This is a genomic window from Leptolyngbya sp. FACHB-261 (assembly GCF_014696065.1).
Lineage (GTDB): Bacteria > Cyanobacteriota > Cyanobacteriia > FACHB-261 > FACHB-261 > FACHB-261.
Genome location: NZ_JACJPL010000022.1, coordinates 230,686 through 278,212, shown reverse-complemented (window position 1 = coordinate 278,212; position 47,527 = coordinate 230,686). Strand labels below are relative to the sequence as shown.

Sequence of the window (47,527 nt, the reverse complement as noted above, 5' to 3'; positions counted from 1 at the left end):
TAACGGCTTCGATCGCTTTGGTGCGTAGGTCATAACTGTAAGGCGCAGGCATGGGTGTATCTCAATGCTTCTCTCTCTAGAATAGCGTCCTAACGTGCGTGCGTAGGGCTATACGAGCAGGTAGAGCACATGACTCGGGTGCTAGCTGACCAGTGCCAAACTTGTTTGGATCAGCAACGCCAAAGCTTTGTTCAAAACACGCTGTTACTGATCGATGAATGGCAAACGACTTCGCGCACTGATCCAAAAGCTGCACTTGCTCAACTCAATCAGATTCAGCAAAAACATCGTGAATTATTTTTGGCAGGCCAAATCGATGCGTCCACCTATATTCGTCTAAAGGAGCTAATCCTATTGATCTCGATCATGCTGTTAACCTCTAAATCTTAGTTACCAAAAAGGTAGGGGCAAAATACGCATTGCCCCTACCTGGATTATTAGAGTTTCACTGCCTGGAGCGCCCAGATCGCGGTCGCGCGTAAATACAAACAGGCTCGAAAAGTTCCGGCAGCTGTAATCGCCTCAGGGGTGCGAAATTGTAGGCCATTGTCGTAAATTTGACGCACCACAGTTTCGGTTAGGGTCATCGCTCTATCGGCGTGGCCCATCTGCTTGAGAAATGCAGCCAAACCAAAGTTAATACCTGTCCAAACTTCAAGGGGGTGCGTAGCATCTGGGTTCTCAGGCGAACCATCGGGCCGCACTCCATTAGCCGCGCCAAACTTGCCCGCTTGGAACTTAAGAAAGCAACTGTTGTAAATGGTGTCCAAAGCCGTTTGGATATTGGCCTCAGGCACCAAATCAGGCAGATTTAATAGGCGAGCGTAAAACTGACCGCAGAGCTGGTCCGCCATCACTACATCAGAACCACTGCCCATATCCAAGCGGTAGTATTGTCCGTTCCAGAGGGCGTTATAAATGGGTCGAGCTTGCTCTAACCAAAGTTTGAGTTGACTTGCGTCTTCCTCCAGAATATCGGCCATCACAATTGCCGCTTCCAGGGCAGCTAACCAGAGCCCCCCGCAATAGGCACTCACCCCTTGCAGTCGCCAGTCATCAAAGGTTTGATCTGGGGCTCCAGAGTTCTCAGGGATACCATCGCCATCGAGGTCAAACTCGGTTTTTAAATGCTCTAAAGCGCCAACAATCGAGGGCCAACAAAACTGCAAGAATTCAAGATCGCGGGATTGAGTAAACAGGTAATCTCGATAGACCTGAAGCACAAAATCACAGGCTAAATCTTTCCAGAGATTGCAGTCTTGGTAGCTGGTGTAGTTAGTTGCAACCCAGGGATGTTCATTGGGTGCGCCTAAATCGTGGGGCACTGCATTCTTAGCTTTGCGAATAGCCGACGCCTGGTTATAGCCAATGATTCGAGGGGTTTCGTCATGCTGGGGCACAGCTCTGGCAAAGGCACGCAACACAGACTTTTCCAGCTCCGGCCAAAGCAGCAACAGGGCAAAAGAACCATAGAGCCGTACGTCTAAACTTTCGTACCAGCGATAATCCAGACATTCCAAGGTTGCAAATTGGCCTCGCGGCTCGTCTTCGCTGGCTGCGCTCCAAAGGGTGCCTCCCGCAGTGAGCTGATACAACTCATTGAACAGGGCCATTTTGTACCAGTCTGGCAATTCTGGATCGTTCAAAATTGGAGCTTGCCAATTAACAATTTGCTCTCGCCAAGTCGAAAATCGCTTGAGGGCATCGCGCACCATTGACCAGGCATTGCCACCACTACGGCCAAAAAAGTCGGTGTAGCGGCGATATTCAGTCACCCCTTGCGCGAACTCCGTGACTGGAAAATCCCAGGCCAAAATGAATGGCACAGTGCGCGTTTCTCCAGGCAGCAATGTGATCCGCACGGCCAAAGCGGCAGCAGTTTGTTCACCCGCTTGGGCTGGCGTATCATCATCCAGATCATTGAGGGAACCGTCTTGTGCGAAGGGCTGCCAAACTTCGGAGCCATCGCCTTCAGGATTCCAACGCGTGTGGTAGAAAATCTGCTGTCGAAAAGAATCGGTGGTGGCAATTGCCCACTGACCATCGCCCTCCTCCGGTTCAAGCTCCTCTTGGCCCTGACGGTCGAGAATGATCCCAGCTCGGTAGTGGTCGAAGACTGATTGGTTGAAGTTGCCCGTACTCTCTCGCCACTTCGGTTCATACACATAGACTGGGCTGCCATCATCCCGCACAGTCACTTTGGGAGATTTCTGCGCATTGGTAAACCAGCCGACCGTGTTCTGCCAGGTCAGCAGAATGCTGAGGGTCACGGTTTTGTTCGTGGGGTTGCGCAGCGTCCACTGAAAAATCGCAACCGGGTAACTGGCTTCCTGATAGTTGTTAGCCCAGACCGGCGAGAATTGTTCGCAAACTAGCTCGGTCTGGAAGATCCCCTCGTAGGCAAACCAACTGCGAGGATAAAGCGCGTGGTAAGTACCCCCATTCGTGGGATACCACTGCCAGCTAGACAGGCTGCCGTCTTCTGGTGCTTCGGTACAGAGGGCGTAGGCTTGAGAGGGTTGGCCCTCAACCTGCTCGAAAACACTGAACTGGCAGGCAGGTAGGCTCTTAAAAACATGTTCGCCCCCGTCGATGTGCCAGAAGTTGAAATCCCCACGCGAAGACCGACCCAAGCAACCGGCCCCGAGGCCACCCAACGGAGCGCCATGCCAGGGGCCATCATCTAAATTGCTGGCGTAGCGGACGGTGTAGGGTTTGTCCCAGCCCAGACCAATCGGGCGTTGCCAGGCACAAGCAGGAATGTCAATCATGGCGGTAGTCGCAGGGCGAGGCTGAGTCATCGGTTGTAGGGATATCCGTTTCTTTAGAGTGCTTTGGAGGTACTGCGGGAGGGTCTTTAGGCCAGCAAGAAGCTTGATACTTTAGCTCAAGACCGATTTGCCAGGACCTACTTGGTTAGGACTTACTGCTAGGACTTACTGGTGAGGGCCTACTGGTGAGGACTTTCTTGCCTGTGCCGATATTTGCCAATGCCGATTCAACTAGGTTGATTTCAAGGGCTGAACCGCCCTAGCCCTGGAGTGCCTATGGTTGCAGAACTTGTTGCTGGGCTAGAATCAATTCTTTGATGCCAACGGTGGCCAGATCCAGCATCTGATCTAAATCTTTGCGGCTGAAGGGATCGCCCTCAGCAGTGCCTTGAACCTCCACCAAAGACAGCTCCCCCTGATGCTCAGTCATCACGACATTGAGGTCAACGCTGGCAGCAACGTCTTCGGGGTAGTTTAGATCGAGCCGGGCTTCGCCCTCTAGTAGGCCTACAGAAATGGCGGCGACTGGAGCTCGGATGGGCAACTCTGTCAGAAGTCCTTGGCTTTGAAGGCCCAGAAGGGCTTCAACCACAGCCACATAACTGCCAGTAATGGCTGTCGTGCGCGTGCCGCCATCAGCTTGTAGCACGTCTGCATCGACCAGTAGAGTTCGAGGCCCTAGCGCTTTGAGGTCAATTGCAGCCCGCAGGCTACGCCCGATTAAGCGTTGAATCTCTTGGGTGCGCCCTGAAAGCTTGAGCGTCTCGCGGGCCTGACGGCGGGGCGTAGAACCAGGCAGCAGGCGATATTCGGCAGTCACCCAGCCTTGACCAGTGCCGTTGAGGAACGGGGGGACAGTTTCCTCAATGGAGACCGTGCACAGCACCCGCGTGTCACCACAATGCGCCAAGACTGATCCGGATGAGAAGCGAGTATATTGGCGTTCAAAGCGCACAGGTCTCAACTGGTCCAGCCGCCGTCCATCTGGTCTACTGCTTGCCATGACTGACTCCCCAGAGAAGCTCACTCCGTCAGGATAGGTGCTCTCGGCCCTCGGAAGAAAGTTTTCTTTTTTTCAACGCGATCCTTCCGCTATGCTGTCGATCCGGATAGTTTCAAGGTTCGTTCATCTCCCTTGTTTCAGCTAGGCTCTAATAGGGTAGACCCGTCTGGAACTGTGGCCCTCCACTACCAGATGCAGTCTCCTCATTCGGCAACCAAAGCGCAACTGCCTAACGCTGCCATGTACGCTCAATTTCGCGAACGCTATCCCAACGGTAGTCTCAAGACAACGCTCTTGAGGCGAGAGGATGGCGAGTATGTGGTGCAAGCGGTCGCCCAAGCCGGTGATATCACGCTCGGTTCAGCCATGGCTGCTGCTCCCCAGATCGAGCAAGCAGAAGACCGCGCTCTAGAGCGGGCTTTGCGCATGGCGGGGATCACAGGCCAACCACCTGCATCAACCCAGTCCACCTACGGTATGCAGGTGACGCTGATGTCCAATCACTCGACTGGACCGGCGGAACTGCCTGCCTCTCGTCCCAACGCGCTGCCGGAGATGGCTCCTCCAGCCTTAGAGATGGAAGCGATGCCTGAAAGTCGTGAGGTATCTCGCCCCAGCTTGCGCTCGGCTCAAGCCGAGCGTGGTGCAACTAATGGCAAGAAGGCGAATGCTTCGGCTCGGCTGACCGCGCCTGTAGACCTCTCCAGTGCGATGGCTCAGATCGATGTCGAGATCGTTCGCTTAGGCTGGGATGCCAACATTGGTAGCCGCCACCTGCAACTGACCTACGGCAAGAAGTCGCGCAAGCAACTCACGGACGACGAACTGCTAGATTTCTTAAGCTACTTGAAGGTTCAACCGACCCCAGGTGTGGATGAGTCGCCGTTCTGAATCGCCCGATGATCTCCTGGCCGCTCTCTTGAGCCAAATGACGCACTAGGCGCTTAGCCCTGGGCCCCTACCGATCACCCTCTTTCTAAATTGCACTGCTATGAGCAAAACCCTTTCTGGTCCCGTTTTCGTTGTTGATGACAATATCGACACTGACCAGATCATTCCGGCTGAATATCTGACCCTAGTGCCCTCCAAGCCGGATGAGTACGAGAAGTTGGGTAGCTATGCCCTTTGCGGCCTGCCAGACCGCTACGGCAGGTTTATTGAAGCGGGTGAGATGAAGACGCGCTACCCGATCATCATTGCGGGCGAGAACTTCGGCTGCGGCTCGTCCCGGGAGCACGCCCCGATCTCGCTGGGCGCGGCAGGGGTAGGGGCGGTAATTGCTCAGTCCTATGCCCGCATCTTTTTCCGCAACTGTGCAGCGACCGGAGAACTGTATCCCTGGGAGTCAGAAGCGCGGCTTTGTGATGTTTTCCAGACAGGGCAAGAAGTCACTCTAGATTTTGACCAGGACAAATTGATCAACCACACAACGGGTCAAGAGTACACGCTGCGGCCTATCGGTGAGGTGGGTCCGGTGATCGATGCCGGTGGAATTTTCGAATATGCCCGATCAACTGGCATGATTTCGAGTCCGAAGGGTCAGAATAGATCCGGCACTGAGGTCGCTCGGGTTGCCAGCCCATCAGTCGAGCCGGACGTTCGAGCCTGATTCACCTTCAGCGCCACTTCTCCTTCTGCGGTGGCTTAGTATGCAGGTCTTTATGTGCCCTCCAACTTCTACCTACTCGTCTCAGCAAATCTCTGCTTGGCTACGAGGACTGCTGGCGGTTGCCTGGGCAGACGGTGATTTCAGTCTTGAGGAGCAGCAGTTTATCGCGGCTATCACCCGTGACGAACTGGCTGATGACTTGCAATTAGAAACCCTAAAGCCGATTAGCCCAGCTGAGTTGGCTGCGGCCCTTGGCTCTGACCAACCCGGAAGTTCAGACTTGGCCCAGAACTTTCTGCGCACAGCGGTGATGACCGCGGTGGCTGACGGCTTCTACTCCGAAGCGGAGGACGAGCTGCTGCATCGCTTCTGCGATGCGCTGGGCCAAACAGTGGACGCCTTGCAGTCACTCCGGGTGACCCTGGAGCCGAGACAGGTAAGAGTTGAACTTGCCACTGTGCCTCCCGCCATCCAGTCTGGAGTGCACTCAGATGTCTTGCAACCTGTGCGTAACTGGTTAGATGGCATGGACGTTCAGGATCCCCGCATTGCGCGGTTCCTCTGTCGCCTGATCCCTGCCCAGTGCCCCTTCGAGCGCGATGTGAAGCTGTTTGGTCATCGAGTGGTCCACATTCCCCCGATGTGCAAGCTCAACCCGCTATACGAGCAGCTGGTAGGACTGCGCTTTCGCTCTCTCTGTTACCTGGCAGAGCAGTGCGGCGAAGATGTCGCTCAATATTGCTAAGGCCTTCTCAGCGGTGGCTGAATAGCTCCTCGGCGCTAGTGGGATGAGTTGGGATGTGGGCTTCAAACTCGTTTAGAGTCGCGCCCATTTTGAGGGCCAGGCCAACACTCTGAACGATTTCAGAAGCCCCTCGGCCCACAATATGAGCACCAATTACTTTTTCCGACTGACTGCCATCCACAATCAGCTTCATTAACGTGGGCTCTCGCTCAGGGCTGAAGCTGTAAAACAGCGGTTGAAACTCCCGACGGTGGCACTGCACAGCATCGCCCAGTTTCTCGCGGGCTTGAGCCTCAGTTAGGCCGATTGTGGCGGCCTCCGGTTGACAGGTAACAGCAGCAGGCACCCAATCGTAATTGACGTTGCGGCGCTGGCTGCCAAATTCCTGTTCAGCAAAAGCTCGTCCTTCGGCAACAGCAACTGGGGTCAGTTCAACCCGATTAATGCAATCGCCAATCGCGAAGATGTGGGGTTGATTTGTACGGTACTGCTCATCCACCACAACTGCACCTTTCTCACCCAGTTTTACACCTGCCTTTTCCAGCGCCAGACCGTCAGTATTGGGAATGCGACCCGTGGCGTAAAGTAGGGTATCGACCAGCAAGAAACTAGGATGATCGCCTGACAAGGTTAAGCGAAAGTTTCCTTCCGGCTCAATGTTTTCAACCTTGGTACCACACCAAATCTGCACGCCCCTTTGGGTCATGCCGGAACTAACAATATTGCGGATATCATCGTCCCAACCAGACAGGATTTGGTCTTCAAGAACTAGCAGTGTCACTTGAGAACCCAAGCCGTTTAAGGCACTAGCAAAACCCACGCCGATGTAGCCACCACCAACAATGGCAATCTGCTGCGGCTGGCGCTTTTGACGAAACATCTCTTCAGAGGTAATTGCATGCTCGATCCCTGGGACATGGGGTAGGAAAGGTTTCGAGCCCACTGCTAGCAGAATCTTTTCAGCGCTGATTCGATTCGTTGTTTGGGAAGTGCTTGATTGAGCCGTACTTATTTGGGCAAGACTTGCTTGGGCAGAGATAATCTCTACAGTGTGCTCGTCAACGAAGCAAGCCTGCCCCTTAATCAGCTCGATGCCTGCTTGCTCAAGCTGGCTGAGCTTGGCTTGGTTGATGTGCTGAACTTCTTGATCTTTGGCAGCCATAAAGCTAGACCAATCAAACTGGTTAGCAACAGTCCAACCGTAATGCTTTGCCTCTTGGTACAGACGCGAAAAGCGGGAGGCGTAGTCCAGCAGCTTCATGGGAATACAGCCGCGGTTGACACAAGTACCCCCAATCGCCTCCTGCTCAACCAAAGCAACCTTAGCACCACACTCGACGGCTACACGAGCAGCCGCCATGCCCCCGGAGCCAGCCCCAATAATTAGCAGATCGTAATCGAAAGCCATGACCCCTACACTTACCAATAACAGGCCAGTAAACTGACTGAACTCGATCAGCCCTAAACGAGGGTCTAGCTTGTCACTCTGCTACAGAACAGTCATGACTCTGAGCAGTTCATCAGACAGATCAACTGTAGATTGACACTGCTTTTTGAACAGAACACCCGCCAAAAAGTAGATGTTCGGGGAGAAGAAGGCTTTGCGCTTTCTGCGAAGATTGAAAATTGTATGTTTGACTTTGGGTTCAGAGCTGTAGTAGCCAAACTTCAAAGGCAAAATCATAAAGTCCGCAATACAGTAATCCTGAGATTTAGCGTATTCAACTGTATCAATCGGATTAGAGTAGCTGGATAGCATCACCAGCACATTGTCGTAGTTTAAAGCTAGGAGCTGTTTAGTAATGCTAGCTCCGTCACTACCCCCATGCAGGAGTGGCATCAAAATATCGGCGTCAGGGGCAGGCAGATAGGGTGGATTCGCAATTAAATATTCTGCTTCGGGTCTTGCAGCTTCAAAAAAAGAGTGATTATGAATAACGTATTTGTTGTCTAACCCATATTGTTCAATTCTTGACTGAGCAACCTTACAAGCCGAAGCATTGAGGTCGTAGCCGTGAATTTCTCCTTTGAATGGTGTCTTAAGCAGCGAGTTGATGATTGGGCTGCCATCTCCACAACCAAACTCAACGATGGCCTCAGAACTGACGCAACGATTGAGAACCAGTAAATCTAAACAATGAGAATAGAACTGAGACTCCTCTGGGCAGAAGAATACTTCTTTAGGAGAGAACAGTTTAGTGGATTCTTCCAGGTTCAGCAGTGCTTCTTTCAAGGGAGTAACCTCAGTAATATCAAGAGCTGGAACTCAACAAAGCAAGCGCAATCAAACAGCGCAAAAACACAGGAAAGGTAGTCAGCTGGGTTAACAGCAGGCAGAAACTTTAATTCAAAACAGAAGCCCATAAGAATATCTAGAGCCTAAGCCCTAGATATTCTTTTAATCCACTCATTGGGTATCGCTGGAAGAAATTGGGTCAACCATTTCCCGTTCTGCTTCGCGAATATAGCGTACGACAGCAGCACCGGCTCGGTCTCCCATCAGTTTTTCTTGGTCGTAGCCTAGAACTAACTGCCAAGCCTCAACTGGATATCGCTCCGCAAGGGGCAAGGAGACATCATCCATCATCCAGCGACCGTGCCGCTCGTCTTCTCGGATATGCAAATCCCAGTAGCCCATTGCTGCCGTAGAAAGGTTCAATCGCTGAGCAGCAGCTAGGTAGTTTCTATAAGCCGAAGGTCCAGCAACTTCAAAATAGGCTAGGCCACCGTTGTAGCGCAAGAAATGACGCTTACACTCGGTCAGTAAAAAGTTGTGGTTTGCGCAGGCTAGAACTTGCCAGGGCACTAGATCAAAATAGGCTTCAGGCTCGGTGCTCATACCAAACTCTGCCAGCATTTGCGCAAAGAAAGTGGAGTGCTTGCGATGTAAACGCCCGCCCCCATACTCTTCAATCAGCACCCGAGTTAGAGTCGCTTGGATCTCGTTAGCAGCACCCCCCAAAATGCGTGAGAGGCGACTAGCTTCAACCAAGCCATCGAAAGAAGTAATCGCCAACAAATGACGATAACCCAGTTCGGTCATTTGCTCACGCAAAAAGCGGCTTTCTGCTGAAAGAGGTGGATCCAAATCAGCCGCTGCCCGCTCAGTTAGAGCTTGCTTGACCGCTTCTAGATCTAACTTTTCTAGCGCTTCTACATCCAAATGGGTCAACTCCCAAGGTTGCCAAGCCGCCTCGATTTGGTTGCGGACCTGCTGTAGGTAAAAGGAGCGCTCGTTGGTGTAGTGCTGCAGATCGTCGTACCAAAACAGCTTAAGCCGATTGATGCGATAGAGCACTCGTTGGAGAAAGAGGTGAGCCTCCGCTTGTGCATCTTCAGGGCTGGTTGCCTCTGCATAAGCTGCTTGAATGGCGGTCACCAAGGCCTGCTCAAACTGCTCAATTTCTGGGTGATGAGTCGCGAGATTTTGGTCTAAGTTTTCAGTATCTAGAAGCTGAATAAAGATCTGCTCAGCTTCAGCGTAGTTGAGGTTAACTGGACCAGTGGAAGAGTTCTGTGCTGGAGTAACCGCCTCTAACTTTTCTAGATCTAAACGTGGGATAACGTTGCTTTGCATAGAAATCTTCCTTCTCAATAGTTTTTCACCCGTAGCCTAGCCAAACATCGCTTGTGCTCGGGTCTAGCCCCTTTTCGCCGTGCCCACCCGCACAAAAAACTTTAAGCCAGACTCAATTGGGCAGCCGGTAAACCGACTTCACCATGAGAGCCTTTTTAAGAAACTTAATGACCACCAGATAACAGTAACAAGAGCTACACACTGGGTCTTCCGCCTTTTGGGTTATCTCAGAGTTGTATCTTTGGAGCTTGATTCTGAAGCAAATCAAGCGCTGGAGCGATGACTTCCTGCTCAGATACCTCAGCGACGACAGTGAGGGTTCGTTCCTCAGGTCTAGCGCCTGTCACAACACCTCAGCTCCTGCTGCCAAGGCATCCCCGACCGCGGCAAAGTTTGCTGGTGGCCGTTGTCGCCGTGGGCGATTTTGCGCACATTGGGCTCAACGCTGAAGCCATTGCTAGACACAGATCCCCCTAACGGTTGCAAACTCCAACTGATGGGGTAGGGTCAAGGCTAAGCACACTAGGAGGGTTGACCTGACGCTCGACCACCGTTGTTGGCAATTCCTGGTGTATAGACACCGGAAGGAATCAAGCCGCAACCGCCATAACGCGCCATCACCCGCAACTGCGGCAACATATCCTCACCACAGTGCGCCACTGGCAACTCTTGCCAAAAGCTGTAGCCACCGAGCTCGCGCAATTTAGCAGTGTCGTAGAGAACGCATCCCCCCACCCAGGCCACCCGGTACTTGCGCGGTTGCTCTGGACTCAAGCCCAAGCGTTCTTGCAAATGATAGATATTAGCGGCGTTGTGCAAGCGATAGCGCTCCCATTGCGGCGTGCCGGGTTGCACAACTTCCGGTTCAACTGGTCCCTCCCAAAACTCAATAGACTGCTCTTGTGGGCGCACATCCCCAAGAAAGCTCAAGCCACTGAGGGCACTGCCAACGAAACCGCAGTTTTCTGCTTGAATCGCCTTGACCATCTGCGACACCACCCAGGGCTCAAGAAGCAGATCATCATCTAGAAATAGGGAGTAGGGCGCGTTGGCCTGGTCCAACAAAAATTGGCGCTGCTCCGCCATGCCCTGGCGCGGCAAGTGCTTGTAGATCTCGACGCAGTGACCGTGGGCGCGCAGCAACCGTACTACTGCCTGCACCTCCCCTGTTTTGGTCGGGTCCAGGTCTTCGCTCTGATCGGAGATCACGAGGCGAAAGTCCCGGTAGGTCTGGGCAGCCAGGCTAGTCAGGGTCACTGCCAGGGCAACGGGTCGGCAGTAAGTGGGAATCAGAACATCGACAGTGCTGATTAGGCAATCTCCAGGACAGAAGCAGGCCGCTGGGTTTCTTGCAAGAGTTCGCGGACGGCAGCGACAACGGTCTCGGGCGTGAGCAAGTGTAGGCAGTGATAGTGCCCTTCTGGGCAAATGCTCTTGTAGCAGTATTTGCAGGGCACGTCGTGAGATAGCACCCGGTTAGGTACTTGCCAGGGCGTGTGTTGCGGGTTACTGAGGGCATAGAGATCAACGACTGGCGTACCGACCGCAGCCGCGATATGGACGGGGCCGGTGTTGTTGCTGAGCAGTAGGGGCGCTAGCGCGATCAGGGCTGAGAGTTCAGCCAGATTGAGGCAGCCGATCAGGGCATGTGAAGCAACACCTATGCCCTGCTGAATGCCTTCGATCAGCTCTCGCTCCGGCTCAGTGCCCGTCAACAGGATCTGCTCACCCAACTCCAGCACCAACTGACGGGCAACTTCGGCAAAACTTTCGGGTGGATAGCGGCGGGAAAGCGCAGTAGCCCCAGGATGAATCACGATCCAGGGCCGCTTCAGATCGATTTCCAGTTCCGCTAGACGATTTAGCACCCGACCCGTTGCCAGTTCCGGCACCTGCAAGGCTAGGCGCTCATCTGGGCTTTGGCAACCGACCGTGGCAACTAAGTCCAGTTGGCGACGCACCTCATGGCGCAAGCTATGTGCTGGTTCCGGGTCAAGCACCCAATCAGTGAGCAACTGGTAGGGATTCTCAGGGCAGTGGGCCAGCCGCAGCGGAATATTGGCCAGGTAGCACAGGAAGGCTGAGGGCAAGGGGTTTTGGCTGTAGACGGTGAAGATGACAGCGGCGTCGAAGACTTCCTGCCGCAAGCGCTCGGCCATGCCATATTCCGGCTGGCTGTCAGCGCGCGGCGCCGTAGCCTTCATCCAGGGCGCATCGTAGACCAGAACGTTGTCGAGTTCTGGCACCAGCGCTGCCGCCTCAACCCCGGCGGGAGAAGTTAGCAGCGTCAGGCGACGGTTGGCACGGGATACCTTGAGGGCTCGCAAGGCGGGTGTGGTCATCAGGACATCGCCAATCGTGTCGAGCCGCACGCAGAGAACGTTTTCGGCCTGATTCCAGTGCAAGTTGGTCATCGCAAGCTCCTGTTCAAAAGTTCAAGGCTGCTTTGTAGATCTGCCCCAGAACAGGCGGTAGTGCCAGCTTGAGCCACCACGACAGCCGCAGCAGCGGATGCCAAATCTGCCGCTAAGCTCGGCGCTGCTCCCGCCGCCAAAGCCAGGGTGAAGGCACTGACAAAGGTGTCACCAGCTCCTGCCGGATGTGCTTCAGGGATGGCTGGGGCATAGGTGCGGTGAACTGGGTGCCCGTGTTCGAAGATCAAAGCACCATCGCAATCAAGGCTAATCGCGGCAAGGCGGGCTCCAGCCAGCTCCAGAAGGCGCGGGCCGTGGGCGGTGATTTGCTCTACCCGCTTTTCTGAACTGAAATCCTCTGAGCTGAGGTTCTCTGAGCTGAGTTCACCCAACAGCTGCAAAGCTTCTTGGTAATTGGGCTGCACGGCAGTCACGCCCACCTCGCGGTAAGCGCTCAATTGTCTGGCATCGACCACGAGTGGGCGAGGTGCCAGACCTTGCCACTGGGTCAGTGCCTGGATAATCCGGGGGGTCAAAATGCCGTAGCAGTAATCCGAGACAATCACCGCATCACAACCCTGCCAAAGCGCTGCCAGGCGGTCGAGGAGGGCCTGTTCGCTGGTTGCGTTGATCGGGTCCTGGCTGCCTTGGTCGAGGCGCAGGAGTAACTGCGAGTCGGCAACCAAACGCTGCTTAGCTAGGGTTCGTCGCTGGGGTTGAGTTAAAAGCTGGGTCGTGAGGACACCCCGCGCAGCTAAAGGAGCAAGTCGTAGCGCTGCTGTTTACAAAAGGCCAGAACGTAGGCTGTGAACTCGCCCATGTAGGACAGCAATTCCTCTTTGCGCAGCACCTCAGCTGGACCGCAAGGCACATGGATAATGCGTACACCCTCCACCCACTCCGCCACCTCCGGCAAGCGTTGGCTATCACGACGGGTAAACACATCGACCTGATACCCTAGGCCAGCCAAATGCCTTGCCAGTTGGCCGACATAGACATTCTGACCCCCGCTATCTGCTCCGCCCAAACTGCACAGAGGTGAAGCGTGCTCACTGATTAAGCCAATGCGTCGGCTCATGCTTGACCTCCCGGAGTAGGGCTAACGAGCGGGCGGTTGAGCGGCTTGTGCCCCGTGACCTGGGCAAAGGCTGCTTCCCAATCCTGCGCAAAGCGTTTGATATTAAAGCGTTGTAAGGCTTGACGACGGGCGGCCTGACCCAGGCGCTGAGCTTCGGCTGGATCGTCTAAGAGCTAGCGCATTGCAGCTACCAATTGCTCAAGGTCGTTACTGAGATAGCCGGAGACGCCATTCTCGATCACCGACACCATCTCCGTGGTGACTAGACCGATAATCGGCATGCCCAGCAGCATGGCTTCGCATACGGCCAAGCCCAGGCTGGTGTAGCGGATCGGGTTGAAGAAAAAGCGATAGCGCACCTGGAACTCGGGCAGCTCAGCGTGTTGGACCTCTCCCAAACCGCCCAGTTCTTCCGAGTCCATGCCAACTAGATCCAAGGGCACCTGTTGCTGCACCTTTTGGAAGATATCCAGCCCCAGACGACGACCGCGAGAGCGCAGGCCATTGACCACCACCAACCCGCGACCAAACTCGCCGCTATAGCGCACGTCTTCTGGCACGATTACGCCGTGCTCGATCACCTGGGTGGGTGTGCGGCCACTGTCCCACATCAAGTCATTGAAATGGGTGACGTGGACTAGCAGCACCTCTGGGTCATCAACCGGATGGCGCGTGTCTGTTGGGTGTTCGCGGGGCGGATCGTGTTCGAGGTAGATCCGGGGTAGCTGTCGTTGCGCTTCTGAGAGGATCTCGTACTGGTCCTCTAAGTAATTGCGGCGCGACTGAAACAGAATGCAGTTGAACTCTTGATGCTGAACTGCCTCAGCCGGAAGGTCGTGCAGATTGTCTGGCCAGCGCAGACTACCTGCTCGCCCACCATAACCCTCAGGCCGATCCGGCTTCACCGGCAGATAAAACTCGTGGGCAACTTGGCTCAGGTAGTAAAGGTAGCTGCCGTGGATGTGCCAGGTCAGAATGCGCAATGGACGCATGGACGCAAATACCCTAAGTCTGCTGTCCTTTAAGGCTGGTTAAATTAACCAGACGTTACATTGGGCGTTTGCCTAAGGGATTGTGGTGACGGTACAGAAGCCGTTGGGCATTTGCCCATCAGGTGGGCAGATTCAGCCTGCAATGCGCGCAGCAGCAAGGCTAGCCGGATTTGCACACCGTCATCAAAGCGACGCGGATCCAGCCCAGTCAAAGAGGTGATTTTCTCAAGGCGATAGCTCAAGGTATTGCGGTGGATTGAGAGGCGGCCAGCAGTAGATGAGGGCCAGCAGTTCTCCCGAAAAAAGGCATCCAGGGTGGTCAGCAACTCAGGCTCCTGGTCGAGTGGGCTGAGCAAATGCCGTGCCAGATCGACTTTGGTGCTTTCATCAGACAGGCCAATAAACGCCGCCACTCCCAAGCTGTCGAGGCAATGTACCTGGTTTTGGCCGTGGACACGACGGCCTAAGGACAAAGCAGCCCGAGCATCTTGGTAGGAATGAGTCAGGCCTGTAAGGCGCGGGTGATAACGACCGATGCCAATGCTGATCGAGGCTTGGGTGTCACTACGCAGCCGGGTTAGTAGAGCAGCTCCAGCTCGCTTCAGCGCAGTGAGGTCGGACCAAGAGGGGTTCAAGGCACTAGAACCATCTTCGCGCTCGGTCCAAGCTTCTAAGTCCCGGCTGCTACTGGCTTTGAGCACGGCAATCTCGCCACCGCCAATGTAGGCACAAATCGTGTCATTGGGCAGCTGGAAAAAGCTCACTACACTGCTGATTACCAACTGGGCTCGTCGCGGTTCGGCACCAGACCAAGTACCCACACTAGCCAGGAAATTGGCAGCATCAATCAAAATCACAGCTCTGGGCCGCGAGAAATCCATGCCCAAAATCTGGCCTTCGCGCAACAGCTCAGCTTCATCGCGCTGGGTACCATGCAGCAGGTCATGGATAAATTTGCTTTTAAGTTCGTGCTGGTTTGGCAAGCGAGCCACCACAGTTGCCTGGTTGACCATGAGGTCAACCAATGCCTGAACCAAGCGGGGTGACAAGCGTTCGCCGTCAGCCGGTTCTGCAACTAACACTTCTCCCGTCTGGCCATCGAGCTGAAGCGGCAGACATAGAGGGAGCGCTACATCACGATCTAGGCACTGACCAGGCTGGCTACTGGCTGCGACGCGGCCTTGGCTATCGAGGACCGTGACCTGTGCCCCCAGGAGGTCGCCGATGCGCTGAGTTACGGCCTCAGCCACCCGTTGAAACTGGTTGCTCATGGTTGTCTATGTAGCAGGCTATTGGCTTGAGTCAGCAGATCTTCTGGTGTGGGGTGGCAGAGAATACGGTGGCGCTGCTGATCCAAAGGAGCCCAACGCTTGGGATCAGAGCCAGTGAAAATCACGACACTGTTGACCTGTAAGGCAGCAGCAAGATGAGAAACACCCGTGTCGTTGCAGACCAGCAGCTGTGCCCCTTTCAACAAGGCTGCCAAAGCGCCAAGGCTGGTCTGTCCGGTTAGGTTAAGGCAGGGGGATGACATTGCCGTGGCAACAGCCTGGGTTAGCTCGGCCTCCGCTGCTGAACCTGTTAATACAATCTTGAGCCCTTGCGCAGCTAGCACGTCTGCCACAGCCGCAAACTGCTGAGGAGACCAGCGACGATTGGGATCACGGGCTCCGGCATGAATACAGACATAAGGTTCTGTGGGGAGTGCAAATAATGGCTGAGCCGCGTCTAAAGAGCGTAGCTCTCGCCAGTCGGTTTCAAATAAAGGAAATTCTAACGCCTCACCTTGAAGGGGCACGCCTAGAAACTCTAAAAGCTTCAACGGTCGTCGCCATTCGGGTTCTCGTTCTGGATGGGGCAGAAAACGCTCTGGGGCCGGGCAATATTGACCTGAGCTAAAAAAACCAGCCGTTTGCTTTGCTGCAAATAGCAGAGTTAGAGGATTAGTAATGCCACCGCTGCCATGCAATTGCAAAGCCAGATCGAACTGTAACTGTTGCACGGTGCTGAGAAAAGCGGGAACTTGTTGCACTTGAACAGCACGTTCTGGCAGACCGGGATAACCCGGAAATTCTAAGAAGCTGTCTAGATAGCAGTTGAAGCGCTGCACAAAAGCTCTAGCCCAAGGCAACCCGATCAAAGCGATCTCCGCCTCGGGAAAGGCTGCTCTCAGGGCTCGTAGAGCCGGTACTGTGCAGAGCAAGTCTCCCAACTGGAGAGCCCGAAAAATCGCAATACGTCGAGGAAACAGGTCGTTGAAACAGGGAGAGATCACAGATTCGTGCAAGCAAGCTGAAAGCAATCGCTCTGTCCTTAATCTGTTCTTAAAAAGCTAGAAGGACTGCTTAAAGCTGCTGGAAGAATGACTCCATCAATCAATTAGCAATAGATGAGTCAAGCCTTGTTGGAGCTAGGTTAAAATTGAGCTGAACATGCTAGAGATGGTTGGCACGATGAGGTCAGCGATGCTCTCAATAACTCAATCTTTCTACTGGCAGCAATATTGTCGAGCATCCTCCTCAAGAAACAGGCGATTATTAAGTGAGTTGGTATCACTTATCATCCTCATCTGGATGGAATGACAAGTAGCAATCGTAGTAAGTAAATAAAACCTTAAGCTGATGACTTCCAAACGAGCAGTTCCTGAGCTCGTCCCTTTAGCTTTGTAGCGTATGAAAGACCTCCCTTACTTCAGAGACTGACTGTTAGGGAGGTCGTTTGTCTAGATTGCTAAGAGTAGATTACTCGGAATCTTAAGTGAACTCGATTATCTTGCCGAAATCGTCTGCTGACTGGCTAAGAACTCACTTAAGCTCTTGAGTATTTATTCTTAGTGCCTGCCACAACGCGGCTTCAGTTACAGTTCGTAGTCTTAGCTGTTTACAGTTCGTAATTTTGCGTCGTTTTAATGCAAGTTGATCTAGTCTTGAAATAATCAGCCAGCTTCACAGTAGCCTGCGTGGTTTTGAAAGCGGAAGGTCGCATAAAGAACTGCAGAATTACTGTTTAAGACCGCTAGGGTGAGAATTAACATTCGTCATTTGCTAGGTTTTGCCGTGTTTTTAGCCTTTGAAACTTGTTTGAGCCTGATTTTAGCCCTTGGCCTGTTCGCCACGGTTATGGCTTGGCTCGAAGGAATTTATGAGGAGAAGTGGGGCCTAGCAGCAGGGCAAATTGAGCCTGAAGCAGGGCCGCCGGGGTGGGTACTGAGCCATTGTGCAGGTCATGGCTGGACCGATCCGCACCGAGATAGTGACGGTTTCTGGCGTGCTTTTCCCACAGGTGCCTTTATTCCCCTAATGGTGCCTCAGAAGGAGCCAATGACAGCCCGTAATCGCTCAGAGCTTAGTTATCAGTAGAGCTTAAGGGTTTCAAACTGTTTGCTGAAGCGTCAGGAAATTGGGTAGAGCAGCCCTTTAAGCGCCCTTTAAGCAGAGATTGAGCTGAAACAAGGCTGAAACAAGCAGGAATAGTCCTAAGCCGAAGCTGAGACAGATTTATTGGTGTTGATGCTAATTGGGCCAGGTTCTACTCCTTTAGGCTTAGGCTCAGTTGAGTTCAGAGCGGAATAACGGGACCATTGCCCGGAAGCCATCACAATCCTGGATTACAACATCGGATTATTAAACAGTCGTTAGATATCGTGCGAGTAGATTGCTCGCACGATAACTGATTTTTTGGGTTATTCTTCGGTCAGGAATTAGGGTTATGTCAGCTGAAACTGCGGGAACTGGAAGTAACGATTGGGGCACTCCTCTAACCCCTTCAGCTCAGCGGTTGCTACTACTGGGCTCTGGCGAATTAGGCAAAGAAGTAGCGATTGAGGCAATGCGCCTCGGCCTAGAGGTCATTGCTGCCGATAGTTACGCCCATGCACCAGCTATGCAAGTGGCCCACCAAGCCCGTGTTTTAGATATGCAAGATGGGACGGCGGTGCGGCACCTGATCGAACAGGAACGACCAACTTGGATTGTGCCTGAAGTTGAGGCGATTGCCACGGCTACCCTAGTCGAGTTGGAAGCTGAGGGCTGGTGTGTCATTCCCACGGCTCGTGCCACTCAATTGACGATGGACCGTGAAGGCATTCGCCGTCTGGCTGCCGAAGAACTGGGCTTGAAAACATCGCCCTATCGCTTTGCTGGTAGCGAAACTGAGTTTAAGCAGGCGGTTGACGAGATCGGTTTGCCCTGTGTGGTGAAACCCGTGATGAGTTCCTCAGGTAAAGGACAAAGCACAGTTCGCCAAGCCTCTGAAATTGATCCAGCTTGGCGATATGCCCTCTCTGGTTCGCGAGGACGACAACAACGGGTGATTGTGGAAGGCTTTGTCCAGTTTGATTACGAAATTACCCTACTGACTGTGCGCTCGGTAGATGGCACTCATTTTTGCCCGCCGATTGGCCATTTGCAAGTTGATGGGGATTACCGTGAATCCTGGCAGCCTCAACCTATGTCTGCCGCTACCCTGCAGCAGGCTCAAACCATTGCCGAAAAAGTAACGACAGCGCTGGGTGGACGAGGCATTTTTGGGGTGGAACTATTCATTGCGGGTGAAACAGTTTATTTCAGTGAAGTGAGCCCGCGCCCACACGACACTGGCATGGTGACCCTGATTGCCCAAAATCAATCTGAATTTGAGCTGCACGTTCGAGCGATCACAGGCTTACCAATCGGTCAAATTCAGCTTACAAAACCTGCGGCCTCAGCAGTCATTTTGGCTGGTTATCCTGGCGCTAATCCTCGCTACAGTGGCATTATCGAGGCGCTAGGCGTTCCTGAAACTAAATTGCGTTTATTTGGTAAACCAACCGCTCGCAGAAATCGTCGGATGGGGGTTGCCCTAGCTCTGGGTGAAACCATTGAGCAAGCTAGAGAACGGGCACGTCAGTGTGCAGCAGCGGTCCAAGTGCACGCAGAGAGCGAGGTTAATTAGCCTCTCTATCGAAAAACACTGGCTCAAACTGACATAACTGCTGCTATTTGCTTCTATAACCTGGCTTTATCATTGGTATTAGTGAAAGGTATTAGTGGAGCAATTAGTGAATTAATAATTGCCTTCACTAGTGACCTTTAGTCACCTAAATCTGTCGCTTTAATACCGTTCATTTGCGACCGTAGACAGACAAGCATGATGTACCTACGGGTAGACAGCAAGCAGTAGGGGGAGCCAATAGGATGTAGAGCATAGAAACTTCACTGCAATAATAAATCATGCCTGAAGAAACTCATGTAAAGCCCGTTGCGACTGTGACCGATCCGGCTGATGCTAATTACGATCGCAACGCGCCTAAGCCTGGAATCACTGCCCAAGCTGAAATTTGGAACGGACGTCTGGCCATGATTGGCTTTCTGGCTTATCTGCTGTGGGATTGGGCAGGGGTCAATGTGGCACATGACTTATTTCATCTAGTTAGCGCTGCTCCTCCCATTCAGTAAGCTCTCTAGATCGCTTGAGATCACTAGAAGCACTAGCTGAGCATGGATTGCGTTTTTAGCTTGGCAGACAAACTATAAGCTAAGCAATCCAAGAATTACTCAGGCACTGCTTCAACCCTAATTAAATCTGTTGCATAGGAGAATTAGAAATGCCGGTTGAATCTTTGAAGAATAAGACCTTTGATCAAGCCAATACTCCCACCGTTGATCCCTTGGATCCGAACCATAGTCGTAATGCTTGGCGTTGGGGTTCCACACCTCAAGCCGAATTGTGGAACGGTCGCTTCGCGATGTTGGGCTATGTTGCTTACATGTACTGGGACTTGGCAGGTGCTAGTGTTCTACGCGACGTGCTCCACCTAATCAAGTAACTTGATCTTGTCATTGATTCTCTCCCTATAACCCTCTTGAGTCTAGCAGGCGGTTTCTGAGTTCGGGAACCGCCGCTTTCATGCTTTCAGTGCAGAGGGCCGAGACTGGAGTGGTGAGCTGTATTGAATGGTGAGCGGTCGGCACAAAGCATGCTTTGTGCCGGCCCTGGTTTATAAACAAGCAATAGAAAGTATTGCAACCAGTATTACCATCAAGCTCAATAAGCGAACGACTGATAAACTTCGGTCTTGGGCCTGTCGTCAATCGACTCAACAACTGGATTGAAGCGCAATAAACGACGGGCGCGTTCAGAGAGGGTTTCTAGGGCAGCTTGAGGCACCTGAATAGAAACCTCTGGACGGAAAAGCCAGCGGCGGCTATAGCCAATCACGGCCATCGGTCGGGGGACTGTGGTGTGATTGGGTGTGCCTCGATGCAGACCACGGACATCACGAATCATCACATCACCCAGTTGCAGCAGAATTGGTTCTAGGGCGACCTGACCGGTTTCGAGAAGTTTCATGCCTTCTTCTTTGCTGATGCAGTGAGTACCACGGGCCACTTCAAATGGGCCGTTCTCCGCAGTCACATCAATCAGCGGAAAATTCACGGCAAGCTGATAGGCGGGCGTTTCAGTCCCAGTTTCAGGAAACAGAGGCAAGGTATCTCGATGCACATCCTGGTAATCGGAACCCAGCAAAGGAGTATCGGTTGCTAGCTGACACATTACTGCATCTTCACCGACCAATTGCTCAACAATTGCTAGCACATCTGGGTCTTCGTAAATGCTAGGTTCGGCAAAAGGAGCCGTGAATGGGAGGGTCACATAATAGCGAGCAGATCCTCGATTTTGCAGTCTTCCTTCCCGCTCAATATGGCTGCTGAGCAAAGGATTAAAGGCTTCACGCCAAGTGTTCAACGTTGCTGAAGAAAAGTGGCTCAGCAATACACAGAAGCCATCTTTACGCACAGCTTCAGCAAAGGCATCGATCTGTTGTTGGTTATAGCGACCTGCGATCATATTCCGGTTAAGAAGGATGATTTCTAGCGACTTGGAGAGAGGGCTTCTCACGCAACCGAAGTTTCAGAGGCGTGGGTCGGTCCTAGGGTACCCATAAAGCCTCTCAGATCATATTGGGTTGCTCTAGGAAAACTGAGAAGTCAGAGCTTTGACACATATTTTTTCACATGAGCTACAACTCGGACCCGGTGAGGCTTCTTAGAAAGATAAGTTTAAACAGAGGGCGTTAGAACGTTTCAATTTGTTGCTAGCAACTGTTGTTCTTTCGCCAACTTCTTCCTTCTATGCAGGGTGATTGTTCACGATGACCTTTGACCCGAATTACTATGACTTCCACCGCCGCTTCTGGCGCTTAGCCGTTGTCAATGTGCTGTCTAATTTGATGGTGCCCTTAGCGGGTTTAGTCGATGTGGCGTTTCTAGGACACTTAGCAGAAATTCGACACTTGGCAGGGGTGGCACTAGCGACAGTTTTGTTCAACTACATTTACTGGACCTTTGGTTTTTTGCGCATGGGCACGACGGGCATCACGGCTCAAGCCGTTGGGCGGGGTGAACCGGAGGTTGTGCTGCTCACGGCTCTACGCAACGGGCTACTGGCTTTGGGCTTGGGCTTGAGCATTCTGCTGTTACAGCAGCCTCTGCGGGAGTTGGGCTTTGCGTTGCTGAGTGCTGCGCCTGAGGTCAAGGCCGCGGGTCGAGCTTATTACGATGCCTTGATCGGGGGTGCGCCTGCAACACTGATCAACTTCGTGCTGATTGGCTGGTTTCTGGGCCGAGAACAGAGTGGCAAGGTGTTGCTGTTGTCAGCAGTGGGCAATGGGGCTAATGTTGGGCTCGATTATTTACTAGTAGTGCGTTGGGGTTGGGCCAGTGCCGGGGCAGGTTGGGCAACGGCTGCTAGCCAGTATTTGATGCTGTTGCTGGGCGTCATTCTGGTGGGGCGCGAAGTGCGTTGGGCTCAAGTACGAGCCGTAGTGCCTCAAATCGGTGATCCGGTTGCCCTCAAAGCAGCGTTTACTCTCAACAGCGATATTTTGGTACGCACGCTAGCCCTGGTTTCGACATTTGCGCTGTTCACGAATCTCAGTTCGTCTTTAGGAACCATTGTCCTGGCTACCAATACGCTGCTGTTACAAGTTGTGACGCTGGCCGCCTACTTTATTGATGGCTTGGCCTTTGCTACGGAGAGTTTGGCAGGGATTCTACGGGGGCAAGGCTCCAGTCGGCAGTTAGCTGATCTGGTGTGGCTTGCCGGTGGAGTAAGTCTGAGTTTGGGGCTGGGATTTGGCCTGGTGTTCATTTTGCTCCCGCGCCCTTTGTTCGGGCTTCTGACCAATCATGCCGCTCTATTAGAGCGAGTGCCTGATTATGTTCTGTGGCTGCTGCCGATCCTAGGATTCGGGTCTTTGGCTTATATGCTTGATGGCTATTTTTTAGGTTTGACCGAGGGACGCATCTTGCGCCAAGCTACTATCGTTGCTGCCCTGGTCGGTTTTGGTCCTGCGGCATTTTTAGCTTGGCAACTGCATAATGGCCAAATGTTATGGTTGGCGATGACTTTGTTTATGGCCGCGAGAGCAATCACTCTAGGTTTACAGGTGCCGCGCAGTTTGAATGAAAACGAGTATGCAAAGTATACAAAGTGAGGCAAGAAGCCTTATATTGGTGCTCTCAATCTTTTAGCCTCAGAATTAGCCCTAAAAAACAGAAATCAACCTAGTGCCAGACGTATATTGACACGAGCTCACCTAAGGTGAGGCGATAAGTTGCTGTAGAGCCAGGGGGCAAGGAAATTTCGATGGGTAAGAAAAACCACCACAAGAAGTCTGCAACGGCTGTCACTGACGCAGAGGCTCCCAAAACCGAAGAAGCTGCGGCTACTGCAACGGCAGCTGCAGCTGAGGTCATGGCCCCTGAAACTTTAGTGGTTGACCAATTACCGCCGAAGCCTAACTATCCACAATATCGAGTTCTGCCACAGCAACCTATTTCCCTCGCAAAATTTGACCCAGAGCAATCAGAGGAATATAGCCGCAAAGAAGACGTTGAAAAGGAATTAGACAAGCAGCGCAAACGGCTGCAAGGGCTGCAAGAGCGTCTGTATGCTGAAAATCAGCGCAGCTTGCTGGTAGTGCTTCAGGCAATGGACACTGGTGGCAAGGATGGCACAATCAAGCACGTGTTCGGTGGCCTCAATCCTCAGGGCTGTCAGGTTTGGTCTTTCAAAACGCCTAGTCAGGAAGAACTAAGCCACGACTTTTTGTGGCGCTATCACCAGCGCGCGCCCCAGCGTGGCATGATCAGCATTTTCAATCGCTCGCACTACGAAGATGTTTTGATTGTGCGGGTGAAGGAACTGGTGCCAGAGTCAGTTTGGCGAGAGCGCTATCATGTCATCAATGAGTTTGAGCACATGCTCACGCTCAATCACATTACTGTCGTTAAATTCTTTTTGCACATCTCCAAAGATGAGCAAAAACGTCGGCTGGAAAGTCGATTGGAAAGCCCAGATAAGCGCTGGAAATTTTCGAGCAGTGATTTGCGAGAGCGTCAGTTCTGGGATGACTACCAGCGGGCTTTTGAGGACGCTATTAACAATTGCTCAACGTCCTATGCACCCTGGTATGTTGTGCCTGCTAATCACAAATGGTATCGCAACCTGGTTGTGGCCCGTACCCTCGCAGATACCTTAGAGGCAATGAATCCTCAGTATCCTGCGATTGAAGAGGGATTAGATCAAGTCAAGGTTCCAGATTAAGAGTTCTTTTGTCTTTCTATTCTCAAGTGCACTCACATCAGAAGTGGCAAAGTGGCTGTTTGCCCTTGGTCACTCGGCAGAAAGTTAGAAGGTAGAGTAAAGCTGCTAAGTTGCTTTAGTTAGCAGCTTAGCAGCTGTACTGTGGGTCAAACTTTGTGAGTTAAAACTTTGTCAGTCAAAACCTGTCAGTCAAAACCTGTCGGTCAAAACCTGATGGCTATGGCAGGACGGGCCGACCGCCAGTCACAGGAATGACTGCGCCCGAGACGTAACTGGCCTCATCCGAAGCCAGCATCACATAGACAGGTGCGAGTTCCACTGGCTGCGCTGGACGCTTGATTGGAGACTGCTGGCCAAACTTGGAGACCTCTTCAGGAGGCATTGTGGCTGGGATCAACGGCGTCCACACAGGCCCCGGCGCCACGCTGTTCACTCGAATGCCCTTCTCAGCAAGAGACTGGGCTAAGCCGCCGGTGAAGTTCGCGATCGCTCCCTTGGTGGCTGCATAGGCCAATAGCGTCGGCTTTGGCTCAGCGGCGGTTATCGAGGAGGTGTTGATAATGGTGCTACCTGGTTTCATGTGCGGCACGGCGGCTTTGCACAGGTAGAACATTGCGTAGACGTTAGTTTTGAAGGTGCGATCGAATTCCTCGGAGGGAATCTCCTCAATACTTTCGTGACTCATCTGGAAAGCGGCATTGTTGACCAGGATGTCAAGTTTGCCGAACTCACTACGGGCACGCTCAACGATCTGTTGACAATGAGATTCTTCCTGGATGTCACCTGCGACTGCAATACACTTGCGCCCCTCTTTCTCAACGACACGAACAGTTTCCTGCGCGTCGGACTCTTCGTTGAGATAGGAAATCAGCACATCAGCACCTTCGCGAGCAAAGGCAAGGGCGACGGCCCGCCCAATCCCAGAATCGCCACCTGTGATCACGGCGGCTTTGCCTTGCAGTTTGCCCGAACCACGATAAGACTCTTCGCCGTAGTCCGGTCTCGGGTTCATCTCAGACTCTAATCCGGGCACCTGTTGTGGTTGCTCAGGAAACGGTGGCGTCGGCTTTTGTTCTTGTAGATCCTGTGGGCTCATAAACTCTCCTGTCAATTAGTCGATTAGTTCTTGCATAAAAAAGCAGATGCGTCGGGCTACTCGGACAAGGAAGCTAGCACAGCATTTGCTGTCGTTCCCAGTTATTTAGTCACCGAAGCTGTACTGCGCTTCCCCGACTCAGCCTCACACTATCAAGGGATGGAAATGGTCTCATCAACCTTTAGACACCCCCTATTTTAAGGGGGAAAGTATTTGGAGTCACAAAGTTGTTTTGCTGTTGTTTTTCTACGACGCTCGCCGTTTTGGCATCGTATTATTGTTCGATTCTGTGACTTATGGCTAGCTAATACTTGTGGAAGCTACAGGTTAGACTTCCTACATCCATTAGAAAAAAGAGGTGCGCCGCTACAAAATGCGCCTGATTTTCCTCGTCTCAGCAAAGTTTATCTTGCTCGAAACTTTCTGATGCTGACGAGCTTTGAGAAGAAAGTCTACTCTTTCATCAACTTGCGATTGAAGATGCACTTGACCTTCTAACCTTCTCAATGAGGAGAATGAGGAGATTTAAGCGCAGCTGGATTGCTCATGCTGAACCACAAAGCTTAGTCTTGCGACCTAAATTCGGTGGACCTTATGCCTGATGGCAGATATTTTTGCGTTTATCGCACCTGTTATAGTCCAGTGGATTCAACCAGAGCGGGTGGGATTCGATGTCAGTTGTGGAACAAGCAGAGATTGCAGCGTTAGTTCGAGAAACCCGACAGCTACTTCAACTCTCACAAGTTGAATTTGCCGCCAAGCTCGGTGTGTCATTTCAGAGTGTCAACCGTTGGGAAAATGGACGAAACAGACCGATCCCTTTAGCCCTAAAGCAGATTGAAACACTACTGCATCAGATGGGACCAGAGGGTGAAGAGCTGTCAGTCAAATACTTTAGCAATTAGGAACAGCAGTGATGTTACGGGAAGGAGAAGGCATAGCTGCCAAACGTATCTTTATTGAAGGCGGCGAAATCGGATGCCTGATGCGATCGCTCGATTGGTCGCAGACTCCCTTAGGTGACACAGCTCATTGGCCTCAAAGCTTGCGGAGTGCTGTCAGCATTTTGCTGCCTTCTAAAGCCCAGATTTGCCTCTTCTGGGGACCCGACTTAATCACGATTTACAACGATGCTTATCGCCCTGCCCTTGCCTCAAAGCATCCCTGGGCACTCAGTCGCCCCGCCCATGAAGTGTGGAGCGAAGTCTGGGATGTTATAGAGCCGTTGCTGAAGGGAGTGGTTGCGACTGGAGAAGCATTCTGGGCGCGAGATTATCTATTTTTCCTCAATCGACACGGTTACATTGAGGAAACTTACTTTGATGTCTCCTACGATCCCGTGCGAGACGAGAGCGGCAAGGTTGGTGGCGTCTTTTGCATTGTTAGTGAAACAACCGGACGCGTACTAGGCGATCGTCGCTTACAAACCTTGAGCTTACTAGCCAGTGAAACGGCTCAAGCTAAAACTGTGCAAGCAGCCTGCCTGACTGCGATTCAAGCCTTAGCAACCAATTCTCATGACATCCCGTTTGCCCTGCTATATCGAGTCGATGCAGAGGGTAGGCAAGCTTCCTTAGTTGGGACAACTGGAATCGATGCAGCAAGCTCTGCGACTCCAGGCCAGATAGATTTGACTCAAGGGCTTGATGAATGGGAACTCAGACAAGTTTATGAGACCGGGGAAGCCACAATTGTCGATGATTTAGCAGCTCGGTTTGAGGATTTACCGGTTGGAGCTTGGGACAAACCTCCCTCTGCCGCTTGGGTCGTGCCACTGATTCAGGCTGGACAAAAACAAATTGTTGGATTGTTGGTATTGGGCATCAATCCACATCGCGCTTTTGAGCAGGAGTACCGCAAGTTCTTCGAGGTGGTGGTCGGCAATGTGACGACCGCGATCGCCAATGCCCGTGGTTATGAAGAAGAACGCCAGCAGGTAGAAGCACTTGCAGAACTGGATCGAGCCAAAACCACCTTCTTCAACAACGTTAGCCACGAATTTCGGACTCCCCTAACGTTGATGCTGTCGCCACTGGAAGAGACGTTAACTGAATTCGACGCAATTCTTCCAGCAAAAGCGCGATCACAATTAGAGATGGTGCAGCGCAATGGGACGCGCTTGCTCAAGCTGGTCAATACGCTGCTTGATTTCTCGCGAATTGAAGCTGGACGCACTCAAGTCAGTTATGAGCCAATTGATTTAGCCACGTATACCGCAGAACTGACGAGTATTTTTCGGTCTGCTGTTGAGCAGGCGGGGCTGCGATTGATTGTGGATTGTCCTTCCCTGCCAGAATCCGTTTACGTCGATCGCGAAATGTGGGAGAAAATTGTCCTAAATCTTCTCTCCAATGCCTTTAAGTTCACTTTTGAAGGAGAGATTGCAGTCTCTTTACGCCCGGTTGGCAAACAAGTAGAACTGGTGGTACGCGACACAGGCACCGGCATTCCACCAGATGAAGTTCCCCGGTTATTTGAGCGGTTTCATCGAGTTGAAGGCGCGAAAGGACGCACCTTTGAGGGCACGGGCATTGGGCTGTCTCTGGTGCAAGAACTTGTTCATCTGCAGGGTGGGACGATCAGTGTTGACAGCAGGTTCGGTCAAGGTAGTACCTTCGCAGTTCGACTGCCAACTGGAACGACTCACTTACCCCTTGAGCCGCAAAGCAGAGCCAGATCAGATCGCTTTAACGCTAGTCAAAGCCATGTTTCTACTGCTTCTAGCGCAATGTCTTATGTTGAGGAAGCTTTAGGTTGGCTCCCTGAAGAGGATGCAGAAATAAGTTTGCAGGAGGGAGAAAATGATCAATCCTCAACTGCTACCACTCAAATTCTGCTGGTGGATGACAACACCGATATGCGGAATTATTTGCAACGCATTCTCAGTCAGTATTACAAAGTGGATGTGGCTACGGATGGTGAAACAGCTTTAGCTGCCACATACAATGACGCACCCGATTTGATCCTCAGCGACGTCATGATGCCAGGGATGAATGGCTTTGAGTTGCTGCGACGGTTACGGGCTGATTCAAGAACGTGCGAAATTCCAATCTTGCTGCTGTCTGCCCGTGCTGGAGAAGAAGCGGCAGTTGAGGGATTGGAGGCTGGGGCAGATGATTACTTAGTGAAGCCATTCAGCCGCCGCGAGTTGCTAGCGCGGGTCGCCGCTAATTTAGAGCTTGGGCAATCGCGCCAAGCGGGCAGTCAACAGCGCTTTCGCTTCCTGGCTGAATCCATTCCACAAATGGTGTGGACTGCTGATGCCACCGGTTGGGTGGATTACTACAGCCCCCGTTGGTTTGACTATACCGGGTTGACGCTAGAGCAAATTCAGGGAGCTGGGTGGCAAGATCTAATCCATCCAGAGGATCGAGAACGCACAGTCGAAGCGTGGGCTCAAGCGGTCCAAACGAGAACGAGCTACGAGGTTGAACACCGCTTGAGACAGGCAGATAGAACTTATCGTTGGCATCTCACCCGGGCTCTACCGATGCTCAGTGGAAACATGGCCCGTGAAAACATGCTCAGTGAAAACATGCTCACTGAAAACAGTCAAGTCGTTCGCTGGTATGGCACCTGCACAGACATCACTGAGCACAAACAAACCGGAGAAGCCTTGGGCCGATCTGAGGAACGCTATCGAACTCTATTTGAATCCATTGACGAAGGCTTTTGCGTGATCGAGATGCTGTTTGATGAAAATGGCACCCCAAACGATTACCGCTTTTTAGAAATCAGTCCGTCGTTTGTTTCTCAAACAGGGCTTACAGACGCACAAGGCAAAAGGATACGCGAACTCGCTCCAAATCACGAAAAGTATTGGTTTGAGATGTACGGCAAAGTAGCTATGACGGGCGAACCCGTTCGCTTCGAGAATTGGGCTGAAGCCTTACACCGCTGGTTTGATGTTTATGCGTTCCGCCTTGGACAGCCGGAGCACCGAAAAGTCGCTGTTTTTTTCAAGGATGTTAGCGGCCGTAAACAAACTGAAATGGCTCTGCGAGAAAGTGAAGAGCTAAAGCGACGGATTTTAGAGAGCAGTAAAGACTGCATCAAACTACTGACCCTGGAAGGGCGGTTACTCTACTTGAATCAAGGCGGGCTGAAGCTTCTAGAAATCAATGATCCTGCATCCTACCTGAATGCTGAGTGGATTAGTTTCTGGCAAGGTGAAGACCAGGAAAAGGCAAGAGCAGCGATAGCCGCTGCCAAATCAGATCAGGTCGGTCGATTTCAGGGCTATTCTCCCACAGCAAAGGGCAAGCCGAAGTGGTGGGATGTGATTGTCACTGCCGTCCAAGATGCATCGGGACAGGTTGCACAACTCTTAGTCGTCTCACGTGATATCACCCAGCAAAAGCAAGCGGAAGCTGAACGTGAACAATTGCTTGCCCGTGAACAAGCGGCTCGTGAACAAGCTGAGACCGCGAATCGCATTAAAGATGAGTTTCTGGCAGTGCTGTCCCATGAATTGCGATCGCCACTGAACCCGATTTTGGGTTGGACGACTTTGCTGCGCAACGGCAAGTTGGATGCCGCCAAAACTACTTATGCATTGGAGACAATTGAGCGCAACGCCAAGCTACAGGTGCAACTGATTGAGGATTTGCTGGATATTTCTCGCATTTTGCGCGGCAAACTGATTTTGAATGTAGTGCCTGTCGATTTGCGTGCCGTGATTAGAGCCGCCTTAGAGACAGTTCGATTAGCCGCAGAAGCCAAGTCCCTGCAAATTCAGACGACGATTTCAGCCGGGTTTGGAGTGATCAATGGAGATGCGGGACGATTGCAGCAGGTGCTGTGGAATCTGCTCTCGAATGCGGTCAAATTCACACCGAAAGGTGGCCAGATTACAGTTGCACTAACCCAAGCTGAAACTCATACCCAAATCCAAGTGAGCGATACGGGAAAAGGCATTAATCCTGACTTTCTGCCTTACATCTTCGAACATTTTCGGCAAGAAGATGGAGCCACCACTCGTAAATTTGGTGGCTTGGGGTTGGGACTGGCGATCGCACGGCAGATTGTCGAACTGCACGGAGGAACGGTTCGGGCTGAAAGTTCAGGTGAAGGGCAGGGGGCAACTTTTACGATCAAGTTGCCGTTGCTCAGAGATAGAAAGACTAGGACCAGGACTCAACAGGATCCCACCTCGCTTACCCATTCTGCTTTACCGCTTTCCAATGTTCAGATACTTGTAGTTGACGATGAAGCAGATACTCGCGAGTTAATTGCTTTTGTTCTAGAGCAGGCTGGGGCAATTGTTACTGCGGTACCGTCGGCGATTGCTGTTCTGGAAGTGCTGGCTCAGGGTAAACCCGATGTATTAGTCAGCGATATTGGCATGCCGGAGATGGATGGCTATATGCTGATGCAACAAATCCGGGCTATGTCACCAGACAATCAGATCTTAGCAATTGCGCTAACTGCCTATGCGGGGGAATTTGATCAGCGGAAGGCACTGGCGGCAGGCTTTCAACGGCATGTATCTAAACCGATCGAGCCTGAGACGCTAGTGCAAACCGTCGTGAATCTAATTGCGAGGGGCAGTATTGCTAGCGATTAAAAAGTGAGTTGGCATAAGGCGCTGCCCCTACGGCTCAGATACGGAGGTTGTAGATTTTAGGGGTGTGGCTGATCGGTTTGGCGTTGGGCGGCGCGAAGCAGACGAGGGGCCAGATGGTAAACGGTGATGGGTGGCCGACCTTCGTCATTAGGCACTAAAGTTTTCTCAATCCAGTGGCCTCTTTCCAGGCTGGTGAAGAACTTGCGCAGGTCGGTTTCTGGGATGCGGGTGTCACGAACAATCAGGGAGATCGGCACTGGCGTTTTGCTGCGGTAGGGTTCGGTGTAGTTGGCGATAGTTAGCAAAATCAGTTTGTTGAGCGCAGGCAATTCGGCCTCACGGGAAATCAGATCCCAGAGGGCACAACGGATTTGACAGGACATATTTTTTCGGCAATCAGGATGGTTTGCTAGGGGCGAAGCCTTGGGGCAGGAGGTTTGAAGCAGTTCAAGGTTTGTCCCCAGGGCTTTGCCCTTGGAATAGACGAATGGTCAATGGAAAGGGGCAATTAGTGACCTCTTGACCCCTTAGTCTGTCCGCTCATGGACCTGCTCGATGGCCCGCCGAAGCGAAACCAAAGAACAGCCTTGGTCGGTGTTAAACTTCCCTCAGCCTTCGCGTTGATTGATACAACACGAGGGTCAGTTATCTGGTGTTGCGAAAACGGCACCAGGTAACGCTTCATCAGCGAGACTGAGTGAGAATGTAGCGTCAAATCGGCCTGTTGTAAATAGGGTTGAGCAAAGATTTTCAGCAAGTGAGGTCAGAGCTTGCTAAAGACAGGAGCAGGTTTTACCAAAGGGTGCCATCGCTTCAGCCAAGTTCAGTGGATTCTCTGGAGCCATCGTGCTTGTTTGGGCTCAACCGCCAAGTGAGCCTACTAAATCTTTTTAAGAATCAACGACACAACTTACGGGAATAGCAACACGACTTGCGGAAGTAACGACACGAATTGTGGGAGTAACAACACAACTTACGGGAATAGCAACACGACTTGCGGAAGTAACAACACAACTTGGGGGAGTAACGACACGACTTGCAGGAGTAACGACACAACCTGCGGGGGTAACGAAAACAAGTAGAGACCTAACCCCCCGGCCCCCTTCCCTGCGAGGGAAGGGGGAGGCAAGGCGACTCAATCTAGCTCCCCTCTCCGCGCCGGGGAGGGGCTGGGGGAGGGGTCTCCGGATCTCACTATCTACCACCCCTCAATTTGTTGAAGCTTGCAACAAACTATTACCTACGCTTGTTAAACTGTTAGGCTTTTAGATAAATCCTGACCAACGACACAGTTTGCTTAAACATTTTGAGCATTCCCTGACATTTGATCGGAACTTAACGGACCGATCAAACGTCACCGTGAACAGTGGTGTGGTGTGCATGATTTCAAGTGATGGCTATGGCAACGGGTTCATCCCCTCAACCCCGACCTTGGGCCGCAGCACTGAGCGCACTGGCTCTCGCAGTTAGTTTGGCAATCTATCAGCGCTCGGTCTTAGCGAATCCACTCTCTGTCGCCCAAGGGCACTGGCAGGCAATTGCTACGGAAAACACCACTGACACCCTAGCCAGCTACGATTCTGACGCAGTTCTCGAGTGGCGTCAGGGATCAAACCCAGGACGTTACTCAGGCGGAGCCATCAGTCTTGCCTGGCAAAGCTTCTTTGCTGATTATCAAATTAGTGGCTACCAGGTTGTAAGCCAGGAAGCCCACGAGCGCACAGTCAAAGCAACCCTCTTGTTCACCCTGCAAGACATACAGGGACAGAGTTCAGTCCTGCCCGTAACCTGCACACTTCAGCTAGACAACAACGGACGAATCCAACGGGAAACCTGGAGTCTAATCGACCGCACTCAGCTTCCTGCCACAGGCGCTTGAGCTTCCCTGTCTGAGCCTGTTCAAGGCTAAACCGTAAGCTTAAACGGTGCTTACGCCAATGTGACTACACAAGCAAAACCTGCCTTTTTAAGCCATAGCTCAGACAGGCAGGATTTGCTTGTGTAGCGATTGTGTGGAAGAACTGTAGCCGCCGATTAAATCATCACCCGGTTAGACCATCACCGTTAAACCATCACAGGAATAATCGGCTCTGGAGCCTCAACCACCAGACGAGATGATTCGAAGCTCACACCAAACAAAGGCTGACGCCGAGTAATCAAGTCATAGCCCGTGCCCGGCGCATAAGTCAGAATGCGGAAAGACGCTGGCGTCGCTTTACCTGAGAGCTGAATCGGCGTGCGATAAAACAAGCCGCTCTTATAGGTAATCGTTGATAAATGGGGCAACCAATCGGGCAGTTCAAAGCCAGGAATAGAGGTGTTCGTGTAGCTCGCCTCAACCCAGGTTTGACCATTTCCCTCTGCCTGCATCTTCAGATCAGCCCGTCCAGCAGACCAGTTGTAAGCAAAGCTGCGCAACTCCTTCGGCAAGCCCCAATTAAAACGTCCCCCCTTACGCGACACCTCAGAATCTACATCCATCTGCGATACCCAGAAACCCACCGCATCCCGGTACTTTACGAGCGCAGGAGCCAGCACAAACTCGTTATAAGGCCCCACAGGGGTTTGGCTATAGCTGACAAACATGACCATGCCGGGAGTATAGCCAGGCCAAGTCTGCACAATTTCCAGCCCTGATGGAATATAGGGTCGTACTGCCTCTACAGGAAACTGAGCAACCTCCAAAGCCGAGCGATTGAACACTTTCCAGGGTGGCGGAACCAAGTCCGGGTCGCCTGCTTCAATGCCATCAACCGGGTCAATTGTCGTTGCGAGCCCAGATACCAGAACGCCGGTGTCTCGCAGCAAATTATTAGTAAACGAATTGAGAGTGCTTTGCAGAGAGGTCATGGGGCATCCATTGAGTAGAACTCGTTCACCATTGAGTAACGAATTTCCCAAACATGGGGTCTGCCTAAGGACAGGATTCTGAGCTTACAAGAGCTGCATTGTCTGAAGATTCCAGCTTAATTTCACTGAACTCCAACTGATTTGAGCTTGCTTCTTTCTGCTCATTTCTGTGCCCACTTCATTGTGCTCACTTCATACTGTCTGCTGCTCAAGCTTCAAGTGAGCCAAACCGCTAAACCGTAAAAAATTGGGGCCAGAACCAGAGCAGGCAGAAAGGAGGCGACTCTCACTTGAGCAGCTTCTAGCATGTTGAAACCCAAGCCCACAATCATCAAGCCACCAACGCCCGTAACCAACAACACTCGGGGATCATTAACGGGATCAGGCAGCGCCTGGGCTAGTAGACCCGCTGCTAGCGAGAGGCTGCCTTGATAGAGCAGCAAAGCTAATCCAGAAAAGCCAACGCCAACCCCCAAGCTACTAGACAGAGCAATTGCCGCCAGACCATCCATCGTGGACTTGAGCACCAGAATACGACTGTCGCCAGTCAGGCCATTGTTGAGGCTGCCCAAAAGCGCCATTGGCCCTACACAAAACAGCAGACTGGCTGCGACAAAGCCTTCTGTAAAGCTGCCACTGCCTTTGAATTGCACCTTGAGCCAGTCGCCCACCGACTGCAGAGCCGACTCCAACTGCGCCCACTCACCCAAGAGTCCGCCCAACACCAGCGCCAGCAATCCCAAAACAACGCCATCGACCTGCCCGGCCTGGGCTTTTAGCAAGCTACCGGCCATCTGGAGACCGATAAACAACACCACCAAAGCAACCCCCTGGGTGATTGTGCGCTGCATTCGCAACGGTAAACGCCCCTGAAGCAGCAATCCGAAAGCAGTCCCAAAGACTACAGCAGCAACATTGATCCAGGTGCCGCTCGTTCTCGCCCAAAGATCTAGAGTCATAACCGGATTTTAAAAGATGGCTGCCTTGAACAGAAGCACAACCAGCAATTTTTCGCACAGCAATTTTTCCCATTAAATTTCTGGCCCTTAAGCTTGAGCTAAATTACTTGAGCTAAATCAATAGGTTACTGCTGATATTCCATCTAAAAGTAAAGCGCTTAGCACAGAAAAAGCAAAAGCTGTGTTGTTCATCACCTGCTAATTTAATGCTGTCTTGTTCTTTGAGAGGAAGAAAATCTTAGTTCGGTACAGCTAACCTAGCCACCGGAGTGTCCTATGTAAGACAACAGTAAGATCCTGATGAATCAAAAGACTAACAAACGAACTAATGAACAGTGAAAAGGCCTTAGTCAGAGCCAGAATCAAACCCAGCGAAATCTATAGAAACTAGAGCTTTGGCACTAAAAATCAGAGCAGGTAATCAAAAAAGCAAGTCAGCTCATCAAAGTCGTTCCATCAAACTAAACCCATTTATCCAACGAAACCAACCCCAAAAGGAGGCATTCAATGAAATATCGGCATCTCGGCAAACATGGCTTGTGCGTCTCAGAAATCTGTTTAGGTTCCTGGCTTACTTATGGCGCAGCAACCGAAGCAACAGTCGCGCAACAATGTATCGAACGAGCTTATGACTTGGGGATCAACTTTTTTGACACCGCCAATGTTTATGCCCAGGGTAAGGCTGAAGAGTTAGTCGGTAAGGTGCTGGGGCAATATTCCCGCGACTCCTACGTTCTAGCCACTAAGGTGTATTTCCCAATGGGCCAAGGGCCTAATGATCGAGGCTTATCGCGCAAACACATCCTGGAGCAATGCGATGCCAGCTTGAAGCGCTTGGGACTCGATTACATTGACCTCTACCAAGCTCACCGCTATGACCCAAGCGTGCCCCTAGCGGAAACCCTAATGGCCTTCGATCATCTGGTTCAGCAAGGCAAAATTCTCTATTACGATGTCTCTGAGTGGAGTGCGGGACAGTTAGCTCATGCTGCCGATCTCGTTCATCTAGCTAGACTGTCGCCTCTGGTCTCTAACCAGCCCCGCTACAACCTGCTGCAACGGCAGATCGAAAAAGAGGTACTGCCGCTCTGCCGCCGCGAAGGGATTGGCATCATCAACTTCTCGCCCCTAGCTCAGGGCTTGCTCACCGGCAAGTACAAGCCAGGTAGCCCACCACCCGAAGGCTCTCGGGCCGCTGATCCCAGACAGAATGTTTTCCTAAATCAGGGCGAACTGGATCAAGACCAACTCACTAGAGTGCAGAAGTTAGTGCCCCTAGCGCAGGAGGAGGGCTTGAGCTTGTCGCAGTTGGCTCTGGCCTGGTGTTTACGGCAACCAGAGTTAAGCAGTGTGATTATCGGGGCGAGCAAGCCTGCTCAAATTGACGAGAACGTTGGTGCGGTGGGCAAGCAACTCTCCGCTCAAACGCTCCAAGCGATTGACCAGCTTTTTCCAGCTGAAGCTCCTTGAGGCACCCCCTCAGGCTGTGTCTCTTGTGATTTCTCTGTGATGCATCGAGGAAAAGGTCGGTGTGCAGGTTCAACCAAGCTACTCATATTGAGATATCTACATATATCGAAGCCTCAAGGTAAACTCATGAGTGCTTCAGCAATCCCTGTGTTTGCCTGGGCTTGTAGAGCAGGGTGTTGCTGAAACAAAGTCAGAGTTATGAGGGTGGATGGAGATGCTGGATCGGCGGGTGCTTCAGGGGCTGCTTCAAGGACTGTTTCAGAGACTGGGCAACCGGTTACGCGAAGTTTTGCTAGGGATGCTGGTTCTGACCTTGATCGTGGCCTGTAGCAGTCAGCCGCAGGCGCAGCAAACACCCACCAGTTCCGCAGCACCAGTCGCTCAGCTAAGCCAACTAAAGTTTGGTGTCGGTCCCTATTTCCCCACGCCAGGTGAGAACCGCAAGCAGTTTGAGCCGTTTTTTCAGGAACTGGCAAAATCAGTCAACCTACCTGCCCAAATTACTGTTGCTGAGGATTGGGTGGGCATTTCGGAGGCTCTGCGCTCCGGCACGCTGGATGCAGCTTGGCTAGGACCGTGGGGTTATGTGCTGTCTCACCACGCCGATCCCTCCATTCAAGCAATCGCTACGGTGAAGTATAAGGACAAGCCAGTCTACTACTCGGTGTTAATGGCTCGGGCCGATGCGCCGTTCAACACCCTGGATGAGGCCATTGCTCAAAGTCAGCAAGGCCCCAAGCTCAAGCTGAGTCTTGCCGATGTCGGCTCCACGTCGGGCTGGTTAGTTCCCCAGGATGAATTCAAGCGGCGCAACCTGGACCCGAAGACGGTCTTCGACTACAACGAAGGAGCCAGCCACGCGGCGCAAGCTATCTCTGTGCTCAGCAATCAGACCGATATCGCCTCTGATTACGACCGGAACCTGGACGTTTTGATCAGTGAGGGCCGCATTGACAAGTCCAAGCTCAAGATCATCTGGCAGTCTCAACCATTGCCCAATGATCCGGTTGCTGTGCGCGGTGGCCTACCTCCCGAGCTGATCACAGCTTTGCAGAATGCCCTGGTGAATCTGTCACCTGAGCAGGCGAAGACGCTCTTGCCGGAGAACTACACTGGCTTTGTTACTTCCGATGGCAGCAACTACGCGCCGATTGAGGCCGCAGGTAAAGCGGTTGGCAAACTCAAGTGAGAACCCTCCAAGAACCACCGAATTTAGAAGCACTGCTACGGGCTGAGCAGCGTCGGCGCGGCAATTTGGGAAAAACCTTGCGAGGGGGCTTCTGGGGCTTACTGGCAGTAGCTGTTCTGGTTGCCAGTCTGCGTCAGGCTCAGGTTGATCCTCAGACCCTGTGGTCTGGCTTGCCCCGCTTGGGAAATTGGCTGGTGCGCCTATGGCCACCTGATCTGTCAGAACTGCCAACGTTTTTGGTGGCGACCTGGGAGACTCTGGCGATTGCCATTGTGGGGACGGTGGCAGCAGCAGTCTTGGCGCTGCCGCTAGCTCTGGTAGTGGCCCGAAATACGACGCCATCACCGGCTCTGGCGACGCTACTGCGCGGCTTGCTCAATCTGCTGCGCGGCATCGATACGGCGATCTTTGCGCTGATTTTTGTTTCGGTGGTGGGCTTGGGGCCGTTTGCAGGTGTGCTGGGGGTGGCTTGTCACACCACAGGCTCGATGGCAAAGCTCTATGCGGAAGTTCTAGAGAGCCTGCCCAACGAACCGATCGAAGCGGTGGCTGCTACAGGAGCCGACCGGGTACGCAGCTTTGCCTTTGCTGTTTGGCCAGAAGCGTTGCCCGGACTGACTGGCATCAGTCTGTACCTGTGGGAGTTTAATGTCCGTTCTTCGGTGATTCTAGGTATCGTGGGGGCTGGCGGCATTGGCTATGAGCTCCTGGTTAGCCTGAAGTTGCTCGACTTTCCCCGGCTGACCACAATTCTGCTGCTGATTGGTGTCATGGTGAGCACCATTGACGCATTGAGTGCCTGGTTGCGCCAGCGTCTCAGCCAGGCAACTTAGCAAGGCGTACAACATGCTGGTGGTCGAGAATTTATCCAAAACCTATGCGAAAGGCGCTGTGGCCTTGCGGGACGTGAGCTTTGCGCTTCAGCCTCGCTCGTTTACTGCCGTTTTAGGACCGAGTGGCGCGGGCAAATCAACCCTGCTGCGCTGCATTCTCCAGCTTTTGCCCCCGGATAGCGGTCAAGTCTGGTTTCAGGCGCAAGACCTGACCTGTTGTTCTCGCCAGCAATTGGGTCAAGCTCGACGGCAAATCGCGCTAGTAGCCCAGCAGTTTAATCTAGTGCGTCGTCGCAGCGCCCTCGAAAATTGCCTGGCTGGACGCTTGCAGGAACTCCCCCTCTGGCGCTGTTTGCTGAGTCAATTTCCCCCCAGTCTGCTGCGCGAGGCACTGGCTGCTCTGGAGCGTGTGCAGCTGCTGGAGGTCGCCTTTCAACCGGCGCAACACCTTTCGGGTGGGCAACAACAGCGGGTGGCGATTGCCCGTGCTCTGACTCAACGCGCAAAGCTGCTGCTAGCAGATGAGCCTGTCGCCAGTTTGGATCCAGATTCTGCCCATCGCGTTCTCAGTTTGCTGCGTTCGCTCTGCGACCAAGAGGGGCTGACGGTCCTGTGCAATTTGCATCAGGTAGACCTGGCAAAACAGTACAGCGACCGGGTTTTGGGGATTCGAGGTGGTGAACTGGTGCTGGACACGGCTACGTGTGACCTTGACGAAACGATGACCCGTCAAGTTTACCGAGCCTGAGCTGCTGGTCAGGCTGGGCTAACTTTGAATCTTGCTTTTCTCGCCTCTTGCTTTTCAAGCCAAATCAAGAAACGCTAATCAGCCCAAATCAGCGCGAGAAAGCCTGAATGCATCTCACCAGTGCCGCGTTTTCAGTGTCGCTGAGCCTGTGTTCTGTTGCTTGATAATGATTCAGGTCGTAGACCAGACCACGTAGAGACTGCCAACGACTGGAGGTGCGATAGGGAGGAGAGACGCGCGTAACGTTCTCAATCTGACCTTGATTGAAGAAGCCTCGAAAACAGGCTGGCTCGGACTGGCGACGTCCCTCTAGACCGATCACCGTGCGCCCTAGTCTCCGAAACAGCAAATACTGCCCACTGGGTCTACCAGATGAGGAGAGTTGCTCATAGTAATAGTCTCTGGGCAAATTTCGAGGCAAGTTTTGGCGTGAATCTCTGGGCGTTGCCACAGGGCTCAGGGGTTGGGCTTGGCCGGTGAAGCTCACAAGTGGAATACCGACCAAAAGCAGCAAAGCTATTGCATTTTTAGAAAAGCTTGATATCATTTCTTGCCATTTAAAACCAATTTGAATTTGAACTCAGCAACTAAATGCAATCAGATGAAACCTTTTAAAGTTAGACACCATTATCTCAAAGCTAGTTCCTTAAGTGGAGCCCTAAAGATCAGCTTTAAATCTGGCTCTAAAGCTGGCCTTACCGTTGGCATTGTCATTGGCTCTAAAAACTTAAGACTTTGTAAGATCTATTCTTTCTCTCCATATCGAGATTTGCGATCCCAAGTGTAGCGAATGATTCAAAATGAAGAGAATCGCACTGTTAAGTTCGTCTGGGTGCAAACTTACTTCTGTTTCGGTTAAGCTGCTTGAAGTGTCCAATTGTCTCTCTGCTTGAAAGGGGTAGGTATAAGCCCTCAAATGGTCTGGTTGGCTTTTGAGAAACCTGGGTTGACCCGCTAGATTGTTAGATCAATGGTTTAATGGGTCAGTCATAAAAAAGCTTGCCAAGGCAGGTTTTGGTTAAGCTCTTAATAAGTTTCTCAAGACTTACATTGCTATCTGTTTGTGGTTTAGCTAGGGTTATTTCATAGCATCGCTCAGCATTGCATCGCTCAGCATTGCTTCCCCCCAATGCCGAGCAACACCTCAGCGAGGGCTCTATTGGTGAGTGCCTGATTTTTCAGTGTGCAGCTGGCGGCTATTCCAGGTTTTTGAACCTGTGATAGTCAGCCTGATATTTCTATGTCTCACCATCTAGGCCCTGTATCACTATGTCAACTTCGGATCTAGAAGACACTACCGTCTTTATCGATGAAGATTTTTCAGATGCCAGCGGCAGCACCCCTCCTCCGGGTTGGACAACGGAGGTGCTGGAAGGCAACCCGGCAACGGATGTTTGGCGATTCGATAATCCGGGCAATCGCGCAGAGATCAGTGAGCCTTACAATCCCAATTTTGACAATCCCGTTGCGGTTTACGACAGTGACAAGCTCTCAGACGACAATGTTCCAGAGAATATTGCCTTTGAATCTCCGGTCTTCAATGCCTCAACAGCCTCGGGGGTTTTTCTCACCTTTGACCAGTTCTACGGCGGTTTTTCGACGGGTGAGAATGCTAGTGAGGCGATAGTTGAAGCTTACAACGGCTCAACCTGGCAGGAAGTTTATTCTTCCAACACCGGTAGCTTTGACATCAACACTCAAACGCTAGACCTGACTAACACTCTAGCGGGTGTCCAAGATGCTCAGATCCGCTTTCGCTTTGATGGCAATTGGTCATATCTGTGGGCCATTGACAATGTCAAAGTAGTTGATGCTCTGCCTATTGGTGTTGTGGCACCGACCAGTCTAGTTGGCGTTAGCGAAGATAACGTTTCGGACCCCCTAAGCTTTCAATTCAGCCTCAACAGCAGGCCAACTTCGGATGTCACCCTCACTTTCAATGCTGACAGAAGCCAATTACAGGCCATCGCCCCAATTACCTTCACCCCTGACAATTGGCTGATTCCTCAAGCCCGTACGGTCACAGCTGTGGCTGATGACATTGAAGAGGGCAATGAGCAGACCAGTTCAGTAGAGGTCACGGTTAGCAGCGAAGACAGCGATTACAACGGCCTAATCGTTAATGACGTTCCAGTTGAAATTACAGAGAATGTCATTCCTGGCTTCACCAGTTACCGCACAGTCGAACAAACCTACCGGGATCTCTCTCAGCTGGCCTCAGCGAATCCCAATATTGCGAGCTGGATCGATATTGGCGACAGCTACGACAAAATTACACCAGGCGGCGATCCAGGTTATGACCTGCGAGTTCTGGAACTGACCAACAAGAACGTCACGGTGCCGGGCGACAAGCCAGTCCTGTATGTCGAGGCCGGTATTCACGCTCGCGAGTACTCCACCAATGAGGTGCTGACTCGCTTTGCCGAATATTTGGTGACTAACTATGGCAAAAACGCCGATATCACCTGGATCCTCGACTACTTCCAGCTCGACCTCAACCCAGTCGTTAACCCAGACGGCCGTAAGTTTGCAGAGCAGGGTTACTCCTGGCGCAAAAACACTAACCCTAAGGTCCCCCCTGGCGTGGATCCAGCTCCCTTCCCCGACTACGGCGTTGACCTCAATCGCAACCACGACTTTCGATGGGGCACAGTTCCGGGCGGTTCCAGTGGCGATCCAGCAGATCTAACTTACCGAGGTGCCTCGCCAGCCTCAGAGCCGGAGACCAAAGCGGTTGAAGACTTTGTTGGAACCCTGTTCCCAGGCCGGCAAGGCGCAAGCCAAACCACCCCAGCCGATGAGAATGCCTCTGGCCTGTTCATTGACCTGCACAGCTACGGCAATACAGTTCTCTATCCCTGGGGTTCTACGTATGATCCTGCTCCTAACCGGGAAGGACTGCGCAATTTGGGCCTCAAGTTCGGCTACTACACAGCCAGCAACGGCACGCCCTACGATATTTATCAATCCATTGGTCTCTATCCCACTGACGGGACGACAGACGATTGGGCCTACGGCACTTTTGGCGTCCCCAGCTACACCTGGGAATTGGGGACTGACTTCTTTGAACCCAGTGAGTACTTCGAGGAGTCGATTGCACCGCAGATTATCCCCGCTCTGCTTTACGCCGCCAAATCGGCCTATCGCCCCTACCAAACCGCAGATGGTCCAGAGTCAGTAGGCGTTGCCACCGACCTGGGACAGGTTGCAGCGGGCACAGTGCCCGTCGTGCTATCAGCCACTGGCGATGACACTCGCTATGCAGACAGCAACAACGAGGGCCTAGAGGAAGGGACTGAACTGCCACCCTCCCAGGACATCGCTGCCGCTCGCTACAGCATCGATGCACCCTCCTGGATCCCAGGCACGCAGCTCTACTCTTTGCGGGCTGCAGATGGCAACTTCAACACTTCAGTCGAAGGTCTGCAAGCTTCGATCGATACCTCTAGCCTGGCCCTTGGTCGCCACACAATCTTTGTCGAGAGCCAGGATGGTGATGGCAATTGGGGTGTGCCCTCGGCTGTATTCCTAGATGTCGTCGCAGCGTCAGAGGATGCCACGGTTATTGATGGCACGGATGGCCGCAACACCTTAATCGGTGGGGACGGCAACGAGATCTTCTACGGTCGTGCAGGCAATGACACGATTCGGACCGGAGACGGGGACGATCTAATCCTCGCAGGCGACGGTGACGACGCGGCTCAAGGCAATGCTGGAGACGACGTGCTCTACGGCGGCAACGGCAACGACCGGCTGAACGGCAAAGGCGGTGACGACTCGCTCTACGGTAATGCCGGAGACGACCAGCTGATTGGCTTCAAAGGCGATGACCTGCTCGATGGCGGCGAGGGCGATGACACGCTCAGCGGCGGCGAAGGGCGCGACCAATTTGTGCTGCGCCAAGGTGACGGCTCCGATATCATCGGCGATTTCAAAGTCAACAAGGATGTCTTGAGCTTGGTAGATGGCCTGACCTTCGGCGATCTCACCCTGACGCAACGCAACGGCAACACGCAACTCAGCATCGCCAGCGACGATGAGTTGTTGGCAACGCTGGTCGGCGTCCAAGTCAGTACCTTGGGTGCGGGCAGCTTTGTTGCTGCTTAGGGTTATCCATTAAGCTCTCTAGAATCTCTAGAGAGCTTAAATGTTTGTGACCTGTGCTCTGTATGTTGATAAAAGTGACTTGAGGCGAGATGATCTCGCCTCAAGTTGTTTGTGCCTAATGTGCCATTAAGCCACGTTTGATAAACCTTTATTTAATAGACTCTTAATGGCTCCTGTGGTCAGAGTCAACCAGTAGGTAGAGGCTGGAATCCAGCACCCAGCCTAGATTTGGGGTGACGCACTGGGGACAAGGCAATGGGTAACGACATGCAGGTTAATTTCAAACTGCTCAACTCCCTGACTATTGCTCTGCTGTCAATCATGGAGGCAGAGGCCGTTAGCTTTAGCTATTGGGCAAGCAAGCTAATCCAGCAAGGCATTGAGCCTCAGATGCCCAATGCTGCACACCGCGCACCCACACATCAAACGCCCACCTACCAATCGCCGACGCACCAGGCATCGCAGGGTCACAATCACCAGGGATATACCCCGCCACAGCCAGCTCAGCGCTATGAAGTGCCTGCTGAGCCGAAGGCAGACCCAGCTCTGGAGCAGCGGATTGAGGCGTTGGAGGAAGCTTTGAAGGGCGATCTGACCGGCCATATGGGCCAAATCAGTCAGACTTTGGCAGTGCTTGAAAGCCGTATTGCCGCTATGGAGTATTCTCAAAGCCAAAACACAGACCAGCGCACCGAGCACTTGCTCAGGCGGCTGGTGCAAGCAGTCAATATTTTGGAGGGTCGACTGGCCACTCTGGAGCACTCAAAAGAGGATGACCAGGGTCAGAGAGTTAAGCCCACAGAGTTCTATACCTAAGTTTCACAGCCTAAGTTTCCGGCACTAAAAAACCTCAAGACCCCCTCGAGATCCCCAAGAACCCTTTTAGTGTATTCAGCGCTACGCCGCTGCTCTGTTGACTTGCCTGTTGGCAAATGCTGACAATGCTTATACTGAGCTATTGAGCATCCGGCAAGCTCAGCAACCCATGAGGAGCCTAAGGCTATGAACAAGGGGACTGCTCTGCTCTCCCGTATCGTGATCCTGGTGGTAGACAGCGTTAGTTTGGCCCGTCAAGAGCTGAATGCGACTATTCAGCGTCGATTTGGACAGCGTAAGGCATTGCCCCCCTCTGACGAGCGAGACAGACGCTACTAGAGGTTCTATCGAGAAGTGTTTTAAACCAATAAGGGTTCTTAGCACCAGGCGGTGGCTTGACTGTCAGAAACTCATTGAGCCCAATCAGGAACCTAGCCAGCGATTTATCGGGTCCAGTCAACAGTGCTTGGCTCCGAGGTTGCTGGTGTTGTTCTTGCGGGTAGCTTGGGATTCAAGAGCATAAGGGACATCAGGATCAGCTCCCGAAGGCGCAGATAAGTTTGCAGATCTATTCGCTTTTGTGAAAACATAGCTTGGTAGCTTTGCTGGAAGTATTCCAGTTGCTTAAGGGCAACATTGGGATCGGCAAGTAACATGCTTTGCCATTGATCCACGAGTAGTAGAGCGTTTTGCGCACAGTCTTGCTGCTGTTGCTCCAAGGCAGTTCGACACTGGCCTTCGAAGGCACGGGTGATACGTTCTAGCTGCTCGTAAGTTTCAGCTGCAACTTGTCCATCTAGCGACTGCTGCAAGTGCGCTTGACGTAGATCTTCCACTCCGACAAGGGCTTCTTGAGGGTTGTGCTGTAGTGAGTTCTGCAGTTGGCTGATCTTGTCGTACGTCTGAGCGATTAACTTTCTTGATTGTCGTCGTCGCAGCCATTGCACGAATAAGCCGATTGCACTGGTGCCCACTAAAATTACGGCTCCAGCCTGCAAGTCCTGGTTCTGCTGCCAGTACCGTAACCAGGTTGCGCCTGGGTCACCGTAGTCGAACACCGCCTGCGCACCAGGATGCACATAAACTAAGCCTTCCCGGAGCAGTGGCTCAACCCCTTGAGCTGCCAAAGTTGGATCAAAGAAGGGTAGATACTCCTGAGCTGTAGACATCAGCGCCCAAGTCATGCGGCTGACTTTCTCGCGGTCTACATCCGCACGAGTCACCAGCACCGTCGCCGTCGAGAGCGTCAGTAGATTAGTGGGAGGCAGTGGTGGCAGCGAACGGTAAGCTCCGGCTGGAATGGTTACAGACTGATAAGACCCGGAATTTTGAACTGTGAGGTAGTTAGCCAGACTGCGCTGGATCGGTACCAAACGCAAGGTGCGTCCCGTATTTAGCTCTGCCCTTACCGTCCCGCTCGTGCCCAAGCTGCCAACGTAAACTAGAGCGGCAATCTTGCCAGCCTTCAGTTTCTTAAACGCATCTGCCAAAGTTGCTTCATCAACAATGACGCTGACATTGGCTGCTGTTAACAGTTGGCTAGAAGTGAAGCGAATACCCGTTCCTTGCGCACCCAAGGCAACTTGTTGGCCTTGCAGATCGGCAACAGTGCGAATCCGAGAATTCGCCTGGGTAATCACATGCACATACTCGTTAGCCAGCACTGCAACAGTTTGAAGTTGCGGGCCTCGGCTTGGTTGATTTTGGCCTCGTTGCTGTTTGCGAATAGCATCCCTGACTAAATCCAACTGCACGAGAGCAAAGTCGGTTTCGCCCCTGAGCAGACGCTCTAGATTAGTTTTTGAACCTGGCGAGTTGTAGGCATCTTGGACTTGGAGATCGCCAACCGCTTGTGCAGAGTGACTAATTTGTTGTCCAAGCGCCTTGTAGCTGCCCGCCTCACCACTGGAAAGCTTAATTGGCTCGGTCCAGGCTGCACAACTGCTCAACAGGAATGACAGCAGCAGTCCTCCCCAACTCAGTGGGCCCACTTGCTTCCTCGGTTGCCTCAAGGCTGCTGCCTCCGCTCAAAGGTTCAAACGGTTGGACGACCAGTCATGCCAACAGTGATGTAGAAACTTTACCGCCTCAATAGAGGGCAGCTCCGGATCAAAAACTCTAGACCAAAGCAAAAGTTCTAGATACAAAGATAAATGAGCTGGTAGATGAGCTGAATGAATGAGTAACCCCGGTTTTAGATAGACCAGCTTTGAGAGCTTTAGCGAATAGCTTTAGCTGCTATCGCCTCAGCAACCGCAGCCATCCCAAGGAACCGGTGGCATAAGTGCAACCAATCTTTGCAACTCCTGCTCCCACTGGCGACGAGTGTTGATCAGAAACTCATCTTGTTCGCCCAAGCGACAGCGTTGGCTGATGCGCAGGCTGTCGGCTGTGTAAGCCACAATTTCGATCGGCGGACCCACACCCAAGTTGCTGCGCATGGTGGCATCCATCGAGATAAGGGCGCAACGGGCCGCATCCTCCAGGCTGCTTTCATAGCGAAAGGCGCGGTCTAGGATTGGCTTACCGTATTTGGTTTCGCCCAATTGCAGAAATGGCGTTTCGGGCGTTGCTTGAATGCAGTTGCCTTCGGTGTAAATCAGATACAACTCATGAGCTTGCCCCTTGATCTGACCGCCCACAATCATCCGCGAGCTGAAAGAGATATTTGAGCTTTCCAGACTAGGGCGGTCCCATTCAGCAATCGTCCGATTTTTAGAACCCAGATAGCGAGCAACCGCATACATAGAGGGCAGGTTATGCAAGTTCTCTGCGCCTGCATCTTCTAGATCCTGTTTCAGCAGCGACATCACTGACTGGGAGGACGATAGGTTGCCAGAGGTCATAATGACCAGGACTCGGTCTCCCTCTTGACTGAAATCGAACAACTTAGCGTAGGTTGCCACGCTGTCCACCCCAGCATTGGTTCGGCTGTCAGAGGTGAACACCAACCCACTCTGGGTCAGCAGGCCGAGACAGTAAGTCATGACACTGGGGACAGCAATAAGCACTGGGCGAACCGTAGCTGCTTGGTCATAATCGGAGGTGATAGTGTTTCAACGCAACTGAATAAGTTCTTAAAGGGCTGCCGATGCTCCTATCTATGTCCCTGTCGGCTGATCTAGGAGTGATCTACGAGGTGGAGTGCCTGCCTCCGGCCTGGTTTTTGGTTCTGAGTGTTCATACTGATGGTCAAACTATAGTATCTGAAAGTTTAACCACAACTCCTCTACTGCCCTTGCAGGAGGGCGACCACTATTACACAACCGCCTGGTCTGCTCGGCCTGCTACAACCTGACCTTTCACGCTCTGTTTGACATGTTTGCTAAAGCTCCCTAGCACTTGATCGATAGGCTCGGACTCGTTAACGTAGAACAAACGGTTGGAATCGGTATAGGACAAGACGCTGCCAATACTACAGTTGCAGAGTTTTGTGAGCTAGTGTGCGGCAGAAGCTTAAAGGTTGATGTAGCCCTGATCCCAACTATTTGTGAACAATTTGAAATAACTTAAATCTCTACCCTATGACGGTGGGTAGAGTTTCTACTTTCTCTCTTGTGATGGAGGAGAAGCAATAGAAGTTTAACTATTGTTTTCTCAAGCTTCCAAATTGGAGAGGGAAAACAGCCATGGCAATGGGCGTTGAAAGTTCGGTGGTTCGCAGTGAAGTTTTAGATCATGATCGCGTGCGTTGGGGCCCAATTATTGCGGGTCTATTTGTCGCTTTAAGTAGCCAGCTCGTACTGAGTGCTTTGGGCGCTGCGATTGGACTAAACGTCCTGTCTTCCTCGGGTGCACCTCGTAGTAATGCTAACGAAGTGGGAACCGGCGTTGCTATTTGGGCAGCAGTTAGTCTTCTCATTTCTCTGTACTTGGGAGGGCTGACTGTAGGGCGCGGCTCTCTTCCCCTCAGCCGGGGTGCAGCAATTCTCAACGGCATTGTCCTCTGGGCAACCACGTTGGCCTTGGGTTCTTGGTTACTGTCGGGTGGCGTAAGCGGCATCTTTGGCGCAGTTGCCAATAACGCAGGCGAGATTGCTCAGACTGTGCAACAAGCGGGTACCGACATCGGTCAAGCAGCTCAGCAGGCAACCCAAACCGCTGCTCCACCTAGTG

The 47,527-nt window shown here is 52.4% G+C and carries 42 protein-coding genes (1 of these 42 cut by a window edge); 22 read left to right on the top strand and 20 right to left on the bottom strand.

Annotated features, from left to right (window positions below; genetic code table 11):
- Positions 1 to 129 precede the first annotated feature (129 nt).
- The gene (locus H6F94_RS14145; protein ID WP_190802868.1) at positions 130 to 390 is read left to right on the top strand and encodes a hypothetical protein; all 261 of its coding nucleotides are present in this window, start codon (positions 130 to 132) and stop codon (positions 388 to 390) included.
- A 47-nt stretch (positions 391 to 437) separates the two neighbouring features.
- Here H6F94_RS14145 and H6F94_RS14140 read toward each other — a convergent pair whose 3' ends face one another.
- Both H6F94_RS14140 and rph read right to left on the bottom strand, forming a co-directional pair.
- Positions 438 to 2,801, bottom strand: a complete 2,364-nt coding sequence (locus H6F94_RS14140) for a GH116 family glycosyl hydrolase (RefSeq protein WP_190802867.1) — start codon at positions 2,799 to 2,801, stop codon at positions 438 to 440.
- A gap of 244 nt (positions 2,802 to 3,045) precedes the next feature.
- Positions 3,046 to 3,774 carry a ribonuclease PH gene (gene rph / locus H6F94_RS14135; RefSeq protein ID WP_190802866.1) on the bottom strand — a complete coding sequence of 243 codons (729 nt, stop codon included), beginning with the start codon at positions 3,772 to 3,774 and terminating at the stop codon, positions 3,046 to 3,048.
- A 192-nt stretch (positions 3,775 to 3,966) separates the two neighbouring features.
- Between rph and H6F94_RS14130 the strand changes: the two genes are divergently transcribed.
- From H6F94_RS14130 to H6F94_RS14120, 3 genes are all read left to right on the top strand, one after another.
- Positions 3,967 to 4,665, top strand: coding sequence for a slr1353 family protein (locus H6F94_RS14130; RefSeq protein WP_190802865.1), 699 nt, complete (start codon positions 3,967 to 3,969; stop codon positions 4,663 to 4,665).
- A 100-nt stretch (positions 4,666 to 4,765) separates the two neighbouring features.
- Positions 4,766 to 5,383, top strand: coding sequence for a LeuD/DmdB family oxidoreductase small subunit (locus H6F94_RS14125; protein ID WP_190802864.1), 618 nt, complete (start codon positions 4,766 to 4,768; stop codon positions 5,381 to 5,383).
- A gap of 52 nt (positions 5,384 to 5,435) precedes the next feature.
- Complete coding sequence (locus tag H6F94_RS14120; protein WP_190802863.1) at positions 5,436 to 6,128, top strand: Mo-dependent nitrogenase C-terminal domain-containing protein; 693 nt, start codon at positions 5,436 to 5,438, stop codon at positions 6,126 to 6,128.
- A 7-nt stretch (positions 6,129 to 6,135) separates the two neighbouring features.
- On the opposite strand, the gene gorA is transcribed toward H6F94_RS14120, so the two are convergent.
- From gorA to H6F94_RS33255, 10 genes are all read right to left on the bottom strand, one after another.
- Complete coding sequence (gorA, locus tag H6F94_RS14115) at positions 6,136 to 7,536, bottom strand: glutathione-disulfide reductase (RefSeq protein ID WP_190802862.1); 1,401 nt, start codon at positions 7,534 to 7,536, stop codon at positions 6,136 to 6,138.
- An 81-nt stretch (positions 7,537 to 7,617) separates the two neighbouring features.
- The gene (locus H6F94_RS14110; RefSeq protein WP_190802861.1) at positions 7,618 to 8,361 is read right to left on the bottom strand and encodes a N5-glutamine methyltransferase family protein; all 744 of its coding nucleotides are present in this window, start codon (positions 8,359 to 8,361) and stop codon (positions 7,618 to 7,620) included.
- Between the two features lie 174 nt (positions 8,362 to 8,535).
- Positions 8,536 to 9,705 (bottom strand): iron-containing redox enzyme family protein, encoded by a 1,170-nt coding sequence (locus H6F94_RS14105; RefSeq protein WP_190802860.1) that lies wholly within the window; start codon positions 9,703 to 9,705, stop codon positions 8,536 to 8,538.
- A 522-nt stretch (positions 9,706 to 10,227) separates the two neighbouring features.
- Positions 10,228 to 11,133 (bottom strand): glycosyltransferase, encoded by a 906-nt coding sequence (locus H6F94_RS14100; protein ID WP_199320411.1) that lies wholly within the window; start codon positions 11,131 to 11,133, stop codon positions 10,228 to 10,230.
- Entirely contained in the window at positions 11,016 to 12,119 is a 1,104-nt protein-coding gene (gene waaF / locus H6F94_RS14095) for a lipopolysaccharide heptosyltransferase II (protein WP_190802859.1), read from the bottom strand. Before waaF ends, H6F94_RS14100 begins: the two co-directional genes overlap by 118 nt.
- Positions 12,116 to 12,805 carry a PfkB family carbohydrate kinase gene (locus H6F94_RS14090; protein WP_190802858.1) on the bottom strand — a complete coding sequence of 230 codons (690 nt, stop codon included), beginning with the start codon at positions 12,803 to 12,805 and terminating at the stop codon, positions 12,116 to 12,118. Before H6F94_RS14090 ends, waaF begins: the two co-directional genes overlap by 4 nt.
- A 68-nt stretch (positions 12,806 to 12,873) precedes the next feature.
- The gene (locus H6F94_RS14085; protein ID WP_190802857.1) at positions 12,874 to 13,197 is read right to left on the bottom strand and encodes a glycosyltransferase; all 324 of its coding nucleotides are present in this window, start codon (positions 13,195 to 13,197) and stop codon (positions 12,874 to 12,876) included.
- Positions 13,198 to 13,370: 173 nt separating this feature from the next.
- A complete protein-coding gene (locus H6F94_RS14080) occupies positions 13,371 to 14,189 on the bottom strand; it encodes a glycosyltransferase (RefSeq protein ID WP_199320410.1) in 819 nt (272 codons plus the stop codon).
- Between the two features lie 44 nt (positions 14,190 to 14,233).
- Positions 14,234 to 15,460 (bottom strand): PucR family transcriptional regulator, encoded by a 1,227-nt coding sequence (locus tag H6F94_RS14075; protein WP_190802856.1) that lies wholly within the window; start codon positions 15,458 to 15,460, stop codon positions 14,234 to 14,236.
- A complete protein-coding gene (locus H6F94_RS33255; RefSeq protein WP_313949289.1) occupies positions 15,457 to 16,464 on the bottom strand; it encodes a glycosyltransferase family 9 protein in 1,008 nt (335 codons plus the stop codon). The genes H6F94_RS14075 and H6F94_RS33255 overlap by 4 nt, the downstream gene beginning before the upstream one ends.
- Positions 16,465 to 17,209: 745 nt before the next feature.
- On the opposite strand from H6F94_RS33255, the gene H6F94_RS14065 reads away from it, so the two are divergent.
- The 4 genes from H6F94_RS14065 (at position 17,210) to H6F94_RS14050 (ending at position 19,995) form a co-directional block, all read left to right on the top strand.
- Complete coding sequence (locus H6F94_RS14065; protein WP_190802855.1) at positions 17,210 to 17,548, top strand: hypothetical protein; 339 nt, start codon at positions 17,210 to 17,212, stop codon at positions 17,546 to 17,548.
- Between the two features lie 349 nt (positions 17,549 to 17,897).
- Positions 17,898 to 19,121: a formate-dependent phosphoribosylglycinamide formyltransferase gene (purT, locus tag H6F94_RS14060; protein WP_190802854.1), complete on the top strand. Its 1,224-nt coding sequence runs from the start codon at positions 17,898 to 17,900 to the stop codon at positions 19,119 to 19,121.
- Positions 19,122 to 19,399: 278 nt separating this feature from the next.
- The gene (locus H6F94_RS14055; protein ID WP_190802853.1) at positions 19,400 to 19,624 is read left to right on the top strand and encodes a chlorophyll a-b binding domain-containing protein; all 225 of its coding nucleotides are present in this window, start codon (positions 19,400 to 19,402) and stop codon (positions 19,622 to 19,624) included.
- A gap of 149 nt (positions 19,625 to 19,773) precedes the next feature.
- Entirely contained in the window at positions 19,774 to 19,995 is a 222-nt protein-coding gene (locus H6F94_RS14050; RefSeq protein ID WP_199320433.1) for a high light inducible protein, read from the top strand.
- Between the two features lie 218 nt (positions 19,996 to 20,213).
- Here the strand turns inward: H6F94_RS14050 and H6F94_RS14045 are convergent, their stop codons facing one another.
- A complete protein-coding gene (locus tag H6F94_RS14045) occupies positions 20,214 to 21,068 on the bottom strand; it encodes a phytanoyl-CoA dioxygenase family protein (RefSeq protein WP_199320409.1) in 855 nt (284 codons plus the stop codon).
- A gap of 253 nt (positions 21,069 to 21,321) precedes the next feature.
- On the opposite strand from H6F94_RS14045, the gene gntT reads away from it, so the two are divergent.
- Positions 21,322 to 22,665, top strand: coding sequence for a guanitoxin biosynthesis MATE family efflux transporter GntT (gene gntT / locus H6F94_RS14040; RefSeq protein ID WP_199320408.1), 1,344 nt, complete (start codon positions 21,322 to 21,324; stop codon positions 22,663 to 22,665).
- A 152-nt stretch (positions 22,666 to 22,817) separates the two neighbouring features.
- The gene (locus tag H6F94_RS14035) at positions 22,818 to 23,777 is read left to right on the top strand and encodes a polyphosphate kinase 2 family protein (RefSeq protein WP_190802852.1); all 960 of its coding nucleotides are present in this window, start codon (positions 22,818 to 22,820) and stop codon (positions 23,775 to 23,777) included.
- Positions 23,778 to 23,994: 217 nt separating this feature from the next.
- On the opposite strand, the gene H6F94_RS14030 is transcribed toward H6F94_RS14035, so the two are convergent.
- Positions 23,995 to 24,873 (bottom strand): SDR family oxidoreductase, encoded by an 879-nt coding sequence (locus tag H6F94_RS14030; RefSeq protein ID WP_190802851.1) that lies wholly within the window; start codon positions 24,871 to 24,873, stop codon positions 23,995 to 23,997.
- Between the two features lie 671 nt (positions 24,874 to 25,544).
- On the opposite strand from H6F94_RS14030, the gene H6F94_RS14025 reads away from it, so the two are divergent.
- Together H6F94_RS14025 and H6F94_RS14020 are read left to right on the top strand one after the other, a co-directional pair.
- Positions 25,545 to 25,778: a helix-turn-helix domain-containing protein gene (locus H6F94_RS14025; RefSeq protein ID WP_190802850.1), complete on the top strand. Its 234-nt coding sequence runs from the start codon at positions 25,545 to 25,547 to the stop codon at positions 25,776 to 25,778.
- 11 nt (positions 25,779 to 25,789) lie between these two features.
- Entirely contained in the window at positions 25,790 to 30,439 is a 4,650-nt protein-coding gene (locus tag H6F94_RS14020) for an ATP-binding protein (protein WP_190802849.1), read from the top strand.
- Positions 30,440 to 30,495: 56 nt separating this feature from the next.
- Here H6F94_RS14020 and H6F94_RS14015 read toward each other — a convergent pair whose 3' ends face one another.
- Positions 30,496 to 30,822, bottom strand: a complete 327-nt coding sequence (locus H6F94_RS14015; RefSeq protein ID WP_190802848.1) for a hypothetical protein — start codon at positions 30,820 to 30,822, stop codon at positions 30,496 to 30,498.
- Between the two features lie 1,010 nt (positions 30,823 to 31,832).
- On the opposite strand from H6F94_RS14015, the gene H6F94_RS14010 reads away from it, so the two are divergent.
- Positions 31,833 to 32,318 (top strand): hypothetical protein, encoded by a 486-nt coding sequence (locus H6F94_RS14010; RefSeq protein ID WP_190802847.1) that lies wholly within the window; start codon positions 31,833 to 31,835, stop codon positions 32,316 to 32,318.
- A 185-nt stretch (positions 32,319 to 32,503) separates the two neighbouring features.
- Here the strand turns inward: H6F94_RS14010 and H6F94_RS14005 are convergent, their stop codons facing one another.
- Positions 32,504 to 33,289, bottom strand: coding sequence for an acetoacetate decarboxylase family protein (locus H6F94_RS14005; RefSeq protein ID WP_190802846.1), 786 nt, complete (start codon positions 33,287 to 33,289; stop codon positions 32,504 to 32,506).
- A gap of 215 nt (positions 33,290 to 33,504) precedes the next feature.
- Positions 33,505 to 34,248, bottom strand: a complete 744-nt coding sequence (locus H6F94_RS14000) for a DUF554 domain-containing protein (protein WP_190802845.1) — start codon at positions 34,246 to 34,248, stop codon at positions 33,505 to 33,507.
- A gap of 507 nt (positions 34,249 to 34,755) precedes the next feature.
- Here H6F94_RS14000 and H6F94_RS13995 point away from each other — a divergent pair.
- The 4 genes from H6F94_RS13995 to phnC all read left to right on the top strand — a co-directional run bounded on the left by H6F94_RS13995 (position 34,756) and on the right by phnC (position 38,488).
- On the top strand, positions 34,756 to 35,718 hold the full coding sequence (locus tag H6F94_RS13995) for an aldo/keto reductase family protein (protein WP_190802844.1): 963 nt from the start codon (positions 34,756 to 34,758) through the stop codon (positions 35,716 to 35,718).
- A gap of 214 nt (positions 35,719 to 35,932) precedes the next feature.
- The gene (locus H6F94_RS13990; protein ID WP_242041182.1) at positions 35,933 to 36,907 is read left to right on the top strand and encodes a phosphate/phosphite/phosphonate ABC transporter substrate-binding protein; all 975 of its coding nucleotides are present in this window, start codon (positions 35,933 to 35,935) and stop codon (positions 36,905 to 36,907) included.
- Positions 36,904 to 37,740: a phosphonate ABC transporter, permease protein PhnE gene (gene phnE / locus H6F94_RS13985; RefSeq protein WP_190802843.1), complete on the top strand. Its 837-nt coding sequence runs from the start codon at positions 36,904 to 36,906 to the stop codon at positions 37,738 to 37,740. Before H6F94_RS13990 ends, phnE begins: the two co-directional genes overlap by 4 nt.
- A 13-nt stretch (positions 37,741 to 37,753) precedes the next feature.
- Entirely contained in the window at positions 37,754 to 38,488 is a 735-nt protein-coding gene (gene phnC, locus H6F94_RS13980) for a phosphonate ABC transporter ATP-binding protein (protein WP_190802842.1), read from the top strand.
- Between the two features lie 88 nt (positions 38,489 to 38,576).
- Here the strand turns inward: phnC and H6F94_RS13975 are convergent, their stop codons facing one another.
- Positions 38,577 to 39,002 carry a hypothetical protein gene (locus H6F94_RS13975; protein ID WP_190802841.1) on the bottom strand — a complete coding sequence of 142 codons (426 nt, stop codon included), beginning with the start codon at positions 39,000 to 39,002 and terminating at the stop codon, positions 38,577 to 38,579.
- A 755-nt stretch (positions 39,003 to 39,757) separates the two neighbouring features.
- On the opposite strand from H6F94_RS13975, the gene H6F94_RS13970 reads away from it, so the two are divergent.
- From H6F94_RS13970 to H6F94_RS13960, 3 genes are all read left to right on the top strand, one after another.
- A complete protein-coding gene (locus H6F94_RS13970; RefSeq protein WP_190802840.1) occupies positions 39,758 to 42,595 on the top strand; it encodes a M14 family zinc carboxypeptidase in 2,838 nt (945 codons plus the stop codon).
- A 255-nt stretch (positions 42,596 to 42,850) separates the two neighbouring features.
- Positions 42,851 to 43,411 carry a hypothetical protein gene (locus tag H6F94_RS13965; RefSeq protein WP_190802839.1) on the top strand — a complete coding sequence of 187 codons (561 nt, stop codon included), beginning with the start codon at positions 42,851 to 42,853 and terminating at the stop codon, positions 43,409 to 43,411.
- A gap of 186 nt (positions 43,412 to 43,597) precedes the next feature.
- Complete coding sequence (locus tag H6F94_RS13960) at positions 43,598 to 43,750, top strand: hypothetical protein (RefSeq protein WP_190802838.1); 153 nt, start codon at positions 43,598 to 43,600, stop codon at positions 43,748 to 43,750.
- A gap of 104 nt (positions 43,751 to 43,854) precedes the next feature.
- Here H6F94_RS13960 and H6F94_RS13955 read toward each other — a convergent pair whose 3' ends face one another.
- Positions 43,855 to 45,402, bottom strand: coding sequence for a TAXI family TRAP transporter solute-binding subunit (locus H6F94_RS13955; RefSeq protein ID WP_190802837.1), 1,548 nt, complete (start codon positions 45,400 to 45,402; stop codon positions 43,855 to 43,857).
- A 255-nt stretch (positions 45,403 to 45,657) separates the two neighbouring features.
- Positions 45,658 to 46,398, bottom strand: coding sequence for a proteasome-type protease (locus tag H6F94_RS13950; RefSeq protein WP_190802836.1), 741 nt, complete (start codon positions 46,396 to 46,398; stop codon positions 45,658 to 45,660).
- Positions 46,399 to 46,502: 104 nt separating this feature from the next.
- Between H6F94_RS13950 and H6F94_RS13945 the strand changes: the two genes are divergently transcribed.
- Entirely contained in the window at positions 46,503 to 46,709 is a 207-nt protein-coding gene (locus H6F94_RS13945; RefSeq protein WP_190802835.1) for a hypothetical protein, read from the top strand.
- Positions 46,710 to 47,040: 331 nt separating this feature from the next.
- Positions 47,041 to 47,527 carry the 5' portion of a hypothetical protein gene (locus tag H6F94_RS13940; protein WP_190802834.1) on the top strand. 161 nt of this gene lie beyond the right edge of the window, so the window shows 487 of its 648 coding nt (coding positions 1–487); its start codon is at positions 47,041 to 47,043; the stop codon falls past the right edge of the window.

What these genes read in the sequence shown, in the direction of transcription:
- H6F94_RS14055 (WP_190802853.1), top strand. Translation starts at nt 19,400, where the DNA reads ATGCCTGAAGAAACTCATGTAAAGCCCGTTGCGACTGTGACCGATCCG.
- rph (WP_190802866.1), bottom strand. Translation starts at nt 3,774, where the DNA reads ATGGCAAGCAGTAGACCAGATGGACGGCGGCTGGACCAGTTGAGACCT.
- H6F94_RS14085 (WP_190802857.1), bottom strand. Translation starts at nt 13,197, where the DNA reads ATGAGCCGACGCATTGGCTTAATCAGTGAGCACGCTTCACCTCTGTGC.
- H6F94_RS13965 (WP_190802839.1), top strand. Translation starts at nt 42,851, where the DNA reads ATGGGTAACGACATGCAGGTTAATTTCAAACTGCTCAACTCCCTGACT.
- waaF (WP_190802859.1), bottom strand. Translation starts at nt 12,119, where the DNA reads ATGACCAACTTGCACTGGAATCAGGCCGAAAACGTTCTCTGCGTGCGG.
- H6F94_RS14050 (WP_199320433.1), top strand. Translation starts at nt 19,774, where the DNA reads ATGCCGGTTGAATCTTTGAAGAATAAGACCTTTGATCAAGCCAATACT.
- H6F94_RS13990 (WP_242041182.1), top strand. Translation starts at nt 35,933, where the DNA reads ATGCTGGATCGGCGGGTGCTTCAGGGGCTGCTTCAAGGACTGTTTCAG.
- H6F94_RS14140 (WP_190802867.1), bottom strand. Translation starts at nt 2,801, where the DNA reads ATGACTCAGCCTCGCCCTGCGACTACCGCCATGATTGACATTCCTGCT.
- H6F94_RS14020 (WP_190802849.1), top strand. Translation starts at nt 25,790, where the DNA reads ATGTTACGGGAAGGAGAAGGCATAGCTGCCAAACGTATCTTTATTGAA.
- H6F94_RS14005 (WP_190802846.1), bottom strand. Translation starts at nt 33,289, where the DNA reads ATGACCTCTCTGCAAAGCACTCTCAATTCGTTTACTAATAATTTGCTG.
- purT (WP_190802854.1), top strand. Translation starts at nt 17,898, where the DNA reads ATGTCAGCTGAAACTGCGGGAACTGGAAGTAACGATTGGGGCACTCCT.
- H6F94_RS14145 (WP_190802868.1), top strand. Translation starts at nt 130, where the DNA reads ATGACTCGGGTGCTAGCTGACCAGTGCCAAACTTGTTTGGATCAGCAA.
- H6F94_RS13995 (WP_190802844.1), top strand. Translation starts at nt 34,756, where the DNA reads ATGAAATATCGGCATCTCGGCAAACATGGCTTGTGCGTCTCAGAAATC.
- H6F94_RS14015 (WP_190802848.1), bottom strand. Translation starts at nt 30,822, where the DNA reads ATGTCCTGTCAAATCCGTTGTGCCCTCTGGGATCTGATTTCCCGTGAG.
- H6F94_RS14035 (WP_190802852.1), top strand. Translation starts at nt 22,818, where the DNA reads ATGGGTAAGAAAAACCACCACAAGAAGTCTGCAACGGCTGTCACTGAC.
- H6F94_RS13970 (WP_190802840.1), top strand. Translation starts at nt 39,758, where the DNA reads ATGTCAACTTCGGATCTAGAAGACACTACCGTCTTTATCGATGAAGAT.
- gntT (WP_199320408.1), top strand. Translation starts at nt 21,322, where the DNA reads ATGACCTTTGACCCGAATTACTATGACTTCCACCGCCGCTTCTGGCGC.
- H6F94_RS14105 (WP_190802860.1), bottom strand. Translation starts at nt 9,705, where the DNA reads ATGCAAAGCAACGTTATCCCACGTTTAGATCTAGAAAAGTTAGAGGCG.
- phnC (WP_190802842.1), top strand. Translation starts at nt 37,754, where the DNA reads ATGCTGGTGGTCGAGAATTTATCCAAAACCTATGCGAAAGGCGCTGTG.
- H6F94_RS14025 (WP_190802850.1), top strand. Translation starts at nt 25,545, where the DNA reads ATGTCAGTTGTGGAACAAGCAGAGATTGCAGCGTTAGTTCGAGAAACC.
- H6F94_RS14010 (WP_190802847.1), top strand. Translation starts at nt 31,833, where the DNA reads ATGGCTATGGCAACGGGTTCATCCCCTCAACCCCGACCTTGGGCCGCA.
- H6F94_RS14120 (WP_190802863.1), top strand. Translation starts at nt 5,436, where the DNA reads ATGTGCCCTCCAACTTCTACCTACTCGTCTCAGCAAATCTCTGCTTGG.
- H6F94_RS14080 (WP_199320410.1), bottom strand. Translation starts at nt 14,189, where the DNA reads ATGCGTCCATTGCGCATTCTGACCTGGCACATCCACGGCAGCTACCTT.
- H6F94_RS14000 (WP_190802845.1), bottom strand. Translation starts at nt 34,248, where the DNA reads ATGACTCTAGATCTTTGGGCGAGAACGAGCGGCACCTGGATCAATGTT.
- H6F94_RS14075 (WP_190802856.1), bottom strand. Translation starts at nt 15,460, where the DNA reads ATGAGCAACCAGTTTCAACGGGTGGCTGAGGCCGTAACTCAGCGCATC.
- H6F94_RS13945 (WP_190802835.1), top strand. Translation starts at nt 46,503, where the DNA reads ATGCTCCTATCTATGTCCCTGTCGGCTGATCTAGGAGTGATCTACGAG.
- H6F94_RS13960 (WP_190802838.1), top strand. Translation starts at nt 43,598, where the DNA reads ATGAACAAGGGGACTGCTCTGCTCTCCCGTATCGTGATCCTGGTGGTA.
- H6F94_RS14125 (WP_190802864.1), top strand. Translation starts at nt 4,766, where the DNA reads ATGAGCAAAACCCTTTCTGGTCCCGTTTTCGTTGTTGATGACAATATC.
- gorA (WP_190802862.1), bottom strand. Translation starts at nt 7,536, where the DNA reads ATGGCTTTCGATTACGATCTGCTAATTATTGGGGCTGGCTCCGGGGGC.
- H6F94_RS13950 (WP_190802836.1), bottom strand. Translation starts at nt 46,398, where the DNA reads ATGACTTACTGTCTCGGCCTGCTGACCCAGAGTGGGTTGGTGTTCACC.
- H6F94_RS14130 (WP_190802865.1), top strand. Translation starts at nt 3,967, where the DNA reads ATGCAGTCTCCTCATTCGGCAACCAAAGCGCAACTGCCTAACGCTGCC.
- H6F94_RS14030 (WP_190802851.1), bottom strand. Translation starts at nt 24,873, where the DNA reads ATGAGCCCACAGGATCTACAAGAACAAAAGCCGACGCCACCGTTTCCT.